The organism is Chryseobacterium culicis (genome assembly GCF_002979755.1).
In the GTDB taxonomy this organism is placed as follows: Bacteria; Bacteroidota; Bacteroidia; order Flavobacteriales; family Weeksellaceae; genus Chryseobacterium; species Chryseobacterium culicis_A.
This window is the reverse complement of the sequence record NZ_PCPP01000006.1, coordinates 108,629-163,109: the sequence shown is the minus strand read 5'-3', so window position 1 is coordinate 163,109 and position 54,481 is coordinate 108,629. Positions and strand designations below refer to the sequence as shown.

Here is a 54,481-nt window from a genome sequence, read left to right as displayed (position 1 = left end):
TAAATATACAGGAAACCGCCTGAACCAGATTATTGAAAGCTCATTAAATGATACAGGCTATGAAGGAGGAAATAATACCATTGATTATGACCTGAACGGGAATATGGTTAATATGAAGGATAAAGGAATTCAAAACATCGTTTACAATTACCTTAATCTACCCAAGAGTTTTTTAATTACTCAACCAGATTTGCTAGGAAATGGACAGACTTCAAATAGTAATCTGGATTATCTGTATCGTGCAGATGGGGTAAAACTTCGCAAAACCTATTCCAGCGCTCCGCCACGCGGGCTGACAAACATTACGATGACTGATTATCTGGATGGCTTCCAGTATACCTATCGTGAAGGTGATGGAATCTGCCTTGCATGCCGAACAGAAACAGCTTTTGAAGAACAGGCTTATAAAAACATCAATACCCTTTCCGGTATTGTTATAACTCCGGAATGGAGGCTTGATTTTGTGCCTACCGCTGAAGGATTTTACAGTTTCACAGAAAACCGCTATATTTACCAGTACAGAGATCACCTTGGCAATGCCAGAGTAAGCTTTGCAAAAAACAGCGAAGGCGCTCTTGAGATTACAGACACCAACAACTATTATCCATTTGGATTAAACCATATTGAAGGAATGCTTAGTACTTCTAATTTTGGAGGATATTATAGTTACAAGTACAACGGCAAAGAGTTGCAGGAAACAGGAATGTATGATTATGGCGCCAGATTTTATATGCCGGATTTGGGTAGATGGGGTGTTGTGGATCCAAGAAGCCAATATACGCATGAAGCTTATAGCTACGTGTGGAATAATCCGATAAGTTTTTGGGATCCTACAGGAATGCAGGGAGAATTGGCTTATCCTGATCGGGATGGTAGGAAAGATGGAGAATTTTGGAAAGATTCAGATGGAGAGTTTTATTGGGACGCAAAAAATAGTGTATGGAAAGATTTTAATAGTGGAGAATCTTTAATTTCGCAGGTAAATTTATTAGGCAAATCCAAGGATAATAATAGTGGCTATGCAGCAGCAACTACTCTTGGAGCGATGACTTCGGAAAGTGGTGTTGGCTTGATTATTCTCGGAGTAGTGGGGCTTGCTTACATTGTAGATCAGGCTACAAAACCTCCTTTGCAATGGCATACAACAATTGCAGATCCTGGTATAGGTTACGGAAGTATGAATACCGAAGATACTGCTGAAGAAGAAACCGATGTAAATGGCGTAAAAGTACCACAAGAAGGAAAGCCTGATGCAAGATATGAGCCAAAAGATTTACAAGAACAGTTAACTATTGAAGAAGCAGAATCAGGTGAAGGAGATACAATTATGAGTGGAAAACTGAACGATCCTAAGTATAATCACAATACGAAAATGAAGCATACCCATGATCATGGTGATGGTACAAAAACAGAGGTTCATTATGACATTAATAATCAAACTGGGAAACGTTCAGGATTTAAAATAAAAGATGGAACAAATGCTAAAAGTAGAGGACATCGCTATCCTTAAGAATTAAAAAAATTGAAATGAGAATTAAATATATTAAAATAGAGAATCCAGAAAAGGTAAACTATAAAATAAACTGGCAAATACCTTATGAACGTTTTCCATTAACAATAGGGCAAGAATATACAGTTTATGCAATAGAGTATACAGGGGAGGGACGAATAAATTTTTTTATTATAGACGAAGGAGGAAATACTTATCCTCATAATTATCCTTCTGAATTTTTTATTGTTACAGATAATAGAATGTCTAAATACTGGGAAGGTTTTACTGGCAAAGAGAATTATCCTATAGATCCTTTTTTTCCAAATCTAATTACCTTTAAAGAATGGAAATGTAATAAATTCTTTGAAGAGGAAATGATGGATAACATAGGTCAAGCAAATACTATTTTTAAAAAATATAAAAGCTTAATTGATAATGAATATCCTAATGATCAATTGCAAAATGCTGTTCCTGTCGGAGATAATTGGGTGATGTGTTTTAATTGTAATAATTCTTGGGAAATAGCTAATAATAATGGTGTAATAGAATGCCCAAAATGCAAGACTAGACAAAATAATCCATATTATTGAAGTCCTATCCCCCGCTGGCGCGAGCGTCTCGCTCGTGTCCAAAGTAAAATAAATAACAACCCTTGCACTCTTGCAGGGGTTTGTTTATACTATAAGTTTTACTACTTTTAAACTTTGGATGAGAACCAGCTTTGCTTCAATCTGTAGAATCTTAATCTGTGGTTGAATTTTCAGAATAGCTATATATAAACTTAATGATTTTGTTTATGGGCAGAAGTGATACGCTCGCACCAGCAAGGGAGCAGTTACTGTCGTTTCAAAATCTGCGGAAAAAGTAGTGGATTAAAAAACTAAAAGAAATTGATTATGAAAAAAGCTAAATTTAATTCTACTGCATTCTACTATGTTTTAATAGTATTATTTGTTGCACTTATAATATATAATACCTATGTTCTTTTTACCAGTCTTGATTATTTCATTGTAGTTCCAATAATCATACCGCTCTTTTTATTGGTATTGATTTTTGTAAAATACACGAAAATTAAACTAATATTAAAAATATGGACTATGATTTTTTTAATTATAGCTCCAGGAATGCAGTTGATAGGAAAACTTCTGAAAGATGCTTCTTATGATTATCAATATTTTGATATCAATATTTATATCACTCCACTATTAATGTTTATAGTAGGAGTTTTAATATTATATTTTATAATCAAAACTGTTGATAATGAGAACTAAATATTATCTCTTATTAATAGATTAAGTCCCCGTTGGCGCGAGCATGTTGCTCGTATCCATACTAGAATAAATAACAACCCTTACATTCTTGCAAGGGTTGTTTATATACTATAAGTTTTACTACTTTTAAACTTTGGACGGCAACCGGCTTTGCTTCAATCTGTAGAATCTTAATGTATAATTGAATTTTCAGAGGACGCCAGCGAGGAGAAAAAGCAATTACTACTTTAAAAATAATTAAACAAGCATCTTCTAAAGCTCAAAAATATTAATTATGGAAAAGCAATTACAATGGATCTTAGGAAAAATGATTCAAGCTGTATATGTAAAAAGAGATGAAGATTATAATAATAACATTATTTCAATGTATTGTATTATAGAAAATAATATTCTTGTTTTAGATGTTGATCAAGAAGCAGATGCAATAATAGTAGGTAATTTAATTGATATAAATAATGAGCAATATGAAGAAGACTTAATGATTAATAAACTATTTAAAAATAAAAAAATAGTCTCTTTTTGGTTTCCTGTTAATAATCAAGGGTTTAATGACGTACTCATGTTAGGACTTGATAAATTTGTTCCTACTCATTTATTTAGTACTATTGCATCTTGCATAAAAATAAATATTGTTGAACAGATAGATAAACCTTAGGTAGCAGGACTATTCTTTTAGCGCCAGCGAGAGGTAAAGAATATAACCAATAAAAGTGTTGAAAATACAACTAATGCTGCGACTAAAAATACAGTGGATAAATATGAAGAAAAAGAAATTGATGAGTGGTAAAATAGCAATAAGAATTCTTGTTATCTTAGTCTTAATTTATTTTTTGCGAAACCTAATCATATATAAACCGATATTAAATTTATTTAATACTGAACAAACAAAAGGAGTCATAATTAATAATAAAAATTATCTAAGAAGAGGATTTTTAACAGGAGCATTTACCTACTCCTATACCTTCAAAATAAATAATGAAGTTTATTCAAACAATAGTAAAAGTGAAAGTTATAAAGTAGGTGATACTGTTTTGATAGAATACAACGGAACTTTTCCTTTTATAAATAGGATAAAAAATCAGAAATAAAAAAATCAGATTGAATTTAAAACCCTTGTATTCTTGCAGAGGTTGTTTATATTAAAGTTTTACTACTTTTAAACTTTGGATGACAACCAGCTTTGTTTCAATCTGTAGAATCTTAATGTGTATTTGAATTTTCAGAATATTTATATATAAACTTCATGATTTTGTTTATGGGCACGAGCGAGACGCTCGCGCCAGCAAGGGATAAAGCTACTATTATTTATAGATAAATATGGAAATAAAAAAAATATATGATTACTTTTTAGACACACTGTCTCATTGTGGTTCATTTATTCTTAGCTCTAACTATGATACCATTAATTATGAAATTTTTGAAGAATTTGATATTGGAGTTATTACTTTTTTACATAAAGATTCTTTAAATCAGTTGTTTGATGCTGAGATGATTACGCTTGATGTTTATAATAAATGTTATATATTAAGAGAAAAAGTTTTAGAATTACAAAATTTGGGACTATGGAAAATAGATTTAGTAAAAACTAATGAAAAATGGAGAGAGGTTATTATACTTTGTGATGAGATACATAATATTATGGATTCCAAATAATATCTTGTATCCCCCACTGGCGCGAGCGTCTCGCTCGTGTCCATGCTAGAATAAATAACAACCCCTGCATTATGCAGGGGTTTATTTATACTATAAGTTTTACTACTTTTAAACTTTGGATGGCAACCGGCTTTGCTTCAATCTGTAGAATCTTAATCTGTATTTGAATTTTCAGAATAGTTATATACAAACTTAATGATTGAGATAGGGGGAAACGAACGAAAGGCTTGTAACAGCAAGGTGAAGATTTTTTTTAATAATGGAAAATAAAGAGACTGAAATAAATGAATTACTTGTTAGGCTAAGTAAAGAATTACCACACGACTATGAAATTGCTGATTTTTGGGATGGTGATCTTACAGCGGTAGGTATTCGAGTGGGAAATCATTTAATATATATATATCAACGTTTGATTATAACAAAACTCATAGATATAATATTATCATTGAAGATTATAATACAGGAGCAGTAATTGAAGAAGAGCAGGAATGCACATATAATGAATTGAAAGAAATCATTAAGAAAGTGAAAGAATAACTTTTTTAATTTGCACAGCTAGTGAAACAACACTATTGGAAATAAAACAAAACCACTGTATTTGCAGTGGTTTTTATTCTTTTATTTATCCAAGCAGTTTTTCCAGTCTACTCACCGCTTGAGCAAGCATGCTGCTCGCGTCCAAAATAAAATAAATAACAACCCTTGCATTCTTGCAGGTGTTGTTTATACTATAAGTTTCACTACTTTTAAACTTTGGATACCAACTAGCTTTGCTTCAATCTGTAGAATCTTAATCTGTGGTTGAATTTTCAGAATAGCCTATATATAAACTTAATGATTTTGTTTACGGGCACGAGTGAGACGCTCGCGCCAGCAAGGGGAAACATAAAGTAAAAGTTGGAAAATAATAAACATGAATTTAAAAGAATGAGAAGCTCACAAAAAATATTAGGTATTTCTTTACTGCTTTTTTTTGCATTATATATGCTCTACAACAATATTTTTTTAAAAGAAAAATATTCTATTGAAAAGTTTGGATTTAATTACAATGATTTTAGAAAACAAAATAACATTCCATTGTTACCAAAAGACTGGGTTTTAGATGATAAAAATAAATATGGTATAGATAATTTTCATGCATCTAACATGAATAAGTTAGGATATCGCATAAAACATATAAATTTACTTAAGGGAAAATTAGGAGCAGAAATGGATAAATTTTATCTGACGCAAGATAGTGTTATTGAAAGTAGATATGAAAGAGAAACAGGCAATAAGTTTTTATACTTGCATAATACATCTAATGCAACGGTTAATATAATTACGAATGAGAAGGCTAATTATCTTTTAGAAAAATATAATATTGAATTTAGATTTAATAAAACTTGGACACAGGATACTAAGTCTTTAGGATCTTTTGTAGATAAATAAGCAAGGGAATTATGGAAATGATAAATTTTACTATGAAAAATATAAATAGAAGTAAATTAAATATTTACATTTCAATTTTCATTTTTTTATTTATATCCTGTAATAAATCTGCTTTTAAAAATGAAGATGCTGTTTGCACTTTCCAAAATTTAATAAGCGACTACACAAAAGATGGTAGTACAGATATAAAAAATGTTGAAACGTTTCTATTATTCGGAAATCCAACAAATGATACTATCAAAGTTTCACTTAAAGATATTAAAGAAAATTACAGGCATGTGTATAAAAAAGACACTTTTAGAATTGATTTTGAAGCATTGACACCTATTTGCATACCACCTCATGATTCGCTTGGATTACCCTGTATATCAGTAATTGGACGAAAGTTTAGTCGTGAAGACAGTATTTTCAAAAAGGGTTTTGAAGTTGTCAATATAAAATCTAAAAAAATAATTTCTAAAACATCAGCTTATGATTTAAAGCAATCACAAGATTTTCAATTATATAAGAAATGGGGACGAAAAAGCAATAATATGACTCTATAAAATGAATATTCTTCTGCTGGGGCGAGCGTATCGCTCCAGCAAGGGAATATTAATTTGAATATGTTTAGATTATCTCAGACAAAAGATGGTACATATTATTTTTCAGACAGAGCAGATGGTAATATTCCCTATAATCAGAATAAAAGGGCACAAAATGGAGTACCTAGTAGATATATAATTAACAGAAGTAAGAGATAATCAATAATGAAAATAGTAATAAAATTTATATTTTTTTTTGTAATATTTTTTTCTTTTTTTGCTTGTAATAAAACTTCAAAAAAAGATGTAATAGGTGTGTATAAAGGGGATAAGGTTCTTAAAGAATTTTCAGATGATGATTATCGTTCCTTGTTTTAAAAGCTGACAATATTTTCTATTTGAAGTCTACAGATATTGAAAAGTCCGGTATTGAAGGTTCTTGGAAAATTTTGGAAGGAAATAAGGATGATTTAAACATACAGTTCAACTTTTCTAATCAACATATCATAGGGAAATTAGAAGGAAATACTTTTTTGTTTGAGAAACCTAATATTTTTGATCAACGTTTTCCTTCTTGGTTATATGTAAAAACGAATTTAGAAAGTAATAAAATAACCCCCTAATTTGAGTATCTCCCGCCAGCAAGGGGTAGTAAATACTTATCAAACAATGCCAGACCCAACTACATCTGCAAAAGAAGAACCTTTAACAGCAGACAATAAAAATAAAACGACTGTAATAAATACTAATTTAACATCGAAGACTACTACACATCAGAATATTGATGAAGAAGCATTAGATATAAATAAAACGGTAATTGATGTTTCTTTACCAAAAATCAAAAATTAATTATGAAGCAATATTTATATTACCGTATATGTGTTTTGTTAATAATTATGGTGATTTGGTATCTAATTTACCTTGCCAAAATATCTGACTATTCTATTAATTATGGATATGAATTCAAAGCACTATTGTTATCGTCTGTCTTTAGCATATTTTTACTTGTTATGTTTTTTCATAAGAAAACATTTTATAAGAAAAACATTTTTTATAATACTTTGTTTTTAATTACATCATCCCCTGTATCATTGTTATGTTTTATCCGGATTTATGTGGAAATTTTTGGTCCTTTTTTAAAATTTTAACAAAAATTCCGCCTCCGCTGACGTGAGCGTCTTGCTGGTGTTCACAAATAAAATAGAATGATTGCAATGGCGATGTTTTTTGTTCTTTTCCTGCAAAACTGTTATATTAACCAGTACAGGATCACTATGAATATGCTGAGAAAAATAGAATCATAATGAAGAGTAGAAATATTATGAGAGCAATTATATATTTGTTACAGTTTTGTGGAGTTATAATAATTGATTTTCTTTTTAGTAAACTAGAGCCTCATAAAGCAAATTCATTTAACCTCCTATTCGATATTGTTTTTGGTTGTCTATTTTGGATATTATTTATATTTTCTGGGAGGCTTCAAAAATAATATATTGAGATCTGGACCTTCTCCTTGCTTATAATAAAAAAACACTATAATTCTAGTGGCTTTTTTTGTTTCTGGTTTAAAAGTCCGTAAAGTATCACTAACTACTTTATAAACCGTCTCCAGCCCCTTCGAAACTGCCTTTAGGCACTATGGTAAGTATCTCTAGCCACTTCACCAAGTGGCAGGAACCACTTTGTAAACCGTCTCTACCCCCTTCAGAAGTCCCTCCAGCCACTTCCATAACCCTCTGCACCCACTTTATCAAGGGGCTATAGCCTGTTTCTGAACGGTCTCCAGCCCCTTATTGAACTCCCTTTACCCCCTTGTCGAACAGGGTATACCCCCTTACCTAAGGGGGTAGAGGGGGTTGGTGAAGGGGGTATCTGATCATAGGAAAGGGGCTGGATGTCGTATTTTTTCAATCATCAATGAGGATAATATTCTGCTGATGGGTATAATCCTCCTACAATTTCCTAACTTTGTAGTTCTCAATAACAAACAAAATTATGTCAATCACCAACGAAGATCAGATGATCGGAATGCAAAAAGTAAGTGAAGCCGTTGCCTATACTTTGAAAAAGATGATAGAGTATGCTGAACCCGGCATGACTACTAAAGATCTTGATAAGTATGGAGCGGGAATACTGGAAGGTTTCGGAGCAAAATCAGCGCCTTATCTGACGTATGGATTCCCGGGCTGGACGTGTATCAGTGTGGATCATGAATTCTGCCATGGTATCCCTACGGATCAGAGGGTTTTGCAAGAAGGTGACCTGATTAATATTGACGTTTCTGCAGAACTGGATGGATATTGGGCTGATAACGGAGGTTCTTTTGTGATCGGAAAAGATATTCACGGGCATCAGAAGCTGGTAGAGGCATCTAAAGCTATTCTGAGAAAAGCCATTGATAATATCAAAGGCGGTGTGAAAATAGCAGACATAGGACATTTAATGGAAACGGAAGCTAAGAAACGAGGGCTAAAAGTGATTAAGAATCTTGGCGGCCATGGAGTAGGACGAAGCTTGCATGAGCAGCCTGACGAATTACTGAACTACAGAAACCGTTATGATACGAGACGTTTTAAGAAAAACTCTGTCGTGGCTATTGAAACATTTATCGCGACCTCTTCCCATCTTGCTGTAGAATTAAAGGATGGATGGACCATGGTAGGGAACAAGGGCGGCTATATGGCTCAGCACGAGCATACCATTGTAGTGACCGATGGAAAACCCATCATCTTAACCCAAATGAATGAAATCCTGAATTAAACCAAAGGTTGCTCATTGTATCTTTGATAAATTGTAAAGGCGCCAGATTTTATCCTAATTTCCTTGCTGAAAATCTTTGATTTTCTTGCGCCTTACAACATACATCAGAATAAAAAACCTTGCGCCCTTGCGTTAAAAACAAAACAGTAAGCACCATTCAATCCCAAGCTTCATCCCATCAACTTGTTGATTCCTTCTTTGCTCCCTTAAATTCAGATTTAATAATTAAAAACTTTGCGTTTACAATAATTAAGGCAGTCAGTAATCAAAAATCTTTCAGAACACTTTCACAATCCACTGTCAAACCATGTCTCCCAGAATAGGCTATGATCCTAATTTCCTTGCTGAAAATCTTTGATTTTCTTGCGCCTTACAACATACATCAGAATAAAAAACCTTGCGCCCTTGCGTTAAAAACAAAACAGTAAGCACCATTCAATCCCAAGCTTCATCCCATCAACTTGTTGATTCCTTCTTCGCTCCCTTAAATTCAGATTTAATAATTAAAAACTTTGCGTTTACAATAATTAAGGCAGCCAGTTATCAAAAATCTTTCAGAACACTTTCATAATCCGGGGTAAAACCATGCTCCATCGTTCCTTCCATGCGGTACGTTTCAACATCCGTAATTCCGGTATAACTTCTGAAAACATCTTTGAGATAATCAGAAATATAATCCGTGGCTCCCTCAATACTTCTTCCACCGGAAGCAATTGCGAGATACACTTTTTTATTGTTGAACTGTCCCACACGATTCCACTGCTCATCAAAAACGTAAGTAACTCCGGCCCGGATCAGCTGATCCAGCCATGCTTTCAATGGAGTTGAAATTCCAAGATTAAACATAGGTGTCCCAATGACAATGAGGTCGGCTTCACGGATTTCGTCCACAATTGTATTCGCATACGAAAGAAGCTGTTTACTGTGTTCATCATATAATTCTGGATGTTTATAAAACTCATGGATGGAAGCTTCATCAGCAAAAGGTGGCTGATCCTTCACCAAATCCCGTACAACAATTTTATTGATTTTGTTTCTTTGTAAAAGCTTTTCCAGAATGGCTGAACTCAAACTGTTGCTGTAAGATAAATCTCCTCTTGCGCTGGAAATAATGTGCAGAATATTTTTCATAATAAACTATTTTGTCTTCATGACGATCATCTCTTCTTTAAAGGGACAAAAAAATTGTTGAAGAGGAGCTTTTTTAATAATTCTGGATTGATGAATAAATTTTTGATGACAGGATCAAGACCGTTTCTTCTGAGATGGCCTTTTTAGGTTCACACAGAAGGGAAGTATCTTGAGGTAAAATTGTTAAAGACCAAATACTTTGCTATATTTATAGAATAAAATCACTTCGCAAACTATCTGCTATGAAAAAATTTCTTTTAATCCTTTTGGGAATCATTGTTGTTTTGGCTGCTGTTGTATTGATCAAAACCTATACCTACCCGTTTAAGAAAAATAATCTCGGAACAGGTGATGGATGGAAACCGGTAAAAAATGATTCTGCAGTTATGAGACTTTCCGGAGGAATAAAAGTTCCCACCGTTTCTACAGGCAGCTTGGGAGAATTTGATTATGCACCGTTTGATCAGTTCAAAACCTATTTAAGAGCTTCTTACCCATTGGTATATCAGAATACAGAAAATGTTGAAGTCAACCAATATGGATTGGTATTCAGGCTTAAAGGAAGCAATCCTGCGTTGGACCCTATTTTATTCCTTTCCCATATGGATGTGGTGCCTCCCGGAGATGCAGACATTAAAAATAATGAAGAAAATATATTCCGTCCCAATGACAAACCGTTGGAGCCTGTTTCAAAGGTAGCAGAAGACTGGGATTTTGCGCCTTTCTCAGGTGCTGTTGCCAACGGAAGAATCTATGGAAGAGGTGCCATAGATATGAAAGGAATGCTGTTCTCCTTAATGGAATCCATGAATTCTATGATTAAAAATAAACAGATTCCACAACGTGATATTTACCTGGCTTTTGGTTTTGATGAAGAAGTAGGCGGACAAAAAGGAGCGATACAGATTGCAGATTATTTTAAGAAGAAAGGATTGAAGTTTGATGCCGTTTATGACGAAGGCGGACTGATTATGAGAAAAGGAAATGTAGCAGGAATAGATACGGATGTAGCGGTGGTAGGATGTGCAGAAAAAGGATTTCTTTCGGCAAAAATAAAAGTAAAAGGACTGGGCGGGCATTCCTCAATGCCTCCTATGGAAAGTGCCATTGGAAAAGCAGCGGTTATCATGCAGCGTCTGGAAGACCATCAGATGAAACCTGTTATCACGCCTTTAATCAAAGAATTCTTTAATAATATTGGCGGTGAAATGCCTTTTGCCACAAGAATGGCACTCGCTAATCAATGGCTGTTAAAACCTGTATTGATTTCGCAGCTCACCAAAAACAATACAACCAATGCTTTGGTAAGAACAACTACTGCATTAACCATGATGAAAGGAAGTGACGGTACCAACGTCCTTTCTCCTGAAGTGGAATTTGTGGTGAACTTCAGACTGCTTCCCGGAAATTCCATAAAAGATGTCCGTGATCATATTGCTAAAGCGACTGAAGGCTTTGATGTTGAGGTAGAAGAAATTGATAATACAAGAGAAGCTTCGGCTATTTCTTCCACCAATACAAAAGCTTTTAAAATGATAGAAGCCGGAGTTAAAGAAATTCATCCCGGAGCGATTGTTACCCCTTACCTTACCATGGCAGGGACGGATGCTGCTAAATATGAGATCGTAAGCAAGAATGTCTACAGATTTATGCCTATTAAAATCAACAGCGCTGAACAGCAAAGTATTCACAGTACCAATGAGTATCTTAGCATTGAAAATTATCTGAAAATGATTCACTACTTTGAATACATCATGAAGAATTATGATAAATAAATGTCAATGGTGAATGGTGAATTTGCTTCGATTGTAAATTTTTTTGAGTTTCGGGTTACGTGATTCGGGTTTGTGGATAATACGTTCGTTATACAGATTGTATTTCAAATTTATGATTGATCATTGACTTTGCGAAGCAAAAATTGACCATTGACTTAACAATCTCCCAAATCTTTTTCACAAAAAATATGCTAAGTCAAGTTTTTTAATATACAAACATATTTTAACACAAAGTCCGCTAGGATATTTTATTGTTTGTAGAAAACGATCGCGAAGGCGTTTCACTCAGCAATGTGTAAACTGAGTTCCTGGCTGAACGAAGTGCCTTTGCGAACCAATAAAAAATCTGTATAGTAATAAACCTTGCGAATCTTAGCGTTAATAATGATTCACCATTGACTTTGCGAAGCAAAAATTGACCATTGACTTAACAACCTCTCAAATCTTTTTCACAAAAAATATATTACGTCAAGTTTTGTCGCTTTACGAATATAGCTTTGTCATATCAAAATTACAGAGCTATGGAATTGCCATTTTACTTAAACTTTAACGACTTTGAAAGCAACTATTACGATACCCTTGAAAAATGGTTTGAAGAATATCATAATACCAGCGAAACAGATTATCTGAACGCCCTTGCGGATCTTTACAGTCCGTATGTCTATTACAGTTTTGGAGATAACAGGCTAAAGCCGGATGCTTCCATTGAAGTGAAAGACTGCTTTTTCCCATATCATGAAAAAATAGGGATTTCTTTCTGCATTGATTGTGAAAACGGAATTTCACCGTCCAACGGAATGAACCAGGTTTTTGAATTTAAAAATATTTCCATGATGGAGTATGCCCAGCATATTCTGGATAAGATCAATAAGTTTTGTTCAAAAAATGCTCAGGCGCTGGATGGCAGCAAAAACATTCAGGATTATATGAATAACTATACGATTATTACCTCAATGGAGGGAGTAGGGTATTGTATCAGCTACAACCGCCATCAGAAAGCCATTCCTTTTTTAAAGGCCTATCTTCCCTACTATGGTCAGACAGTGAATATGGCAGTATACAGAGATTTTCTTTTTTCTGTGGTGCAAATTGCAGAATTCATAGACCAGAAACTGAAAACAGTACATGCTTTTAAAAATACGATTTATGCACGTTCAAGAGCAGAAGCAAAATTCAGCGTACAGATGAGCCGCCAGTTTTTAACGTTGTGCAACTAAAACTTTACACCAAACATTCATACTTAATTATATTGCGGAAAAACTTATGTTTTTCAATCAAAAATCCCAGTCAGTGATGACTGGGATTTTGTATCTGAAGAGGCGGGATGATTCTTTTTATTATCTTTTTCTGTAAGGAATATTCCAGATTAGGTCTGCAGCCAGATAGTGAACACCTCCGTGATGAATACTTCTGCTGTCCCTGATCAGGTCATCCATATATCCTATATCTACGGTAAAAGGAGAATTGGGGATGGTAAACATATAATAAGCGGCAATACGCATTTCACGATACCCGAATGAGCTCCACTCAGCATCCGGTTCGTTGAGATGACTGATAGAAAATAAGGCTTCTGCACTGAGCGCTAACTTCTGATTGTTTTTAGGAGATAAATTATAGGTAAGCTGGCTCTTAATACGGGTTCTCAACTGAAAATCTTCTTCTACTTTATGAAAGCCTGCGTCATAAAACTTTCTGAATTCCTGTCGTACTGTATTCTTTAGCTTCCATTTTTTTCCAAGATCAAAAGTGTAGGCATATCTCCCGTAAATTCTGAACTCCTGTTCCGTATTTTCTTTGTCATAAGGAGCTGTGCTTTCATACTGAGGCTGCCTGCGGTAACTCAAAGCATAGCTATACTGCTGGTGGGGAGCAAAGGAATGGTAGACTTCATGATTCAACACAATGATGGCTTGTTTTGAAAATAAATGATGATCATCCGGATTGCTTTTTCTCCCGATGGCAACATAGCTCAAGGCCTGCTTCTTGCCCAGGGAATCAAGCTGTCGCTTCACACCAAAAGCTCCCCAGAATGCATTGTTGGCATCTCCCAATCCTGGTGGACTGATCTGTGCATGCATAGTGGATCCTATACATCCCAATAAAAATAATCCTGCAAAAATTTTCTTCATACTCAATCGTATCAATAGCTGATTTACTGTTAATTTCAAATGACTGCGAAACCATGAGATGGAAATGAATACCGTTGATACGCAGAGAGAATACTTTGTGGTCACAAAATTATAGGCTTTGTTCATAGAATGTTTATTCAAAATGTTTTAATACTGTTTAAAAACAAGACAAAATAAACACTTGATTTAGGATAGAATTAGGAAAACCGTTCAATGCTTTTTTTAAATGAAATGATTTGTGGATAACTATTCGCGTACCATATCAAAATCGCCGTAATATTTGATATTACGACGATTTAAATTTATGGAACTTGTTTGTTATGGTTTTATCCTACTTTGCACATGGCATCCCATGTAGTCCAGAAATGAGCATTAATGGCTCCAATAGGAGGATTTATGCTGTCTGCAACGATCCCTACCATAGAAGCACAGTTGGAGTTGCAGCCTATTTCATTATGACTTCCTTGTTGAGGCGGAATCTGACGCCATGTACCGGTAGATCCGCTTAATAACTCTACCTTGATTTCAAAGATTCCGGAAAGATGAGGAGTCTGAATCTGCTTGGTAGGATTTTCACTGGAAATGGTATCGCTCCAGCTTCCCTGTGAAAAAGTTACACGCCATGTAGAGATCATTTTAGAAGTATCATTTTGTGGGGAAAGATATACCCAGAACTGTGCTCCGTTTCCAAGTATTACCTGACCGGAAGAATTTGCATTTACACTTGTTGATGTCATATTGGTTTGGTTTTTAGGTGATTAGATTGTACTTCAAAGTAACGAAGAGCAAAGCACATAATGTAACGTATAAATGACCAATTATCAGACTGGGTAGAAATACCTATCATGAATATAGGTAAATAATCATAGAATATGAATTACAAAAAAGCCTGTGCTAATATTAGCACAGGCTTTAGTTTCTTGCAGAGAGGAAGGGATTCGAACCCTCGATACAGTTACCCGTATACTACCTTTCCAGGGTAGCTCCTTCAACCACTCGGACACCTCTCTTTTTGAGATTGCAAAAATAGTGTATTTTCTGGAATATCCAAATTATTCTTGCAATTTAATCTGTAATTTCTCCACAAAGGCTTCTGGTGAAATTATCGGCAAAGCTTCCGGTGTAGCTTGGGTTGTCGATAAGATGCATGGCTTTGGTAATGGCTGTTTCTGCCGTCATATCCCTTCCGCTGATGGCTCCGATTCTTGAGAAGATATTACTGTTTTCATATTTTCCGAATGAGATACCTCCTGAAATACACTGACTTACCACTACGATTTCTGTTCCGTTATCTCTGATTTCCTGAAGTGTTTCCTGAGTCTTGGCACTGCTGAAAATAGTTCCGGAACCAAAAACCTGAAGAATAAGAACCTTCATTTTAGGGATTTCTCTGAAGTGGCTCAGATGCATTCCCGGAAAAATTCTCCAGAATAAAATATCTTCAGAAATATGTTCATCTACGTGAAATTCTACTTTCGGGTCACAACGGAATAAGTTGTCTTTAAGAATATTTAAATGAACTCCGGACTGTCCAAGGATTGGGTAATTCGGGCTTGAATAGGCATCAAAATACTCTGCAGAATATTTCAATGTTCTGTTTCCTCTTAATAATTTGTATTCAAAGTAAATGGCAACCTCCTGAATCACTGCTTCATCATTTTCATAAAGGCTTGCGTAATAAAGGCTTGTCAGAAGATTTTCCTTGGCATCCGTTCTCAGGTCACCAATGGGAAGCTGAGAACCCGTCATGATGACCGGCTTTCTTAATCCTTTTAGCATGAAGCTTAATGCTGATGCGGTGTAAGACATGGTGTCTGTTCCGTGAAGAATCAGGAAACCGTCATAATCGTCATAATTTTTGTGGATATAATTAGCGATGACTCTCCATTCCTCAGGTCCCATATCCGAAGAATCCAGTGGTTTGGCAAAAGGATGAACAAAGACTTCACATTCCATGAGTCTCATTTCAGGCATCTTTTCAAATATATTTCCAAAATCAAAGGCACGGAGACTTCCGGTTTCATAATCTTTTTCCATTCCGATGGTTCCACCGGTATAGATGAGCAGGACTTTTCGCTTCATGTACTAATTTTAATTAAGAATTGGAGCCCGATGAGGGTTCATAGGTCAAAATTACGTTAATTTGCAAAGATTTGAAAATGAATGAAAGGCTTAGGGTAAAATTTTATGAAAATAAGATGATTATCATGGGAATTTCATCAGGCTATTGAAATAAATAACGAAATGCAGATGAGTGATTTAGCACAGACTTATGAATATTTAAAACAGTTTTTAACCGAAGAAAGATTGGCGAAAATTGAACATTTCTCTCAGGAGAGTTCAGACTTTGTGCTTCCGGTAGTAGAAGATGTCTATCAGTTTAGAAATGCAGCTGCGATTGTACGCTCTGTAGAAGCCTGCGGTTTTCATAAAGTGGTGGCTCTGCAGGAAGAATATAGTTTTGAACCCAATCTTCGCGTAACCAAAGGGGCTGATACATGGGTTGAGGTTGAAAAACTTCCCAGAAATATGGAATCCTTTCAGAATATTAAAGACAGAGGATATAAAATTGTAGTGGTTTCGCTGGAAAACAATGCTAAAATGCTTCCTGAATATGAAATTACAGAGCCTATTGCTTTGGTTTTTGGAACGGAGATGGAAGGTGTTTCCCAGGAGATTTTAGATTTTGCGGATGAAACCCTGGCTATTCCGATGTATGGATTTACGAGAAGCTTTAATGTTTCTGTAGCGGCTTCAATTTGTATGTATGAACTGAAACAAAAGCTGATAAAATCTGATATTGATTATAAATTAAATGAAGAAAAGCTTTTAAGGATGAAAATCCTTTGGGCTGTAAATTCTATGAGAAGCGGGCAGCAGATTTTTGAAAAATACCTGCGGGAAAATAATATTGACTGGAAATAATGAATCAGAAATAAAAAAGAGAAGTTTTTAAGCTTCTCTTTTTGTTATTTATATCATAGTATAATAATTCCATGCGGCGACAAAAACTCCGGCAGTTTCCGTTCTGAGCCTTTGATTTCCAAGGGATATTGCCTTTACTTTATTTTCTGCCAGAAATGCAATCTCCTTTTCAGAAAAATCGCCTTCCGGACCTATTAGAAAGGTAAGCTGTTCCAGTTGAGGAATGTTTTTAAGATCTATTCTTTCCAGATTTTCATGGCAGTGGGCTACAAATGTATGTTCCGGATCAGTGTTTTTCAGAAAGTCAGTCAGTTTTATTGCATCATTAATCACCGGAAAATGGAATCTCAAACTTTGCTTTGATGCGGCAATAGCCTGTTTTCTGATTTTATCAATGTTGATATTTTTACGTTCCGTTTTCTCTGTGATGATAATGCTTATTTCTGAAGTCCCCATCTCTACGGCTTTTTCCACAAAGAATTCAATTCGGTCAATATTTTTAGTAGGCGCAATCGCAATATGAAGTTTAGGATTGAATTCCGGCAGATTTTCTTTGATCTCAGAAACTTCAATACCAGCTTTCTTTCCTTCTATAATCAGTTTCCCGGATGCCAGTTTTCCTTTTCCGTCTGTCACGTGAATATCTTCGCCATCCCTCATTCGAAGAACTTTCACGATATGCTGCTGTTCTTCATCATGGATGATGACTTTTTGATCCGTTATTTCTCCGTAAAATAATTTCATATATCCTGACTTATAAAGGCAACTCCCGTTTTGATGGTTGTATAAATATCTGTATCACATTCCCGGTAAGAACACATGTATATTTCTTCAATCCAGGTATTATTAATGAAAATCAAATTCAGGTATTCCTGTTTTCTCAAATTATTTTTGATTGATAAATAATCTCCTTCCTTTGGAGTGTATGGGAAACTAAAAAGATGTTCAGAATTGATTAATTGTAAAACTTCATCTTTTATGTCCTGAATATATCCCGTCTCAGAACTTGATGGGAAATCATCTAAAGAATTCTCCGGGTTGTCATTTTTTCCTGTAATTGTTTCCAGTATCCAGTAATATTTCGAATTCTTTTTAGAATGTGTTCCCAGTACTTTTTCTTCTAAGAGTATTTTCATAAATCGTATTTTGCCGTTGCAGAAGTCCTTAAATCTGTAAATTCTCCACGTTCAAATTTCAACTTCGCTACCATGGCAATCATAGCAGCATTGTCTGTTGTATATTCAAATTTGGGAATGTAGATATTCCAGCCCAGTCTTTCTTTATTATCTTCCATTGTTTTTCTCAAAGCAGAATTGGCAGAAACACCACCTGCAATGGCTACTTCATTCACCTTAAGATCTTTGGCCGCTTTTTCAAGCTTATTCATTAAGATTTCAATAATAGATTTCTGTACGGAAGCACAAAGATCATTCAGATTTTCTTTAATGAAATCCGGATTTTTTCTGACTTCTTTCTGGATGAAGTATAACACAGAAGTTTTAATTCCGCTGAAAGAATAATCGTAATTCTCCAGCTTTGGTTTGTTGAATTTAAAAGCATCAGGATTTCCTTCTTTGGCAAGTCTGTCGATGATAGGCCCTGCCGGGTAATCAAGGTCAAAGATTTTTCCTATTTTATCAAAAGCTTCTCCTGCGGCATCATCGATGGTTTTTCCAATGATTTCCATGTCGAAATAGTCTTTCACCAATACAATCATGGTATGTCCGCCACTTACGGTAAGACATAAGAAAGGAAAGGCAGGCGGCACAGGATTTGCATCTTCGATGAAATGGGCCAAAATGTGGGCTTGAAGGTGATTTACTTCAATTAATGGAACGTTTAAGCTCATCGCCAAAGACTTAGCAAATGATGTTCCTACAAGAAGAGATCCTAAAAGTCCGGGTCCGCGTGTAAATCCTATAGCTGAGATAGCATTTTGTTGTATATTTGCTTTGGAAAAAGATTTTTCAACAACGGGGATAATATTTTGCTGATGGGCCCGTGAAGCCAATTCAGGAACAACACCACCATATTCTTTGTGGATGGCCTGATTCGCGGCAATGTTTGAAAGAATAGAATTTCCCTTGATGATAGCTGCTGAGGTGTCGTCGCAGGACGATTCAATACCTAAAATTATAGAGTCGCTCATAATAATGGCAAAGTTAGAGAATAATAACGAGAATGAGAATAAAAAATCAGTAGCTGAAAACCTAGGTGATCAGGTACAGAAAACTGTCGAAAATGTAGAGGAAAAAGTTCGGGAGACAGTGAAGGAAGCATCTGAGCTGGCTTCAGATGCCTTACATCATCCTGTGGAAACCGCTGAAGAGTTTGGGAAGCAGGCTGTGAAAGATGTTACCAGCTATACCTGGTGGGCAAAGCTTCTTTTGATTCTCTTTTGGCTGGGCATTGTTCTCGTTGGAGGAGTACTGATTGCGATCAATCTTCCTGTGACAAAGCAATGGGCGGCTGATCAGGCATTGAAACTGGTTAATAATGATTTTAAATCCGATTTTTCTACCGAAAGTGTAGATGTAAACTATTTCGGAGATGTCACCATAAAAGGGTTAAAAGTAAAAGATTACAAAGGTTTTAATTTTATCACAGCCCGCGAGTTTCGTGCAGATTCCGACTGGATGTCTCTGGCAGTAAATGCCATTTCAGGAAACAGCAATTCTTTAAGTTTCAACTCTCTTGCTCTGGTTAATGCCGATGTGAAGGTAATTACCTATAAAGGAGACAGTATTTCCAATTTTGTAAGATTCGTAGACCTTTTTGATAATGGAAAGAAAAGAGATCCGAAAAAACCTCCTTTTCAATTGAATTCCAGAGTTCAGATTATTGATTCTAAAGTTTCTATTGTCAATGAAAATTCTCCCGGTGAACAGGGGAAATGGCTTACTGCTACAAAATTCAACTTAAAAGCCCCGAATGTAAAAGTCAATGGCCCGAATGTTTCGGCATTGATTAATAATATGTCTTTTGTAACTTCAAGATGGGGAAAAGCCCATATCGTAGATACATTTTCAACCGAACTGTCTTTAACGAAGCAGTTTTTATCATTAAAAGATCTTACCCTTAATACAGATCATACTTTACTTCAGGGAGATATTAAATTCAACCTTCACGACGGATCCTGGGCAGATTTTGCTGACAAGGTACGCTGGGATATGAATATCAAACAGGGAAGTCAGTTAAGTGGTTATGATATCAGCTATTTTGTAACCAATTGGGACAATATCAAACCGTTCAATCTTTCGGGGATAATGACTGGGCCTTTAAACAAATTTCATCTGGAAAACTTCCTGATCAGAAATCCTGATGTCAATATTGCTACCAAAACAATGAAGGTTGACAATCTGCTGAAAGGACATTTTGCTATTGAAACGAAAGAACTTTCCACGGATTTTACTTACAAGGATTTAAAAGCAATGATGCCTTCTTTCATCTCCAAAAAGATGAAAAACTTTGCCGATGATTTTGGAAAACTGAAATACAATGGAACAGCAAAAGTAAATCCTGATCAGATCTATGTAGACAGTGGAAACTTAATGACTGGAATTGGGCAGGCAAAAATTTCCAAACTTACCTTAACGGGTTACAGTACTGCCATGCCAAAATATTCCGGGTATCTTGATGTGAAAGATCTTAATACTTCTGTGATCACAAAGAATAAAGCGGTAGGTTTAATTTCCGGTAAATTTGATCTTAACGGGCAAAGCTTTGATGTGAATACCATGCGTCTGACAACGAAATCTCAGATTGCAAGTATTGAAATTATGGATAAAACGATCAATAATCTGTATCTGGACGGATTATTGGATCATAAAAAATATAACGGACTTATTACTGTTAATGATGAACAGGCGAAAGCTACCATCAAAGGATTAATAGATTTCAGTACTCCAAGAATAGCAATGGACGTGAATGCAGATGTCACGTACCTGAATATGAATTATTTCACCAATAAACCTGGTAATCAGGTGGTAAGTGGACAGGTTGATGGAAAGATGGCCATGTCTTCTATTAATGACCTTACACTGGATGTGAATGCTAATAATCTTCATTTTGCTACAGCTACACAAAAATATAATATTCCGAATGCCAAGCTAAAAACATTTGTTGAAGCTGGCAGCCGTGTGATTGATGTAGATGCTCCGGGAGCTGCTACCGGTAAAATTTCAGGAAAATACAGTCTTGCAGATCTTGCCGGAATGGTAGAAAATGGAGTAGGGAAAATATTAGTGGGGCCACCCCCAAGAAAATTATATCATGGACAGAATTTTGCACTGAAATTTGATGTTCAGCAAGGATTGGTCAATTATTTTCTACCTGAATTGAGATTGCCACAGGGAGCTCTTGTGGAAGGCGAATATGACGGAAACTCGAATAACCTGATCCTGAACCTTGATGCGGCTTCTTTAAAATATATGATGACGAAGGAGGAAGAAATTACAGATGCTGATAATGCACTGGCTGCTTCCAATCCTGATTACAAGGTGAATGACAGGAAGAATATCAACAGAGACAGTGCTATGGTGGATAGTGTTAAGGTGAGAATTAACACGGCAGATCTTAATCAGCAATTGTACGCTAAGATCAACAGAGTCCTCTATAATAAAAATGTGATCAAAGATTTTGAGCTTAAAGGAAATAATGAGAATGGAAATACCCTTCATTTAGCGACTGTATTCAAACATGGAAGTCCTGATGATGAATTGAATGAAAAGCTTAAAGAATATGCCATTAACGTAGATCAGTCTACCGATGCCGCAGGTGATTATGTGTTCAGGTTTGAACCTACGGAAGTGAAATTCAATGAAGTTACCTGGGCTATAGATACCAGTCCTGAGCTGAATCATTCCATTACTTACCGGAAGAAAACCGGAGATTTTGATATCCGGAATTTAAGAGTGTATTCTGATAAGAGCGCTTTGTTTATTAAAGAAGCACAGTTTAAATCAGCAAAAGATTTTTATGTAGACGCTGATATCAATGATTTTGCTATAGAAAAACTTCTGGATATGCAGTCCGGAGGAAATACAATGGACATTAAAGGTCTTGCCAACGGAAGTGTTAAGATCAAAATGGATAAAAGTACCCTTCAGCCACTGGTGGATCTTAATATTGATGCTATTAAAATGAATGGCAATGATATGGGAGATATCTCTATCTCTGCTACCAATGGTTTCTCACTGAACGTATATGATATTGATGTAAAAGTTCATTCTGCAGGAGTACTGGGAAATAACAGTCTCAATCTTACAGGAACCGTTAACAATAATACTTCTTCTCCAATCATTGATCTTACAGCAGAAATGCGAGATTTTGATCTTTCATTTACACAGCAGTTTGTGCAGACTATTTTCGGAAATCTACGTGGGAAAGCGACAGGAGATCTTAAAATTAACGGAAAGCTGAGCAACCTTGATTATAGTGGAGATATTGCGTTAAAAGATTTTGGATTGAAACTTCTGTTTACCGGGGTAGATTATTCATTTGATGATACAGTAATTCAGCTGACCAAAGGACTTGCGATTCTCAACAATATTGAAGTACACGATGGAAGAACCAATTCTAAAGGGAATATTTCCGGTGCGATCCAGTTTGAAACCCTTTCTTCAATGGGGGTATCTCTCGTAATGAGAGCGGATAATCTATTGATGCTGAATACTACACAAAAAGATTTTGACCTGTTCTGGGGAAGAGTGTATGGACAGGGAGATCTATATGTAGACGGACCTGTTTCGGGATTGAGTATAACGACTCCTAATATGAAGGCACTTAACGGAAGTACCTTTACCTTTAATTCCAGTTCTACTTCCAATGTTGAAGAATTTAAAATGCTGAGGTTCCTGAAAGAAGGGAAAGACGGTCTGATTACACTGGAAGAGAAGAAAAAAACGGGAGCCAACATGAATATTGATTTCAATCTGGCTGTAGATAAAGGGACTACTGTAAATGTATTGGTAGGAGATGATGTAGGTAATATTACCGTAAAAGGATCAGCTGACCCGTTGAGGTTTCACATGAACAGACAAGGGAATATTGCCATGAGCGGTACCTATAAAGTAGATAACGGAACATTTGTTTCTAAAGCCATCCTTAACAAAACGTTCCAGATTGAAAGGAACAGCAGCATCAGATGGGATGGTGACGCCATGAAACCTACATTAGATATTAATGCCAACTATATAAGAATGGTTTCCAATGCCGGAGAATATCTTAGTATGGGGAAACTACAGCCTATCAGTATCTTGCTGCAGGCCCATATTACCCAGTCGTTGGTAGATCCTCAGATTGATCTTAATGTGACGGCAATGGATGTATCCAGTCAGGTAAGAGAGACCTTAGCCGCGAAAATGAGCCAGGAAGGAGAAAAAGTTCTCCAGTTCGGATCTGTATTGCTATTGAGTACCTTCAACGTCTCAAACTCTGGTGGATTTGATGTGAACGTAGGAAATGTTGCTGAATCTTCGGGATATAATATACTTCTGAAACAGCTGGGATCTGTTCTTAATACCATGAGTAATGAATTCCAGATCGACCTTAATTACGTAAAAGGAGACCAGAATTCCAATTTTGGAGACCGGGCCAATGCAGGAGTAAGTGTAGCTCTTTCCCCAAGAGTTAATATCAAGACGGGGTTAGGGATTCCTTTATCAAAAACAGACGGTGCCCAAAACAATTATCTTTCCACAGAAGGGTCTGTAGAATATGATTTGTCTAAGAAGAATGACGGTTCTTTGGTGATACGTGCTTATTCCAAGCCTACAAACATCGGAATGGTGAGTACAAACGGTTCTGCTAATCAAGCCTATGGAGGAGGGGTGGTGTGGAGTAAAAGCTTCAATTCTTTGTTTAAAAAGAAGAAAAAAGACAAAAAAACTTCAGATGCAAAAGGTGAAATAAAAACAGATTCTATAAAATCAAATGCTAAATAATTAGAATATTTTAATGATTTTTATCATCTGTGTTAATTATTGTTAATATTTGATATATATTTTTTAGTTAAATTATTTTTCGTAAATTTGCAAAAAATACATAGATTTTTTAAAGAAATTGTAATTTAACTAATATGAACTATCAACTGGACGAAATAGACAAGAAGATTCTTGATTTCTTAGTAGAAAACACAAGAATGCCTTTTACTGAAATTGCAAAGCAGATGGATGTTTCTGCTGGAACAATTCACGTAAGAGTGAAAAAGATGGAAGATGCAGGTATTATTTTGGGATCATCTCTTAACATCGATTATGGTAAGCTGGATTATCACTTTACAGCTTTCATAGGGATCCTTTTGACAAAATCAAACCGTACTCAGGAAGTATTGAAAGAATTGTCAACTTTACCTAACGTAATCGAAGCTAGCGTTATTTCCGGGAAATATAATATTTTCTGTAAAGTAAGAGCTAAGAATACGGATGATGCTAAAAGAATTATTTACCAGATCGATGACATTCAGGATGTAATGAGAACTGAAAGTATGATCTCTATGGAGGAATTCTTAAGTGACAAAAACAGACTGATCAACGCAATCTCTGTGTAAGTCAAATTTTAAACGAATAATTATAAAAGAACTTATGAAATCTCTCATAAGTTCTTTATTTTTGTAGGTATGGAAGAATACAGCTATTTTGACGAAGACCCGAAGAAAGGATGGGGATTTATACTGGCATTTGCTGCCTTGATGTTGTTTACCGTAATGGGACTTGGAATAGATGTGGATGAATATCTGCAGCACGAATATCTGGAGATTCCGAGGTGGTACTTTTATGTGATTTTTTCTATTGACGTACTGATGGTAATTGGGCTGGTGCTGATGTTCTTCTACAGAAAAGTAGGAATTTTTATGTTCCCTGCTTTACTGGTGCTGCATTTCTTTATGCACAATTATTACCTGTCTACATTCCTGTATACAGATGTAACCAATCTTTTCCTGTTTACAGGATTCGGAATGCTTGCCATTATCCCGAAATGGAAGTTTTTTAAATAAGGCTTAATCAAATACAACAAGATATAAACCGCTTTTAAATCAAATTTAAAAGCGGTTTTTGAATAACAAGAGGAAAAAAAATTATCTACTATCCCAATGAATGGAAAATTTCCTGCTTTAAAGGATTACTGTCCCAATCCTCCCATTCTCCTGTATAGGGATTATAGCCACATTTGAGAGGTTTTGATATATTGATGCCTTTTTTGTTTTTTAGAGCGTTTTCGGTGTAAGCCCTGCAGTCTGTGCAGACATAACGGAACTCACAGTCTTTACAGATTTCAATACTGTCTTTAGTGAGGTTCCAGTATTTTTTGAAATCAGGCTGGTTGACTGCCTCTTCAAGACTCTGTGTATTGATGTTTCCAAAGCTTTCTTTCATAAGAGGACAGTTTTTGATATTGCCGTTTCGATCAATACCCATCTTTTTATACAGGCAGGAATTATGGTTAATCGCTTCAATAACTTTAGGAATATTGGTATTGAAGTATTTCAGTTCCACTTTTCCACAGGCAGAGAGTTGCAGGTCATCTTTCAGAAAATGCAGCGAGAATCTGTATTCATCTTTAGCTTTGAAAGGAGGTTTCGAACAATTGTAGAAAATGAGACTGTATATTCTGACTGTATTTTTTTGGAGAGCCTGTATAAAAGATAGATTAATTTTCTGATGAAACGGCGAAAAAATTTCTATTCCTGATAGGACTGAGGTGGTAAAAGTTTTATCAATTTCTATAAAATCCTTTGAGGTTAAAGGCTTCAAACTATAAATAACCAAATGCTTAATCCCAAGGTTTTCTATAGACGGATATATCTTCTTTATGATCCGGAGGTCTTCCATTTCAATAAAAAGATTAGTGATAGCACTGGGTTCGTGATGTTCATAAGAAAGGGGAGGAAAATTTCTGTCCCAATCATTCTCTGTTGTAAATCCATACTCTTTTTCTAACAAAAGGCTGAGATATTCCTGAACGATTGGCCTGGACTCCTCATCATAATTCTTCAACAAATCTTCAATAGAATATTTTTTCAGTTCCATAATAACCTCATGCAGCTCTAGTGGATACAATTCTGATATATTCCTTTGGAGATCTGAAATAAGAATTCTGGTGGTGCCTTTGGTGATAAGGATGGTTGAGAATAAATTGAAATAGTTCATAATTTAGGTAAAGTTTTTTTCAATATTCTTGGTTACAAGAGCTATATTTTCAGACCTTTCTTCCTGGTCACGGATCATAGCGATACTGAAGGAATCTATCAATATTTTGTTAAGATTCTTTTTCCAGTCGGTTATTTTTTGATCTGCTTCTAAACTGTCTATCCCATATTTCTTCAAAAGCGGATAAAGTTTTTTATATTCATTATCATAGGGAGCTATTAGTGTAATAAGCTTGTATAGGCTCTTTTTCCCGCCAAAGTTTTTATGGTAATGATTTGCAAGTTTAATATAAGTTTTATATTCTTCAGTAAGCTATTGGTTTTTAGTTATATACTTGTGAAACGGAATTTTGAATCTTTTTATAGCTTCTTCAGGTTTATTAACCATTCGGTAAATACTGTCAATCTCGTTTATCTAGTTATAATATATGAGGTAATCTCGATTTTTCAGGTATAAAAAAATAGACAAAGAATTAAATAAGTTATATACTTAAAATTAACATCTTTTTTTTGGGGGTATATTAAAATGTTTCATAATAATCTTACAAGCGATTTAAGCGGTCTTTCTCGTTGGTAATACGATGTCTGACATTTGTCAGAGTGCAAATAGTATAAAGATCCACTATTTAGTTTACTGGTATTTTTAGTTTTAAAAACATCAATATATTTGAAGGTTAAGGGTAATTTATTTTTTTCTTTAAATCTTTTCATAAATATTCGGCTAGTTTTTGTTCTAATGAATAGTTGCAGATATTGGATAAACTTGAAAACTGACCAATTGGATTAATTTCTAAGAAATAGTATTTTTCTGCTTTTTTTATAAAATCTAAAGAACCACAATTGATATCTAATGACTTCATTAATAAACTGATTTTCTCCTCAATATATTTTGGCAGCGTATAAGGTACATTTCTATTGGGCTTTTTTTTGTTATATTTTCTGAAGTCAATTTTGGTTTGCTCATCATTTTGCGAAAAAATGGCCATCGACCAACAATTACCATTGAAATAAAATGTTCTTATTTCAAAATCTTTCTCCATTTTTTCTTGAAAAAATGTGATGAAAAAATCATTGTTTTCATGTTCTTCAACTATAGTTGTGTACATAAATCCACTGAAATCTTTTTTTATTTCATCTAAAATTGCATTTCCAGTGATTGTCTTTAAAATTGTCTTATTAAGTTTAACCTGATTTGTGTTTTCTGCCAAAAAGTATTCAGGTATGTCGAATCCTATTTCTTTGGCCTTATCAAGTACAATAAGCTTGTTAACATTTGAAGTGCTTTCCTTATTGATATGTTTTTTAGATTCTAATGTTTTTTTTATATAATCCTCAAGCCAATATTGAGTTTCGTTCATATTAAGAAGGATTGAATGATTGTTATATTTCAGGCGATTGAACTTTAATCCACCTCTCCTATACCAAACGCTTTCAATTTGATCAATAAAAAATCTATTACGGCTGCTTTCAATTAAAATTCTTTTTTTTATAGTTTTTATCTCAAATACTTCATCTTCATGAACTCTAATGAATTTTTTTTTCATGAGGATCAAATGCCTGATGACTTCTATAGTAGCTGTTTCATTTTTTTGAGAGATTATAAGTATCATAGGTGTTTTTTATGGAAAATATTTGTAGATCAGCTTAAATTATGAATGAGAGGAATGTTTTTGTTTCATTTTCTTTTGAAAATCTTTGGTGATCTTTGAAGATTGCTTTAGACTTGGAAATCCAATTGCTTTTCGGTTTTTGTTTATCCGTGCTGAATCTGATGAACTAAAATCAGGTGTGGAATAATGAATGAATATCCCGTAAATAGTTTCAAGATGATTAATATATTGATGTTTATCTACCATATCTATGTATTCTCTAGGGGTACATTCTCCAGATTTTACATATTCCAATAACTTCACCTTAAAATACTCAAATTTCTGCGATCCTGCCATATGATTGAGCAGTAAACCCATTGGCATAAATCTGTCATCGTTACCTGTTAATCCAATTTTTTGCTTAGATGGGAAACCATAATTTTTAAATGTCCATAAGAGAAGATTAGTATTTTTTCTATCATTAATTTCTACTAGTGGTCCAGTTCGTTCATTGTATTGATCCCTTTCAAATGCAATACTGAAAGAATCAACTAATGTTTTATTTAGCCCTTTTTTCCATTGATTAACCTTTTCTTCTACTGCTATACTATCAATTCCATATTTTTTATAGAGCTTAAAAAAAGCTGAATCTTCTCTTTTATATTTCCAATAAGGTGCTACCTGTGTTATCAGTTTGTCTAAGCCTTTATGCCCTCCGAAATTTTTATTGTAGTGGTCAGAATATTTGATATAATTTTCATATTCTTCTATTCTTTCATTTTGTGATGGTGGGTATTTTTCAAATAATTTTTTATATTGTTTGATGGTAGCAAGAGTATCTTTATTTACTCTAAGTGTACTATCAATAGCATATACTTTATTATAGTAATCAATATAATTTAGTTTTTTGCTTTTACAGGAAAAAAAGAATAACACGATAAGTAGTATGAATTTTATTTTTCTATTCATTATTGAGATTTATATTCTGATTTTTGGAGAAAAGGAGGGGAGTTTCCCCTCCCGTCATATTTAGTCAATAGTTAAGGTAGCTACTTGACTTCCATCAATACAAATGATAGTATCACCGGTATTCCCTGGTTGACCGTTAGGCCCAGATGGAGAAGTCGTTTTTTCATTTGTTGCCCCTCCAGCAATAATACTTTTCGTATTTGCTAATTTTTTGTTTTCCAAAGAAGAGAAGTCTCTCTTCATTCCATTTAATTTTTTCATGTGTGTAATTTTTTGAAATTTTGATATTTAATTTTGTCATACAATCCCTGACATGGGGTTTGCTGATCAGCTTTATTTTTTGTTGTGTGCAGAAACAAAAAACATCACTTGTGTTTTTCTTCTGTAAACATAGGGTGAACAGCTATTAAAAACTTTCATTTTTCACCCTTAAACTTTTCACAATGGTTTTATCTAAAGAGACCAAATCCGTATTATCTGCCAGAAAATATTCAGGAATTTCCAGCCCAACTTTTTTAGCCTTTTCGAGCACTAGAAGTTTATTAACATCACTGTTACTTTCTTTATTAATATGCTTTTTGGACTTAAGTGTTGCCCTCACATAATCTTCCAGCCAATGCTGCACTTCATTCATATGAGCGTTTACGGAAGGGTTTGTATAGCTGAGGCGTTTGATGTTTAATCCACCTCTTCTGTACCAGACACTGGTAATATCTTCAATAAAAAAACTATTTCTCTGACTTTGTAAAAAGACTTTATTTTGATCTGTTTTTATTTCAAAAATTTCATCTTCATGTATGCGAATAAAAGCTTTACCAAGTGCTTTAAGCCACTTAATAACTTCATTTGTTGTTGTTTCCTGATTAGTAGAAAAGATCAGAATCATTTTTTCTTAATTTTATCTTTTCTGATTTTAGATGAATGTTGAATACTAGGAAGTCCAATACTTTTTCTGTTGTGGTTAATCCGGACAGAATCCTGATTATTATTTCGTAAGCTGTATCGTACAGCAGTATTTCTATAATAATCATATGTATCAGACATTAAGGCATATTCTTGAGGAGAACAATGACCTGTTTTTACATATTCGAATAGTTTTTTTCTGAATTCAGGATATTTTTTTGAAGCAATCATATGACTTAGCAATGTCGGCATAGCGATGAAAATATCATTGTTTCCTAATCTTCCTATTTTTTGTCCATCAGGAAACCCATAATGTTCAAATGTCCAGAAAAAGAGATTTATATTTTTTTCAATATTCTTGGTTACAAGGGCTCTGTTTTCAGGCCTTCCTTCCTGGTCACGGATCATAGCGATACTGAAGGAATCTATCAATGTTTTGTTAAGATTCTTTTTCCAGTCGGTTATTTTTTGATCTGCTTCTAAACTGTCGATCCCATATTTCTTTAAAAGTGGATAAAGTTTTTTATATTCATTACCATAGGGAGCTATTAGTGTAATAAGCTTGTATAGGCTCTTTTTCCCGCCAAAGTTTTTATGGTACTGATCTGCAAGTTTAATATAAGTTTTATATTCTTCAGTAAGCTCTTGGTTTTTAGGTGTATACTTATGAAACAAATTTTTGAATCTTTTTATAGCTTTTTCAGGTTTATTAGCCATTCGGTAAATACTGTCGATTTCATTTACTCTGTTATAATAAGTAATGTAATTCACTTCCCGATTTTTACATGAAAAGACAGAAATCAAAATAAATAAAAGAATATAATAAGTATATTGTTTCATGAGCTGAAAAAGTTTTTGAAAGTTAACTGTGAAGAAGGAAAAGGAGGGTAAAACCCTCCATACTCCATAGCATTAGTCCGCTGCTGTCAGTCTTGGACTACACACAGTAATTCTACCTATATATGCACCTCCCGGGCTTGTATAGGTATCATATTCTTCACAACCTTCTCCAACGGAAACGTTAGATTTAACGTTATAGCTACCTCCTTGAATTGTTTTAAGATCTTTAAGCTTTTTGTTTTCCAGAGAAGAGAAGTTGCTCTTCATTCCATTTAATTTTTTCATGTGTGTAATTTTTTGAAATTTTGATATTTAATTTTGTCATACAATCCCTGACATGGGTTTTTGCTGATCAGCTTTATTTTTTGTTGTGTGCAGAAACAAAAAACATCACTTGTGTTTTTCTTCTGTAAACATAGGGTGAACAGCTATTAAAACTTTCATTTTTCACCCTTAAACTTTTACTTAAATTACTAAGGATATAAAATAAGGGTTGGTAAAATATTGATTTTTAATTATTTAAATATTTTAAGTTATTAAAGTCTCTTTATACATTTTACTCATTTCTTGTATTTCTTTTTTATTTCTAATTTCAATTTTTTTGTAAATATTTGATAAATGAGTCGATAATGTTTTTTCAGAAATGTTTAAAATTTTACTTAATTCAGAATATTTCAAATTTGGATTATCTAAAAGCATCATTAAAATTTCAGTTTCTCTTACTGAAAGTTTCTCAAATGGAATACTCTTTTTGATCTCCTTTTTTCTAAAAGGATATAGAAAGTAATCAACTGATACAATGAAAAAACCTAAGCTGAAAAATGTTTGTTCAATGAATTGATTATCTCCAAATATTAATATGGTCAAAGGCAATGAGATCAGTGCTAAGAATGACAATAGTCCTATGGTATCATGAATTTTAAATATGATATTTTTTTGTTTTTTCATTTTCTTTATTTGCTGCTTAGCCACCAGTATTAATGCAAGTGACAAGAGAGAAAGAATAAAAGTTAAAAAGCATATTCGCGAATAACTTAAAGAACCAGTAACTGTATAAGGAAGTATAAAAAGAATAATGAGAGTTAACAATGTGAAAATAGCTATAGTGCTTAAAGAGAACTCTTTAATGAATTTTAGATTATATTCTTTTTTTATAAAAGTAAAATAATGAAAAGCTATACCTACTCCTACAATCCAGGCAAAAATATTTTGAGACATGATATTGACTCCAAGACTTTTATCGGGCAGTAATCCTTCTACATAATTATAAATTAAGCCGGAAACAATAAATCCTATAAATTTTAAATAAAATTTTCTGTCTTCTCTTTTCCAATACAAAGTAAGTTGTATGGCAACAATTATAACTAATAGTACAAATATCAATATATAAAGAAATGTACTAAAGTTCATTTCAGTATTAAACATGTTTTAAAAAATAAAGAGGGTAGTCTAACTCAAATGTTTCATGAAAAATGATAAATCCATTCCGAGTATAAAAAGTAAGATTTTCAGCAGTTGTAGTTTCTATGTAAATTAATTCACCTGTATAACGTTCTAATGATTCGTTTAATAGTTTTGTCCCTATACCGTTTCCTTGTTCATTTGGAATAACAGCCATTAACCATAAATGAATAAATTTTTCGTTAGGATGAAAATTTTTCAAAAGCTTTTCTCGTCTTAAAACTTTAAACATATTACTTATTCCAACAGAAACAAATAATAATTTGATTTCCAGCAATAGCTTTTTTAAGCTAAACCCAGTTTTGTTTAAGTATAAAATACATCCTTTGCCATCATCACTTAAAAATACATTTCCATCAAACATAGATAAGTCGAACTGAAATTCCATTAATGCTTTCAAGCGTTTATATCTATTTCCAGATGTATTTATAACAAAGTTTATAGAGTTGGGAATAAGAACATCCATAAATGCCTGACATAATATATCAACGGCCTTTTCTCTATCCCTATAAGTAGCTTTTTTCATACATTTTGTTTTTCCCAAAAATATGAATAATTATATGATTTTAAAATTTTATTTATTGATATTCAATTGATTGTGTTGGTTTTTTTAGACTTGTGTAACTGAAATAAATTATATTTTAATATTGTTTTATGGTATTTATTTCTGCGTTTTGCAGGATGTCCTAAACAGGATGCTTTACTTTATTCTTAAAATAAAAATTATTTCTCTAAAATTCTCTTAACAACATCTTTCACTGCAGCTGCAATTTTATACTTCTTCACAGATGCTGTGGTATCGTTTGCCGCTACGAATTCGTATTAAAAATTGCTGGTTACTCAGAGAATTACTCCCTGAAAAAAAGATTCTAAAGCAGTATGTTCATCCAGACCGAACTTCTTTTTAAGGCGGTATTTGGTCATTCTTACACTTTTGGGTTCTACGCTAAGGAGATTGGCAATCTGTTTCGTATCCATTCCCAGATAAATATAGGCGCAGTATTTCAAATCCAGGGCAGTCAATTTTTGTTTGGTTTTTTCATTGATATTTTTAAAAAAATCCGGATGCAGTTCCTGAATGGTAAATCTGATCTTTTCAAAATCATTATCTACACGGTTTTCTCCCTTTACCATCTGCTGGATATTAATATCAGTATCAGAGAGTTGGGTCTGAAGCTGTTGCAGAACTTCATTTTTATGCTGAATATGAAGCTGACTTGCCAATACCTCACTTTGAAGTTTTTGCTGTTGAAGCGTAAGAAGTTCCTGCTCAGCCTTTGATCTGGCCTGTTCTTCCTTTTGAAGCTTAATCTGCATTTCTGCTTCATGTTTTTCCGTATCAAGTTTATTTTCTCTTTCTATAGAATACCGCAGTTTAAAATGATAAGAACGGAACATGAAAAATGCCCCAATCAACCCAATGATTCCCAAACCGATGTATAGCAGTTTTTCTTTTTTCAGACTGGCCGTTTTTTCAGTAAGAGCTCTGAGCTCAGATTCTTTTTTTTGAGATTGATATTGAGCTTCCAGTCTTTTGGCAGTTTCAGCCTGCCCTTCATCAAAGAGAAGATTACTGTATTCTGTTACTCTTGATTCGTATTGATAGGCTTTCTGATAATTTTTTTGCTTTGCGTACAATTGAGCAAGGCCTTCTACAACATTGATCATGACATGGTAATACATCGGTTTTTGAGTAAGAAGAATCTGTTCAGCTTTCAGAAGATATTGTTCTGATAAAGCATCATTCTGATCCCTTGATGCAAGATTGCTCAATACTCCAAGTGCTCCTGCCTGAATACCCTGATTATGGGTCGTATGCTGAGTAAGAGCCAATATTTCGTTGGCATTATTCTGAATTTCCGAACTTACTTCCGGAGTCATGACAGGATAATTCAAATAATAATTGATAAGATTCAGCAATGCCATAGCTTGTACATGGGCAGAAACATGCCCCGGAAACTGACGATATAGGGCTGCTGCCTTTTTACACATTTCTATGACGGGTTTCAGATCTTTTAAGTCTCCGGTTTTTTCATATCGAAAAGAATAACATACGGCCAGAGCAGAGTAGGTTGAACTCAACAGGTTTTTATTTCCTGATTTTTCAGCAAGCTCAATGGATTTTTTGGCGTATTTGGTTGCATTTTCAGCATCATTCCATTCTGTATAGACTCCATAGAGAAGATAATTAAGCTTTGCATTCAGCATGATCTCTGAAGGCTGTTTTTCAACCAGTGGAAGAGCTTTCTGAATGAGTTTGATGATATTTTCAGGTTCGCCAAGAGCATTGCTGTAATAGATATTCAGATAATGGGCATATAATGCTGCTGTTTTATTATTAGTCTTTTGAAGAATTTCATTCACAGCATCGATGATAGGAGGAACCTTATCATACTGAGACTGATTGAGCTTAATAATTCCTTTTTGGGTAAGCGCTTTTATTTCTTCAGCATAATTTTGTTCCTTTTTAGCGAGCTCAAGCTGTTGCTGAACATATTTTTCGGCTGTCTCGTATTGATCACTGACTCTGTAATATTCTGTAAGCTCATTGTAAATTTTGAACTTTTCTGCAGTTGAAATAGGGTCTTCTCTCAATTGAATTTTAAGACCATCAATAAATGTATTCTGTGCGGGATATAAGGTGCAGATAAAAAGTATACAATATAAAAGTGAGTACTTTAATTTCATAGGGTGAAAGTACAAAAATTGTAGACACCTGTCAATTTCCGAATTAAAAAATCAGAAATAATGATTGTATTTATTTTATTGATAATCAGTATTTTATTTGTTTTTGTAGACGTTTTGTAGTCGCTATCCATTTGAGTTGAAGATGTTTTGTAGTTACAGAAATAACTGTGGTGACATTTTTCTTCTGCAATTTTGGGCCGGAAAAAATCAAAGAATATTAATTAAAAATTTTACCGCTATGGACAACAAAACCTTATCTATTGTCTCTTACATTACGCTTTTCGGATGGCTGATTTCCTTTATCATCGGAAAAGAAAAATCGAGCAGCTTTCTAAAGTATCATCTGAAGCAGTCGTTGGGACTGGTAATTTTTTCAATTGTATTGTTCATCATTCTCAATATTCTGTTGATGGCGACCAAAATTGGAATTCTTGGGATATTGGGATGTATTCCTTTGGTATTGATGATTATCGGAATCATTAATGCAGCTAATGATGTTGAAAAACCTTTACCAATAATTGGGAAAATGGTTGAAGATAAATTTTCATTTATCGGATAATATTTGAGATTTCTATATCTGGGGTTATAATACTTTTACGATGGATCAGCAAGAGATATTTCATGAATAATAAAACAGTTCATCATAAAATGATGAAAATAGGATAGCCATAATCACGAATTTGACCAGCCCTTTTAAGAATATAATGAGCTGATTTGACAGGATAAAGGTAATTTTACCGCCCATTTTAAAAAAGAAAAGAAGTATGGATTTTGAAATTTTGAAACAGCAGATTGAAAACGCTGCTAAGAAAGCTTTTTTAGAAGTGTATGAAAAGCATGGTGCAGAGGGGATTTATAGTTTTGCACTCTATAGTGATGAGGGAGCAATGACGGTATGTCCCGCTGTCAATACAATGAAAGTAATAGAAAATGCAGATGAAGAAGATGCTCTTTATTATAAATATGAACCGGCAGAATGGACCTTTGAAATGGAAGGTGCCGATAAAGAGTTCGGTGAAATCTGTACTCAGTTGAGAGAGGAACTTACTAAACATGATGATGACGATCAATGGTTTGATGGTTTTCAGAATAAGTTATATTCCACCTGTATTGAAGTACTGGAAAAACTTAAAAATGAAAACTTTTTCACAAAGATAACAGGCAAAGATATTTTCCTGGTTTTCACTGTTTCAGATTATGAGTTTGAGGAAAAAGACCTGAAAGATCTTATCATTAGGCTTAATGATAATGAATACAAAAATGAATATCTGGACTGGATGGCTACCTGGGGCAATTAAAAGTATGACGAATTAAAAAAACACTTTAAATATATACATATGAAGCCTGATAAAATAATTGTCTCAGAAGCCTCTTATCAACTGCAATCTCTATAACTACTTTTTATAGTAACTAGATCTTTAACCAAAATATAAATAACAATTACATTAATTATGAACAACTATCAATTTTATAAACAAGAAGGAAACCAATATATTTTTAAAAATCAGCCGGTATTTATAACTGTGCTTTGTATTATTTTTCTAATTATTGCAGGACTTATTTTTAATAATGCAAGAACTGTCAGTTATGTCATTATTGCTGTGGTAGCCCTTATTATGATTAATTTCTTTACCAAGAAATTCATTATTGATATGGATCAAATGACCATTACGGGAAAGCATACGATTTTTGTCCCAGCAAGAACATATCCTTTAGAAAACTTCAGGAATTTCCATGTGCTGGCTACAAAATATCTGGGTTTTATCACAACTAATGTGGTGTTGTCCATTTACTTTGAGGTTGATGGTAAAGAAAAACACCTTACGATTGGACAGGCCCTTACCCAGAAAGGAATACAGAAGATGGTCAATGAGACAGAGGATATTATGAACATTAATAATCCTGAAAATGGACATCAGAGACCGTTATAAGTTTGAAGAAAACGGAAGTGAAATAAGCTTTATGCCCAATTATAATTTCCTGCGCATCTTAATAGGATGGCTGGTATTGGGAGTGATAGCACTTCCTGTGATTATCTACTATTTTATGGATAAGATGTCCGGTGATCCGTTTAAAATTGCAATGGGATTATGGAGTATTTATATGATCTATTTCCTGTTTGATCTTTTCTTCAGAATTCCTGTGAAATATATTTTTGATAAATCAGAGAAGTGTATTTACAGAAAGCTTTTACTCTCTAAAAAACTGATGAATTTTGATGAAATGACCTATTTTGTCAATGATGAAAGAGGTGGATATTATTATTCCATCGGTAAAAAGAGAAATCAGTTTGTGAAAAACTACAGAATCAGTAATTATTTTTCTGGTTCGAAAGCTTCACAGAGAAGAGAAGATGAATATATAGAAAAAATCTTATGTCCTGTTTTAATCACTGTTGGAATTCCTCTGAATCAGCAATCGGAACAATAATAATGAAGGGTAAAAACTAATACAATGAAAAATGGAGGTATAACCATTTCCTTCCTCTGGAGAGAGTGGTTAATCTTCAAAACAAAAATCCGGCGGTTTCGAAGAAACCGCCGGATTTTATCTATATAGAATAGCTTAGATTAAGCTAAAATTCTCTTTACAGCTTCTTTTACTGCAGTAGAATCAATTTTATACTTCTTCATCAGTTCAGCAGGAGTTGCAGACTCTCCGAAAGTATCGTTTACTGCTACAAATTCCTGTCTTGTAGGTCTTTTTCTTGCAAGCATACCTGCAACAGATTCTCCTAAACCACCCAGGTAGTTGTGCTCTTCAGCTGTTACAATTTTACCTGTTTTTTCAACAGATTTTAAAATGATCTCTTCATCAAGAGGCTTGATAGTGTGGATATTGATTACCTCACAAGAAATACCTTCCTTCTCAAGCTCATCAGCAGCCACAAGAGATTCCCATACAAGGTGTCCTGTTGCAACAATTGTTACATCAGTTCCTTCCTGAAGTAAAATTCCTTTTCCGATTTCGAAAGGCATATCTTCAGGGATAAATACAGGAACTACAGGTCTTCCGAATCTTAAATATACAGGACCTTCAAAATCTGCAATGGCTAATGTAGCCGCTTTTGTCTGGTTATAATCACAAGTATTGATCACTGTCATTCCAGGAAGCATTTTCATCATCCCAATATCTTCAAGAACCTGGTGTGTTGCTCCATCTTCACCTAAAGTAAGACCTGCGTGAGATGCACAGATTTTTACATTCTTGTTAGAATAAGCGATAGACTGACGGATCTGGTCATATACTCTTGAAGTAGAGAAGTTAGCAAAAGTTCCGGTGAAAGGTATTTTTCCTGTAATACTAAGACCTGCAGCAATTCCCATCATGTTCGCTTCTGCAATCCCAATCTGAAAGAATCTTTCAGGAGCCTTCTCAATGAATTTTTCCATTTTCAAAGAACCGATAAGGTCTGCACAAAGTGCTACTACATTAGGATTTTTGTCAGCTAGTTCCGCTAATCCTGCTCCGAATCCTGAACGAGTATCCTTTTTTTCTGTATATGTATATTTCATTTTTACTAAAGTTTTTGATCATTGATAGATGACAGCAGATTAACAATATTTTAAAGTTCTACGGGCATCATTTATCATTTATAATTAATAATCAGCCGGAGCTTCTAGGTACAATTGCTTGAATGCTGTTTCCAACTGCTCATCATTAGGAGCTTTACCATGCCAAGCATGAGATCCCATCATATAATCAACTCCGTACCCCATTTCTGTATGAAGAAGGATGGCTACCGGTTTTCCTTTTCCAGTTTCTGTTTTTGCTTTCTCAAGGATTGCAATCACAGCTTCAAGATCATTCCCGTTCTTTTCTTCCAACACAATCCATCCGAATGCTTCCAATTTAGCATGAAGATTTCCTAAACTTAATACATCATCTGTATCTCCGTCAATCTGACGTCCGTTGTAATCAATAGTAGAGATGATATTATCTACTTTTTTAGCAGCAGCATACATCAATGCTTCCCAGATCTGACCTTCCTGAAGCTCACCATCTCCGTGAAGAGAGTAAACAAGAGATTGATCACCATCTAGTTTTTTACCTTCCGCTACACCTAATGCTACAGAAAGTCCTTGCCCAAGAGAACCTGAAGCAATTCTGATTCCTGGTAGCCCTTCATGAGTAGTAGGGTGTCCCTGTAATCTTGAATCTAATTTTCTGAAAGTTTTAAGTTCTTCTACAGGGAAGAAACCAAATCTTGCTAAAGTAGAGTAGAATACCGGAGAAATGTGCCCGTTTGATAGATAAAAATGATCTTCATTTTTGCCTTCCATGGTGAAAGGAAGTTTATAGTTCATTACCTTTCCATAAAGTGCTGTAAAGAACTCTGTACAACCTAAGCTACCACCTGGGTGTCCTGAATTTACAGCGTGAACCATTCTTAAAATGTCTCTTCTGATCTGCGTAGTAAGAGTTTTTAACTCTTCGATACTTTTACTCATTATATCTGATTTATTTGCATGCGAATTTACAATTTTTTACCGGCTTATGGAAATGCAAAAATCCGGATATAAAAACCCGGATTTCGACTGAATTGAATATTTTTCTGCTTTTAACAGCCTTCATTGAGGTAAACGGAGATTTCGGTAACAATATTGTTAACAAATTTAAAGCTTAATAACGTTCCTGCCTGACTGTCTTCAATATTGAAATAACCGGAATCTTTAATCGTTTTATCATTTTTATCCCAATCCGGACGTACGCTGAAGTTGGGATAATTTCTGTAGGCATTGATAAGATCATCTCGGGTACTTCCAACTCCGATTCCGCTTTTTGTTTTAAATTTTTTACTGGTGGTCGTCATGTAAGTAATAGAAGGAACACTCGGATTAGCTTCATTGATGTAGTTGTCAAAAAGATCAATCTGGATGGTTTCGCCATTATAATTTACCCTGTTTTTTTTGTCTCCACTTGAGTGAGTAAGTTTTGTTCCCGCAATTTTTTCAGCTTCAACCTTGGGCATAAAGACTTTAAACGGTCCGATTCTTAATGTGGATACTTCAAAATTTTCCTGAGCATTCATAAAATTGAATATTAATAGAAGTACGAAAATTGTAATAACTTTTTTCATAGTTTTTTAAATTTTGTTTTTTTTATTCTGTTAAATTTTGTATTTGGTTAATGCCGTCCGGATCAAAGATAATTAAAATAGAAAAGTCTATAAAATCAGTTATTTTAATGAAGGAAAAAACTAAAAAATATTTTTTTACCGTGAATGCTTTGTAATAGCTGGATCGTTGATTTTTCGCAAACAAACATTGATTTTTTTTGAATTTTCATATGTGGTATTTAGATTAATTTAACTAATTTTATAATTCAAATAATCTTGAATTATAAACATTTAACTAATTATTTTTTGATTTTTGGTCTGAATGTTTGAATTAATAAAAATTACATACCATTATATATGAAAATTAAACAATTATTTTATTTGGGGATATTCATTATATCCGTTTCCTCAGGGAAAGCTCAGGACTTTTTTACGGTAATCAGTGAGAGGTCCATTAAAGCAGATTCTAAAAACAGAACAGTACAGCCGGAAAAGTCATTGACTTATACACTGGATGTAGCGGGAATGAAAAGCTATTTTAATTCAGTTCCTGAACTAAAAGACAGTGACCGTAAAGACAATGCTCCAATCATTGTATTGCCAATGCCTGACGGTACGAAAGCAAAATTCAGAATCTGGAAGTCTTCAGTGATGGCTCCTGGATTAGCCAGCCAGTTTCCTCAGATTGTCACTTTTACAGGACAGGGAATTGATGACAAATATGCAACCCTAAAACTTGATTTTACAGAACTGGGATTCCATGCTCAGATCAAATCTGTAGTAGAAGGAGATACTTACATTGATCCTTATGCAAAATTAGATATCAACAATTATATCATTTACAAAAAAAGTGATTTGATTGATAAAAATCCAAGATCATGCGGAGTAAAGGATGAAGATGATATTCCGCTAGGAAAAAAAAACGCTCAAAAAACCACAGCTCCAAGCGTAGGAACTCAAATTAGAGTTTTCAGGTTTGCGGTTGCATGTACTGGAGAATATGCGGTAGCGGCAACGGGTACAGCTACTCCTACAGTGGCACAAACCTTATCTGCTATTGTAACTTCTGTAAACAGAGTGAATGGAGTATATGAGCAGGAAGTTGCTTCAAGGCTCGTATTAGTGGATAGTGAAGCGAATGTAGTCTTTACAAATGCAACGACAGATCCATTTAACGGAAATAATAATGCCAGTACACTAATCAATGAAAGCCAGACTCAGATCGATTTACTGATAGGAAATGCCAATTATGATATTGGACACACCTTCAGTACCGGAGGTGGCGGATTAGCAGGATTAGGGGTAATCTGTAACAACTCCAATAAAGGAAGAGGAATTACGGGTTCACCTAACCCTGTAGGAGATCCTTATGATATTGATTATGTGGCGCATGAAGTAGGGCATCAGTTTGGAGGTCCGCATACTTTTAATGCAACTACCGGAAGCTGTGGCGGAGGAAACCGCAGTGCAGCCAATGCTGTAGAACCTGGAAGCGGAATTACCATCATGGCCTATGCAGGAATTTGTGGAAGCACAAATAATTTAGCACCTAACAGTATTCCAACTTTCCATACCAAATCATACCAGTCTATCACAACGAAGGTTCAGTCAACAACATGTCAGGTTACCCTTCCAACCAATAATTTCGCTCCTACTGTAAATGCAGGAGGTGATTATACCATCCCTAAGAGTACTCCGTTCAGGTTAGAAGGATCTGCTTCAGATATAGATAATAATCCACTTACTTACAGCTGGGAACAGAATGATGTAGGCCCGGCAAGTGACTGGAATGCACCTACAGGAAATGCTGCTATATTCAGATCATATGTGCCGGTAACCGTTCCTTACAGATATTTTCCGAAACTTACTGATGTAATCAACGGTACGGTTTCCAAAGGAGAAGTTAGGCCGGCTTATGCAAGAACGATGGAGTTCAGGCTGACGGTAAGAGATAATAATCCAGGCTGTGCAGGAGTGGCCAACGATGATGCTATCATTACTGTTGATGGAAATTCCGGACCGTTTAATGTAACTGCACCTACAACAGCGGTAAGCTGGGCAGGTAATTCTACTCAAACAATAACATGGGATGTGGCGAATACAACTGCTTTCCCTGTGAATGCAGCTACTGTAAATATTTACCTTTCAACAGATGGAGGTCTTACTTATCCTACACTGATTCTGGGTTCCACTCCGAACGACGGTTCTGAAACCATTACCCTTCCTAACGTAAGTACGACACAGGCTAGAATTATGGTTGCAGCAGAGACCAATGTTTTCTACAATATTAATCCTATAAACTTTACCATTACCCAGACATTGGGTGTGAATGAAACGGCTACAAACAAAGATGTATTTGTATTATATCCTAATCCAAGCAAAGGAATTCTGAATATTAAATTTACCAACTCAAACGAAGTATATGATATGACCGTATATGACGTAAGCGGAAAATTAGTATTCACACAGACTAACAACAAATTGAATCATGATAAAACAGGTACTTTTGACTTGTCTCACCTGGTTACAGGAGATTATCTGATTAAAGTTAAATCTAAGAATACAGAGAAAACCATCAAGTGGATTAAAGAATAATTATTTCACTCCATTGATTACAATAAAAAGGCTGTCTTCATCTTGAGGACAGCCTTTTTTATAAGATTAAACAACCCTTAAATGTTGTTTGTTTTTTACCAGCCACAAACCAATGAAGGTGAGTAATCCGTTTAGAACAATCAGCTCTACACCGATTTTATAATCTGTATAAGTGGTAACAGCCAGATTGATGAAATAGGTAAGTATAGGTGCTAAAAGAGTAACGGTAAGAATTGAATATTTTCTGGAAATCTGAAACTTCGTGAAAATTCCAAAGGCGAAAAGACCTAAAAGCGGTCCGTAAGTATATCCTGCAATTTCCATGATCAGATAAACGATAGATTTATCATTCAATGCTTTGAAGACCATAATCAGGATAAAGAAAACTACCGTGAAAATCAAATGTACTTTCATACGAAGACGTTTCTTTTCTTTTTCAGTTTTGGTTTTATCTTCATTAAGGTTTAGTAAATCTACACAATACGAACTCGTTACCGCAGTTAAGGCTCCATCCGCAGACGGGAACAATGCTGAAATTAATCCAATGATGAAAATAACGGAAATAGCCATTGGGAAATACCCTTGAAGTGATAAAGCAGGGAAAAGGTCGTCTCCCATTACATTTTTAATATTTCCTGCGGCATCTTTGAATCCGAAAATATTCGTTACTGTTTCAGCTTTTATCGTTCCATATTCAGCGCCGTGCTGTAATGCAAAAAGGTATAATAATCCACCCAGGAACAAGAATGCAAGGTTCACAATAAGAAGTGTTCCTGCAAAGGTCAGCATATTTTTCTTTGAATTTTTAAGATTATCTACAGAGATATTTTTCTGCATCATTTCCTGATCCAGCCCAGTCATAGCAATCGTAATAAAGATTCCTCCCAGAATGGTTTTCAGGAAAAAGGTTTTGGAATTGGGATCAAAATTAATGAAGTGAGTATAGTTTTTCTGTTCCAGAATGGTATAGGCTTCACCAAATGATAAATTCAGGTTGGATAAAATAAAAACAATACAAGCTACAAGACTGATGATCATAAAAGAAGTCTGCAGGGTATCGGTAATGACAATCGTTTTTACCCCTCCTTCAAAAGTATACAGAAGTACCATCAACAGAAGTACCAGAGAAGTTACCCAAAATGGAACTCCTAATCCTTCAAGTAAGAATATCTGTAAAACGTTTACTACCAGATATAATCTTGCCGTAGCACCAATTGCCCTTGAAATAATAAAAAATATAGAACCAATTTTATGGGCTTCCACATTGAATCTTTTTCCCAGATAGGTATAGATTGAGGTCAGGTTCATCTTATAATAAAGAGGAAGCAATATGGCGGCAACGATAAAATATCCGATGAAAAACCCGATCACCATCATGTAGTACTCAAAACCTCCGTAAATATATTCGGAACCGGTCATTTTCCCCACAGTTCCGGGAACTGAAATAAAAGTAACCCCACTTAAGCTGGTTCCTATCATTCCGAATGCTACGAGCCACCATTTACTCTTTTTGTTACCAATAAAAAATGACTGGTTATCAGAATTCCGGCTGGTAAAATAAGAAATTACCAAAAGGCCGATAAAATAGACGAAAACAAATAACAAAAGGATAGTTCCTGGATTCATTCTTGATTTTTAAATTTTAGCAAATATATAAAAAAGATCAGTCGGGAATCATGAATTTGAAATACTGTTGTTTTCAAAGCAAATTCTGATGATTGAATATTTTTAATTCAAAATAAAAACCCTTCCAGAAATCTCTCTGAAAGGGTTGTATTGTAAGAGTGGAAACAGTGACTAATTCACTAAAACATCCTGAAGTTCCTCACTTTTCTGGAAACTTGCCTTCGCAAAAGGACAGAGAGGAATGATCTTCTTCTCATTTTTTCTGGCAAAATCCACTGCAGCCAGAAGCATTTCCTTGCCTACTCCTTTTCCGTTGTAAGCTTCTTCCACCTCGGTGTGGTCTATAATAAATCTTTCTTCTCCGGCCCAGGTATACGTCATCATTCCTGCGCGTTTTCCATCTATGAAAGCTTCAAAACTTCCGTGTTTGTCGTCGTTGTTTTGTTTTACTTCGATCATGTTATGAGAATTTAGTTAGTATTTCTATATCGTTGGTTAGTATTTTATGAACAGGGCATGCATCTGCGATGGTGTGCAGTCTTTTTCGCTGCTCATCATCCAGAATACCTTCAAAGCTGATGTCTCTTTTGAAAACTGCTCTTTTTGTTAAGGGAAAATTTTCAAGCTCTACTTCTACATTGATGTTTTCCACATCCCATTCTTTTCTTTCAATATACATTCTCAATGTAGCTGCTGTACAGCTTGCCAGTGATGTCGCCAGAATTTCCATGGGATTAAGACCTTTGTTCTGTCCGCCTTTATCAATCGGCTCATCCGTAATGATCTTATTTTCTCCGGCAGTGACTTCTGTATAATATTTTGTTTTTCCTAAACTTGCTTTTACGGTTACCGCCATTATTTTTCTGTATTGAATTTATAACTTAATGTCCCTGATGGGCATAGATCTATCTGATTTTTAAGTTCTTCAGGACTTGCGTTTTCTGCTTTTATCCAAGGTCTTTCTTTAGGGTTGTAGACTTTTGGAAGTGTTTTTACACATACAGCCGAGTGGATACACTTTTGAGGCTGCCAGATGACGGTGATGTTACCGTTGGGATATTCGTGTGTTTCCATATCAATTTTCTTTTAATGTTTTTTCGATTCTTCTGTCCGGAATCAGCCATATAAGAGCCACGATATAATAAAAACCTATGGCAATATAAGGATAAAAAAATGAAGTAGCGATTCCCAGGACATAAAATACAATAGAGATATATTCTTTATATTTTGAATGAATGGCTTCTTTCAGCTTTGATTCTTCGCCTTCACACCGGATAATAACATGCTCCAGAATGGTGTAAGCAATGGCTGACATAATGAGGCCAATTCCATAGACTGCAACAGGATTTTTGGCAAAACTTGTAGTCCCGATCCATTCTGTAGCAACAGGCATCAGAGAAAGCCAGAACAAAAGGTGAAGATTGGCCCAAAGAATGCTGCCATTTACTTTCTTTACGGTCTGAAACAAATGATGGTGATTATTCCAGTAGATTCCTACATAGATAAAACTGAAAATATAGGCTAAAAATTTAGGAAGAAGAGGTTTGAGACTGCTCCAGCTATTTCCCTCCGGTACTTTCAGTTCAAGTACCATAATGGTGATAATAATAGCAAGAACACCGTCACTGAAGGCCTCAAGTCTTCCTTTAGTCATTCGTTTTAACCTGATTTTTAAAGTTTTGTATCTTTCCTTTCAAATCATTCAGCATATCCGGATTGATGACTCCGCTTTCCATATCAAAGTTTTCATAAAATTTAGGTAATGAAAAAGTATCCTTGATGTCTGCTGCAAACTGTGGGAAAAATGTTTTCGCGGTATTCATTACATTTCCTCCGCCATAACCTCCTGGAGAGGTACTCATCAGAAGCATTGGTTTATTCTGAAATACTTTTACATTAATCCTTGAAGACCAGTCAAAAACATTTTTAAAAGCGGCACTGTAAGAACGGTTGTGTTCTGCAAGAGAGCAGATGATGACATCACATTCTTCAATGACTTTTAAAAACTTGTGGGCTTCATCCGGAAACCCTTTCTTTTCAAGATCTACAGAGAAAACAGGCATGGTGAAATCGTTGAGGTCAATCAGATTGATTTCCTCATCCTGAAAATCTTTCAGAACAAACTTTACAAGTTCTCTGTTGATTGAAGTGGAAGATGTACTTCCGGCAAAAGCTAATATTTTCATGGTAGATAATCTGAACTGAAATTATTTTCTGTTTAAAATAGCCTTGGGAAGCGGAACATATTCTTTGTCATCACCCGGAACCAAAGGGAAGGCATCATGATTCTGATCATTCCAGTTTACTTTGGCCTGATCAAGTAATTCTTTATCAGAGTTAACGAAATTCCAGAATATAAAACGTTCTTCATCGAAGGGTTCGCCACCAAAAAGATAAACTGTTCCGTTTTCGCTCATATCAAATTCGCAAAGCTTTGTATCTTTAGCGATCATCAGCTGTTTTGAACCATAAGAATTTCCTTCTGTGCTAACGGTTCCATCCAGAACATACATGGCAGCTTCTCCATAAAGGTCTTTTCCGATACTTATTTTCTTCGCCTCTTTTGTTTTGATTTCAAGAAAAAATAATTTGCTGTGTACCGGAACCGGAGAAGTTCTTCCAAATGCTTCACCTGCAATTAATTTATACTGAATGCCATCTTCTTCCCAAACCGGAATATCATCAGCTTCAATATGATGAAAAGTAGGCTCCGACTGCTCAAGGTGTTTTGGAAGTCCTACCCAGATCTGGAATCCGTGAAGTCTCTTATCACTGTGTCTTAAATATTCAGGTGTTCTTTCTGAATGTACAACTCCTTTTCCGGCAGTCATCCAATTCACGGCACCCGGTTTTATTTCTATAGCACTTCCGATACTGTCTCTATGGAAAATAGAACCTTCCAAAAGATAAGTTAACGTAGATAAACCGATATGCGGATGAGGCGGAACATCAAGATTCTGATAATCTTTTAATTCTGAAGGTCCCATGTGGTCAATAAAAACGAAAGGGCCAACTGCTCTTTTTTCACGGAAAGGAAGGAGTCTTCCTACCAGGAAATTTCCGATATCTGCTGCTTTTTCTTCAATAATAAGTCCGATATTTGACATGATAGTGTGATGCTGTTTAAATGTTATTTAAAATAAATTGAGTGGTTCCTCTGAAATTTAAAGTTTGTCATATCCTTCAAATTTCTCATCCACGATACGTTTCCATTCCGGATGCTTCTTGATAAAAGCAAAAACATACGGACAGAATGGAAGAAGCTTTTTCCCGCTTTCTTCAATATAATTCAACGTTTTCTCTACTACGGCAGCCGCGGCACCTGTTCCCGCCAGTTCAGGCTCTGCTTCAGTATGTACCAAAGCAATCTGATGTGTTGTCTCACGGTAATCAATGAATGCGTAATGTCCGTTGACTTCTATTTCAAATCTTTTTTCCGCTTTTACAAGAGGTATATTTTCGAATTCTGGTTTCATAATATTTTGTGTTAAAAGAATTCTGTTTCTACAGTAAAACAGAATTAAAAGCTAAACCTTATAGATTTCTAAAACCTATAAGGTTTGCCATTATATAAAGTTAATAAAAAAAGGAATAATTGAAGGTTAAGATAAATTTAAATCTTCTAGTCTTCCAGATATCCGAATTTTCCGGTATTAAAATCCTCAAAAGCCTGCATGATTTCTTCTCTGGAATTCATCACAAAAGGACCATGAGGGTAGATGGGCTCATTGATAGGCTCACCGCTGATGATTAAAACAACAGCATCTTCTTTTGCTTCGATAGTGAATGTTTCACCTTCGTTTTTAAATAATGCAAAATGATCTGCTTTAACGGTTTCTTCTCCATTAATGGTAATGCTTCCTTCAATCACCAAAGCAGCAGTATTGAAATGGGCAGGGAAATTAAATTCTGCTGTTCCTCCTGCTTTAAGTTTTGCATTCATCATATGAACCGGAGTGAAAGTACTGGCTGGCCCTTTATGACCGTTATACGCTCCGGCAATTACTTCTACATAACCATTTTCACCTAGATCCACTCTTTCCATTTTAGAGTTTTCAATAGCCTGATATTTTGGGCAGCTCATTTTATCTTTTGCAGGAAGATTCACCCAAAGCTGAACCATCTGAAAAATTCCTCCTTCTTTTGCCCATTCTGTTTCATGATATTCTTTATGGAGAACTCCTTTGGCAGCAGTCATCCACTGAACATCACCTTCTCCAATCACGCCACCGCCGCCGGCACTGTCATGATGCTCTACTTTTCCGCTATAGGCTATGGTTACTGTTTCGAAACCTCTGTGTGGATGAACTCCCACACCTCTTGGTCTTTCTGATCCATTGAAATGAAATTTCGAATTGTAATCCAGCATAATGAACGGATCCATTCTTTTCATATCCAATCCAGGTACTCCCGGAATAAAATTGTGAACCCTGAATCCATCGCCTACAAAGTGCGCAGGTCTTGGAGATACTACGATTTCTATTTTTTTAGTTGCCATCACATTGTTGATTTATGTAAACAAAATTACCATACTTATATACGATAAGCATTGATCTGTGTTAAGTTCGTAGTATGAGTGATGAATGGAAAATTAAACGGACAAAATAGCAGTTTTGCCTTTGTCCTTAACTATTCTTCCTTCGATTTCATGTTTTTACCATCTGAGATATGCAGTCTTCTGAAGACGAATCCTGAGAGAATTGTCAATATACCTACGGTAAGAAAAGTATATCGGAATGCATTGTGGATTTCTCCTTTGATAAGATCTGTGTTTTCAAAAAGTTTTAAAACAATCAGCCCAAATGCAATTCCAAAACCGATAGCCAGCTGTTGATTCACGGAGATTAAAGAATTTCCGCTGCTGGTCTGAAAATTTCGAAGATCGGCAATAGAAATGGTGTTCATGGAGGTGAACTGTATCGAGTTGAAAAAACCTAACACTGCAATAATCGGAACGAACCAATACAGGGAAGTGTGTATATCAGGGATGGCAAGCAGGCATATCAAGGTTCCGATGATGAATGTATTGACCATTAAAGTCTGCCGATAGCCATATTTATCCAGGATTTTAATAACGGATGATTTCCCGAAGATTGCTGTTAGTGCCATAGGAGCAATAATCCAGCCCGAAGTTACTGCAGACTGTTTGTAGGCAATCTGAATCATCAGCGGCAGCAATAACGGAACGGAACTGATTCCTAGTCTTGTAGCCAGATTACCTACAATACCTACGCGAAAAGTTCTTACCTGAAACAGATTTAAAGGAAAAATAGGATGTCCTCCCTTTTTAGCATGTTTGTAGTAATAATAAAGGAATAAGAAACCAAGGATAAACACGACAAGAACTGGAGTAATATTCTGCATATCTCCAAAAAGTTCCAATGAAACAGAAAGCAGGAGAGAGGCGGCGGCAAAGATTAAGAAACCTTTTAAATCAAAATCAACATCATCGGATTTATAATTGGGCATGAATTTTAATCCTAAAAGTATTCCCAGAACACCGATTGGAATATTGATCAGAAATATCCAGTGCCATGAAAGGTAGTCTACCATATACCCTCCGACTAATGGTCCCAGTACGGGCCCGATAAGTGCCGGAATAATGGCAAAGTTCATCGCTTTAAGCAGTTCATTCTTATCAAAAGTTTTAATGAGTGCCAATTTTCCGACGGGAGTCATCAAACTTCCTCCAACTCCCTGAATAACTCTTGAAATAACGAGATGAGTAAGATTTTGAGACAGGGAACAAAACAGTGAACCTAAGCTGAACAGTACCAATGAAAAAATAAATATTTTTTTTGTCCCGAACCGGTCTGCCAGAAATCCACTGGCGGGCATAAAAACGGCTAATGTCAAAACATAACTGATGATGGCGTTCTGCATATTAAGCGGAGACTCTTTCAGATCTTTTGCAATAGAGGGCAGGGAAGTATTCAGAATGGTAGAATCCAGCATCTGCATAAAAATAGCGGTAGCCAGAATAAGTGGTAGTATTTTTTTTATGGATGTCTGTTGTGTGCTTGCTTCTGTCATTTTGTATAGGCTGGATAGAAGAACTTCCAGACTTATTTTTATTTGAAGAACCTGCCTGCTTTAAGCGGGATCTATCTTTAGATAAAGAAATCCATATAAAATTAAAAAAGTCCTGTGAGATTTCACAGGACTTTTTGATTTATTTTCTAGGTTTTTCTACTCCTTTCCATTCATCACCAGCTTTTCTGTACTGGCTTAAAATGAAAGTTTTAAAATCCTTTGTTTTGTATTCGATGTTATCGGTGTTCTGCTCAAATGGCATGATGTAATAATATTCGATATCTGTTTTATCAGATTTGTTTCCTTTTTTTACAGAAGGAACATATTTCGAAAACTTATAACTTGGAAGATATTGTTTTAGTCTTGTGTAGAAAGCTTTGTCTTCTTTTTCACTAGGGATGATATCTACAATGTTCAGATCATCTTTTTTCTTATCTACCCAAAGATAATATGTTTTTTCTTCTCCCATATTTCTGTTGAATGAGTTGAAAGCAAACAATTCTTTCGGTACCAGTTCTTTAATCTTTTCAGGATCTACCTTTGTGTAGTATAACCCTTTAGAAGGATCTACATAGGTTTCAAGGTTGTACATTAAAACAGAATTGTTTTCAAAATTCTTGTTTTTAAAATATTGATTCAAAGATAATTCTGCAGTTGCTCTAAGCTCCTTACCTCTGGCATCCAGTTTTTTTGTCGGATTCTGAGGGTTTACGTACTTTACAAATTCATATAAAACGATAGGTTTGATATCCTTTAGGTGAGGATAAGTTTTCAGCTGCTCTGCTTTTACAAGCCAATAGTATTGTTGGTAGTAGTCATCTTTATCCTGATCTTTCACACTCTTATAAGTCAAAGCAAGCTTCTTTGAATTCAGATATTTGCCGTATTTTCCTTGTCCAAAAGCAAAACTTATGGATAATAAGACAAATAAAACAGTAAGGTTTCTTCTCATTTTTTTATAATTGATATTTTCGTTTTCCAAATATAATTATTTATTAGATATTATTTTGGATTGTCAGTTAAATTATGCCATATTGTTATTGTTAATTCAAGAAAAAATCCTGTATTGCTACAGGATTGATAAATTATAACTGAGGGAGTTAGATGTTTGATACGATAAAACTAAATATCAATGGTGAATTTTTGCTTCGCAAAGTGAATGGTGAATGATTTAGCCACATATTAGAAAATACTTCCATATTGATTGCTTTTACTCTCAAATCTCGCAACCCGAAAATCACGCAACAAATTCACAAGCGCAGCGGATTGACGATTGACTATTCACTAATCAACCCCTCTAGTACGAAGTTTCATGCACTTTCACCGCTCTTCCGCTTGGATCATTCATTTTTTTGAAGGCTTCATCCCATTCTAAGGCAATAGGAGTGGAACAGGCTACGGACGGAACAGATGGAACGGTAGCAGCTGCTGTTTCACTTGGGAAATGCTCTTCAAAAATAGTTCTGTATCGGTATTCTTCTTTGTTCTGAGGCGTATTTAGCGGGAATCTGAATCTGGCGTTTGTCATCATCTCATCCGTTACTTCTTTTTCGGCAACCTCTTTTAAGGTGTCAATCCATGAATATCCTACACCATCCGAGAACTGTTCTTTCTGTCTCCATACAATAGAATCCGGAAGGAGATCTTCAAAAGCTTTTCTTAAAACCCACTTTTCAATTTTCCCTTCAGCAGCATTGATCATTTTATCTTGCGGATTAAGAGTCATGGCAATATCCATAAATTCTTTATCAAGGAAAGGTACTCTGCCTTCGATACCCCAGCTCATCAACGCTTTGTTGGCTCTTAAGCAGTCATAAAGATGGAGTTTACCCAGTTTTCTTACCGTTTCATCGTGGAATTCTTTTGCATTGGGAGCTTTGTGGAAGTATAAATAGCCACCGAACAATTCATCAGAACCTTCTCCGGAAAGTACCATTTTAATTCCCATAGACTTGATCACCCGTGCCAGAAGATACATTGGGGTGGATGCTCTGATAGTCGTTACATCATAGGTTTCCAGATGGTAAATCACATCACGTACTGCATCCAGACCTTCCTGAACGGTAAAGTTAACTTCATGATGAACAGATCCGATGTGTTCTGCTGCTTTTTGAGCAGCTGCAAGATCCGGAGAACCCACAAGTCCTACAGCAAAACTATGAAGTCTCGGATACCATGCTTCCTGTGTGTCGCCGCTTTCAATTCTCTGACGGGCAAACTTTGCAGTAATCGCTGAAATGACCGATGAATCTAAACCTCCGGAAAGGAGCACTCCATAAGGAACATCACTCATCAATTGTCTGTGTACGGCATCTTCAAGACCTTTTCTCAGTTTTGAGATATCAGTTTCGTTTTCTTTTACGTGATCAAAACTGTCCCATTCTCTTGTATACCATTGCTGAAGCTCGGTTCCGTCAGGGCTGTATAGAAAATGTCCAGGCAGGAATGTTTCTATTTTTTTGCAGATGCCTTCCAAAGCTTTCAGTTCAGAAGCAACATAGTAGTTTCCGTTTTTATCCCAACCCTGGTAAAGTGGGCAGATTCCCATATGATCGCGGGCGATAAGATAAATGTCGTTTTCAGTGTCGTATAATGCGAATGCAAAAATTCCATTCAGTTTCTCAACAAAATCTTTTCCGTATTTTCTGTAAAGGGCAAGGATGACTTCACAGTCAGACTGAGTCTGAAACTCATAATCCGGAAATTCTTCTTTGAGTTCTCTATGGTTATAGATTTCACCGTTTACCGCTAATACTACTTTTCCGTCTTTTGTAAATAGAGGTTGTTTTCCAGAGGTAGGATCTACGATGGCAAGTCTTTCGTGAGAAAAAATTACTTTCTCATCCTGAAAAACTCCACTCCAATCCGGTCCTCTGTGACGGATTTTTTTTGACATTTCCAATACCTGAGGTCTTAATACTTCAGTTTTTTGCTTGGCGTCGAATAAACATACAATTCCACACATGATTTTTATTATTTATGGAACAAAAGTAGAAGGGATGTTTATAAATAACAATAAAAAATATTTAAAAACGAAAATTTTTAATCAATTTGTATTTTAAAGTTAAAGATTTTAACTATTTGTGGAGATTGACATGTTTTTGATTAATTTTTTTCGTTGAGCCGGAATTGATGAAATTTACATACGAAATAAAAATGACATATTTATTAATCTATGGTAATTAATTATATGAATTTTACTCCTTACTTTGTGGCTCGAAATAATTTTTTTTCATCATTTGTGTTTTTACCTTCTTGCAATTCTCATGCAAGAAGGTTTTGTTTTTATTGAACTCCAAGTAATGCTCCCGAAACATTCCATGAACTGAAACTTGTTCCTTCTGTAGGGCCTTGTGGAATTTTTATCTGTATGGTATGCTTTCCTGCCTTCAAATCTCCAAGAGGGATAAAGTTAGGATTGGTTACCGTTCCCGGACACCAGTTTGATCTGCTGAGGTCAGATGATGAAAGCCCGTCCTGGAAATTTCCTGAAGCAGGGTTGTATAGACGGTAAGAACCACAGTCTGTTCTCCAGGGCACAAATGAAAACACCGGATTTCCATCCACAACAATAAAATTGGTCTTAGGAACAAATTCATCTCCGTTTTCCCAGCCGCCATGTCCTGTTGTGGTATATTTTAGCTGTGCGTTTTTGAGATCTTTATTTAAAGTGAAATTAACCATAAGTCCTTTGTCCTTATTGAACATCGTGGAGTAGTCCTGTCCGGCCATTTCCATAATATTTAAAGTATTGAACAAAGGAATTGCTATATTGTTTTTATGAACGGTCTGATCGCTTTTATGAATGGTGATATCCAGGCTTACTTTATGGCCGCCTTTATCATAGTTGCCAATAAATATTCCCACCCAAAGTTCTTTTCCTGATAAAGAAGGTTTCAATTCTGTAATATCCTGTCGGTAAGGACTGATTGTTTGCCAGGTTTTTCCTTTAAGCTGAATATGATTGAACTTCTGAATTCCAAATGCAGTAAAGAATCGCATCATTTCCATAGCAGGGCTATAGTGATCAGTGGAAGTTACTCCGTAATATTGTTTTCCGTTTCCATTTTCGTAGACAGGAAGTGTTTTTGCTCCTTTTTCCAATCCATCAAAAAAAGATTTTTCTTTATCCTGTGGAATGAAGAATACGGTTCCGGTTCTATCATAGGCATCTCCATTGGATTGCTGTTTCAGTTCTACAAAAATATTTTCTCCTTCTGTAATGGCAGGAAATTTTATTTTTTTCAGAATGATCGTTCCGTTGGCATATCTTTTTATCTGGTCATCTGATTTTGAAGCATCAGAGAAGTTGATGGTTTCATTTTCAAAAACAGTCAGTATGGTAAATCTGCTTTTCCAAAGCAAGTCTTTATATCCTAACTGATCTGTTGTCTGTATATTTCCTTTTAAAATATTTTCAATGCCGGTATTCTTGATTTTTTTGATGGAGCCTGCGGTAATTAAAGAGTTTTTATTTCT

General features: G+C 35.0%; 57 protein-coding genes and 1 tRNA gene (1 of these 58 only partly in view). 23 read left to right on the top strand and 35 right to left on the bottom strand.

Features of this window, described 5'->3' with window-relative positions; genetic code table 11:
- From CQ022_RS21710 to map, 12 genes are all read left to right on the top strand, one after another.
- Window positions 1-1,510: RHS repeat-associated core domain-containing protein (locus CQ022_RS21710; protein WP_133165756.1), on the top strand; the 1,510-nt coding region annotated here is incomplete at its 5' end.
- A gap of 17 nt (window positions 1,511-1,527) precedes the next feature.
- Window positions 1,528-2,082: a hypothetical protein gene (locus tag CQ022_RS21705; protein ID WP_105684551.1), complete on the top strand. Its 555-nt coding sequence runs from the start codon at window positions 1,528-1,530 to the stop codon at window positions 2,080-2,082.
- Between the two features lie 306 nt (window positions 2,083-2,388).
- Window positions 2,389-2,763 (top strand): hypothetical protein, encoded by a 375-nt coding sequence (locus CQ022_RS21700; RefSeq protein WP_105684550.1) that lies wholly within the window; start codon window positions 2,389-2,391, stop codon window positions 2,761-2,763.
- Window positions 2,764-3,037: 274 nt separating this feature from the next.
- Entirely contained in the window at window positions 3,038-3,418 is a 381-nt protein-coding gene (locus CQ022_RS21695) for a DUF6334 family protein (RefSeq protein WP_105684549.1), read from the top strand.
- A 103-nt stretch (window positions 3,419-3,521) separates the two neighbouring features.
- Complete coding sequence (locus tag CQ022_RS21690) at window positions 3,522-3,851, top strand: hypothetical protein (protein ID WP_123864469.1); 330 nt, start codon at window positions 3,522-3,524, stop codon at window positions 3,849-3,851.
- Window positions 3,852-4,080: 229 nt separating this feature from the next.
- Window positions 4,081-4,416, top strand: a complete 336-nt coding sequence (locus tag CQ022_RS21685; protein WP_105684547.1) for a hypothetical protein — start codon at window positions 4,081-4,083, stop codon at window positions 4,414-4,416.
- A gap of 259 nt (window positions 4,417-4,675) precedes the next feature.
- Window positions 4,676-4,888, top strand: a complete 213-nt coding sequence (locus CQ022_RS21680; protein WP_105684546.1) for a hypothetical protein — start codon at window positions 4,676-4,678, stop codon at window positions 4,886-4,888.
- Between the two features lie 425 nt (window positions 4,889-5,313).
- Window positions 5,314-5,847, top strand: coding sequence for a hypothetical protein (locus CQ022_RS21675; RefSeq protein WP_123864468.1), 534 nt, complete (start codon window positions 5,314-5,316; stop codon window positions 5,845-5,847).
- Window positions 5,848-5,879: 32 nt separating this feature from the next.
- Entirely contained in the window at window positions 5,880-6,392 is a 513-nt protein-coding gene (locus tag CQ022_RS21670; RefSeq protein ID WP_123864467.1) for a hypothetical protein, read from the top strand.
- Window positions 6,393-6,769: 377 nt separating this feature from the next.
- Window positions 6,770-6,994 (top strand): hypothetical protein, encoded by a 225-nt coding sequence (locus CQ022_RS21665; protein WP_105684543.1) that lies wholly within the window; start codon window positions 6,770-6,772, stop codon window positions 6,992-6,994.
- Between the two features lie 46 nt (window positions 6,995-7,040).
- Window positions 7,041-7,220: a hypothetical protein gene (locus CQ022_RS21660; RefSeq protein WP_123864466.1), complete on the top strand. Its 180-nt coding sequence runs from the start codon at window positions 7,041-7,043 to the stop codon at window positions 7,218-7,220.
- A gap of 1,146 nt (window positions 7,221-8,366) precedes the next feature.
- On the top strand, window positions 8,367-9,131 hold the full coding sequence (map, locus tag CQ022_RS21655; RefSeq protein WP_105684541.1) for a type I methionyl aminopeptidase: 765 nt from the start codon (window positions 8,367-8,369) through the stop codon (window positions 9,129-9,131).
- 543 nt (window positions 9,132-9,674) lie between these two features.
- Here the strand turns inward: map and CQ022_RS21650 are convergent.
- Window positions 9,675-10,262 (bottom strand): FMN-dependent NADH-azoreductase, encoded by a 588-nt coding sequence (locus CQ022_RS21650; RefSeq protein WP_105684540.1) that lies wholly within the window; start codon window positions 10,260-10,262, stop codon window positions 9,675-9,677.
- Window positions 10,263-10,504: 242 nt separating this feature from the next.
- On the opposite strand from CQ022_RS21650, the gene CQ022_RS21645 reads away from it, so the two are divergent.
- Entirely contained in the window at window positions 10,505-12,037 is a 1,533-nt protein-coding gene (locus CQ022_RS21645) for a M20/M25/M40 family metallo-hydrolase (protein ID WP_105684539.1), read from the top strand.
- Window positions 12,038-12,558: 521 nt separating this feature from the next.
- Window positions 12,559-13,254 (top strand): hypothetical protein, encoded by a 696-nt coding sequence (locus tag CQ022_RS21640; protein ID WP_105684538.1) that lies wholly within the window; start codon window positions 12,559-12,561, stop codon window positions 13,252-13,254.
- Window positions 13,255-13,374: 120 nt separating this feature from the next.
- On the opposite strand, the gene CQ022_RS21635 is transcribed toward CQ022_RS21640, so the two are convergent.
- From CQ022_RS21635 to CQ022_RS21620, 4 genes are all read right to left on the bottom strand, one after another.
- The gene (locus tag CQ022_RS21635) at window positions 13,375-14,166 is read right to left on the bottom strand and encodes a DUF2490 domain-containing protein (protein ID WP_165791718.1); all 792 of its coding nucleotides are present in this window, start codon (window positions 14,164-14,166) and stop codon (window positions 13,375-13,377) included.
- A 326-nt stretch (window positions 14,167-14,492) separates the two neighbouring features.
- Window positions 14,493-14,903, bottom strand: coding sequence for a hypothetical protein (locus CQ022_RS21630; RefSeq protein ID WP_105684536.1), 411 nt, complete (start codon window positions 14,901-14,903; stop codon window positions 14,493-14,495).
- 186 nt (window positions 14,904-15,089) lie between these two features.
- Window positions 15,090-15,176: transfer RNA gene (locus CQ022_RS21625), tRNA-Ser, on the bottom strand.
- A gap of 55 nt (window positions 15,177-15,231) precedes the next feature.
- The gene (locus CQ022_RS21620) at window positions 15,232-16,248 is read right to left on the bottom strand and encodes an asparaginase (protein WP_105684535.1); all 1,017 of its coding nucleotides are present in this window, start codon (window positions 16,246-16,248) and stop codon (window positions 15,232-15,234) included.
- 162 nt (window positions 16,249-16,410) lie between these two features.
- Here CQ022_RS21620 and CQ022_RS21615 point away from each other — a divergent pair, with 162 nt between their 5' ends.
- On the top strand, window positions 16,411-17,091 hold the full coding sequence (locus CQ022_RS21615; RefSeq protein ID WP_105684534.1) for a TrmH family RNA methyltransferase: 681 nt from the start codon (window positions 16,411-16,413) through the stop codon (window positions 17,089-17,091).
- 48 nt (window positions 17,092-17,139) lie between these two features.
- On the opposite strand, the gene CQ022_RS21610 is transcribed toward CQ022_RS21615, so the two are convergent.
- From CQ022_RS21610 to tsaD, 3 genes are read right to left on the bottom strand one after another with little or no spacing between them, the layout of a single operon-like run.
- Window positions 17,140-17,835, bottom strand: coding sequence for an RsmE family RNA methyltransferase (locus CQ022_RS21610; RefSeq protein WP_105684533.1), 696 nt, complete (start codon window positions 17,833-17,835; stop codon window positions 17,140-17,142).
- Window positions 17,832-18,227 (bottom strand): hypothetical protein, encoded by a 396-nt coding sequence (locus CQ022_RS21605; RefSeq protein WP_105684532.1) that lies wholly within the window; start codon window positions 18,225-18,227, stop codon window positions 17,832-17,834. The genes CQ022_RS21610 and CQ022_RS21605 overlap by 4 nt, the downstream gene beginning before the upstream one ends.
- Window positions 18,224-19,240: a tRNA (adenosine(37)-N6)-threonylcarbamoyltransferase complex transferase subunit TsaD gene (tsaD, locus tag CQ022_RS21600; protein ID WP_105684531.1), complete on the bottom strand. Its 1,017-nt coding sequence runs from the start codon at window positions 19,238-19,240 to the stop codon at window positions 18,224-18,226. The genes CQ022_RS21605 and tsaD overlap by 4 nt, the downstream gene beginning before the upstream one ends.
- Window positions 19,241-19,244: 4 nt before the next feature.
- Between tsaD and CQ022_RS21595 the strand changes: the two genes are divergently transcribed.
- The 3 genes from CQ022_RS21595 (at window position 19,245) to CQ022_RS21585 (ending at window position 25,087) form a co-directional block, all read left to right on the top strand.
- A complete protein-coding gene (locus tag CQ022_RS21595; RefSeq protein WP_105684530.1) occupies window positions 19,245-24,035 on the top strand; it encodes a translocation/assembly module TamB in 4,791 nt (1,596 codons plus the stop codon).
- A gap of 134 nt (window positions 24,036-24,169) precedes the next feature.
- Window positions 24,170-24,640 (top strand): Lrp/AsnC family transcriptional regulator, encoded by a 471-nt coding sequence (locus CQ022_RS21590; protein ID WP_034696982.1) that lies wholly within the window; start codon window positions 24,170-24,172, stop codon window positions 24,638-24,640.
- Window positions 24,641-24,709: 69 nt separating this feature from the next.
- Window positions 24,710-25,087 (top strand): hypothetical protein, encoded by a 378-nt coding sequence (locus tag CQ022_RS21585; protein ID WP_105684529.1) that lies wholly within the window; start codon window positions 24,710-24,712, stop codon window positions 25,085-25,087.
- 88 nt (window positions 25,088-25,175) lie between these two features.
- On the opposite strand, the gene gwsS is transcribed toward CQ022_RS21585, so the two are convergent.
- The 11 genes from gwsS to CQ022_RS21535 form a co-directional block, all read right to left on the bottom strand.
- Complete coding sequence (gwsS, locus tag CQ022_RS21580; RefSeq protein WP_105684528.1) at window positions 25,176-26,240, bottom strand: grasp-with-spasm system SPASM domain peptide maturase; 1,065 nt, start codon at window positions 26,238-26,240, stop codon at window positions 25,176-25,178.
- Window positions 26,241-26,243: 3 nt separating this feature from the next.
- Window positions 26,244-26,417, bottom strand: a complete 174-nt coding sequence (locus CQ022_RS23070; protein ID WP_165791717.1) for a hypothetical protein — start codon at window positions 26,415-26,417, stop codon at window positions 26,244-26,246.
- A 529-nt stretch (window positions 26,418-26,946) separates the two neighbouring features.
- A complete protein-coding gene (gene gwsG / locus CQ022_RS21575; RefSeq protein WP_105684527.1) occupies window positions 26,947-27,849 on the bottom strand; it encodes a grasp-with-spasm system ATP-grasp peptide maturase in 903 nt (300 codons plus the stop codon).
- 39 nt (window positions 27,850-27,888) lie between these two features.
- A complete protein-coding gene (locus CQ022_RS21570; RefSeq protein WP_185126842.1) occupies window positions 27,889-28,797 on the bottom strand; it encodes a hypothetical protein in 909 nt (302 codons plus the stop codon).
- A gap of 60 nt (window positions 28,798-28,857) precedes the next feature.
- Window positions 28,858-29,058 (bottom strand): grasp-with-spasm system A modified peptide, encoded by a 201-nt coding sequence (locus tag CQ022_RS21565; protein WP_105684526.1) that lies wholly within the window; start codon window positions 29,056-29,058, stop codon window positions 28,858-28,860.
- Window positions 29,059-29,203: 145 nt separating this feature from the next.
- Complete coding sequence (locus tag CQ022_RS21560) at window positions 29,204-29,683, bottom strand: MvdC/MvdD family ATP grasp protein (protein WP_105684525.1); 480 nt, start codon at window positions 29,681-29,683, stop codon at window positions 29,204-29,206.
- A complete protein-coding gene (locus CQ022_RS21555) occupies window positions 29,680-30,471 on the bottom strand; it encodes a hypothetical protein (protein ID WP_228421853.1) in 792 nt (263 codons plus the stop codon). The genes CQ022_RS21560 and CQ022_RS21555 overlap by 4 nt, the downstream gene beginning before the upstream one ends.
- Window positions 30,472-30,612: 141 nt before the next feature.
- Complete coding sequence (locus CQ022_RS21550; protein WP_105684523.1) at window positions 30,613-30,825, bottom strand: TIGR04139 family peptide modification target; 213 nt, start codon at window positions 30,823-30,825, stop codon at window positions 30,613-30,615.
- A 243-nt stretch (window positions 30,826-31,068) separates the two neighbouring features.
- Window positions 31,069-31,965 carry a helix-turn-helix domain-containing protein gene (locus CQ022_RS21545; protein WP_105684522.1) on the bottom strand — a complete coding sequence of 299 codons (897 nt, stop codon included), beginning with the start codon at window positions 31,963-31,965 and terminating at the stop codon, window positions 31,069-31,071.
- The gene (locus tag CQ022_RS21540) at window positions 31,958-32,527 is read right to left on the bottom strand and encodes a GNAT family N-acetyltransferase (RefSeq protein WP_105684521.1); all 570 of its coding nucleotides are present in this window, start codon (window positions 32,525-32,527) and stop codon (window positions 31,958-31,960) included. The genes CQ022_RS21545 and CQ022_RS21540 overlap by 8 nt, the downstream gene beginning before the upstream one ends.
- Window positions 32,528-32,841: 314 nt before the next feature.
- A complete protein-coding gene (locus tag CQ022_RS21535; protein ID WP_105684520.1) occupies window positions 32,842-34,689 on the bottom strand; it encodes a tetratricopeptide repeat protein in 1,848 nt (615 codons plus the stop codon).
- A gap of 238 nt (window positions 34,690-34,927) precedes the next feature.
- On the opposite strand from CQ022_RS21535, the gene CQ022_RS21530 reads away from it, so the two are divergent.
- The 4 genes from CQ022_RS21530 (at window position 34,928) to CQ022_RS21515 (ending at window position 37,119) form a co-directional block, all read left to right on the top strand.
- The gene (locus CQ022_RS21530) at window positions 34,928-35,248 is read left to right on the top strand and encodes a DUF4870 domain-containing protein (RefSeq protein ID WP_105684564.1); all 321 of its coding nucleotides are present in this window, start codon (window positions 34,928-34,930) and stop codon (window positions 35,246-35,248) included.
- Window positions 35,249-35,453: 205 nt separating this feature from the next.
- A complete protein-coding gene (locus tag CQ022_RS21525) occupies window positions 35,454-35,987 on the top strand; it encodes a DUF4303 domain-containing protein (RefSeq protein ID WP_105684519.1) in 534 nt (177 codons plus the stop codon).
- 153 nt (window positions 35,988-36,140) lie between these two features.
- Window positions 36,141-36,620, top strand: a complete 480-nt coding sequence (locus CQ022_RS21520; RefSeq protein WP_105684518.1) for a hypothetical protein — start codon at window positions 36,141-36,143, stop codon at window positions 36,618-36,620.
- Window positions 36,598-37,119, top strand: a complete 522-nt coding sequence (locus CQ022_RS21515; protein ID WP_228421851.1) for a hypothetical protein — start codon at window positions 36,598-36,600, stop codon at window positions 37,117-37,119. Before CQ022_RS21520 ends, CQ022_RS21515 begins: the two co-directional genes overlap by 23 nt.
- A gap of 140 nt (window positions 37,120-37,259) precedes the next feature.
- Here CQ022_RS21515 and CQ022_RS21510 read toward each other — a convergent pair whose 3' ends face one another.
- From CQ022_RS21510 to CQ022_RS21500, 3 genes are all read right to left on the bottom strand, one after another.
- On the bottom strand, window positions 37,260-38,204 hold the full coding sequence (locus CQ022_RS21510) for a transketolase family protein (RefSeq protein ID WP_105684517.1): 945 nt from the start codon (window positions 38,202-38,204) through the stop codon (window positions 37,260-37,262).
- An 84-nt stretch (window positions 38,205-38,288) separates the two neighbouring features.
- Window positions 38,289-39,173 carry a transketolase gene (locus CQ022_RS21505; RefSeq protein ID WP_228421856.1) on the bottom strand — a complete coding sequence of 295 codons (885 nt, stop codon included), beginning with the start codon at window positions 39,171-39,173 and terminating at the stop codon, window positions 38,289-38,291.
- Window positions 39,174-39,250: 77 nt separating this feature from the next.
- Window positions 39,251-39,769 (bottom strand): hypothetical protein, encoded by a 519-nt coding sequence (locus CQ022_RS21500; protein ID WP_105684515.1) that lies wholly within the window; start codon window positions 39,767-39,769, stop codon window positions 39,251-39,253.
- A gap of 336 nt (window positions 39,770-40,105) precedes the next feature.
- Between CQ022_RS21500 and CQ022_RS21495 the strand changes: the two genes are divergently transcribed.
- Window positions 40,106-42,343: a reprolysin-like metallopeptidase gene (locus CQ022_RS21495; protein WP_105684514.1), complete on the top strand. Its 2,238-nt coding sequence runs from the start codon at window positions 40,106-40,108 to the stop codon at window positions 42,341-42,343.
- Between the two features lie 66 nt (window positions 42,344-42,409).
- On the opposite strand, the gene CQ022_RS21490 is transcribed toward CQ022_RS21495, so the two are convergent.
- The 13 genes from CQ022_RS21490 to CQ022_RS21430 all read right to left on the bottom strand — a co-directional run.
- On the bottom strand, window positions 42,410-43,969 hold the full coding sequence (locus tag CQ022_RS21490) for a sodium:solute symporter (RefSeq protein WP_105684513.1): 1,560 nt from the start codon (window positions 43,967-43,969) through the stop codon (window positions 42,410-42,412).
- 171 nt (window positions 43,970-44,140) lie between these two features.
- Window positions 44,141-44,428, bottom strand: coding sequence for a GNAT family N-acetyltransferase (locus tag CQ022_RS21485; RefSeq protein ID WP_185126841.1), 288 nt, complete (start codon window positions 44,426-44,428; stop codon window positions 44,141-44,143).
- A gap of 1 nt (window position 44,429) precedes the next feature.
- Entirely contained in the window at window positions 44,430-44,825 is a 396-nt protein-coding gene (locus CQ022_RS21480; protein WP_105684512.1) for an OsmC family protein, read from the bottom strand.
- On the bottom strand, window positions 44,825-45,043 hold the full coding sequence (locus CQ022_RS21475; RefSeq protein ID WP_105684511.1) for a (4Fe-4S)-binding protein: 219 nt from the start codon (window positions 45,041-45,043) through the stop codon (window positions 44,825-44,827). Before CQ022_RS21475 ends, CQ022_RS21480 begins: the two co-directional genes overlap by 1 nt.
- Window position 45,044: 1 nt before the next feature.
- Window positions 45,045-45,623, bottom strand: coding sequence for a TMEM175 family protein (locus tag CQ022_RS21470; protein ID WP_105684510.1), 579 nt, complete (start codon window positions 45,621-45,623; stop codon window positions 45,045-45,047).
- A complete protein-coding gene (locus tag CQ022_RS21465) occupies window positions 45,616-46,155 on the bottom strand; it encodes an NADPH-dependent FMN reductase (protein WP_105684509.1) in 540 nt (179 codons plus the stop codon). Before CQ022_RS21465 ends, CQ022_RS21470 begins: the two co-directional genes overlap by 8 nt.
- Window positions 46,156-46,176: 21 nt before the next feature.
- The gene (locus tag CQ022_RS21460; protein ID WP_105684508.1) at window positions 46,177-47,076 is read right to left on the bottom strand and encodes a pirin family protein; all 900 of its coding nucleotides are present in this window, start codon (window positions 47,074-47,076) and stop codon (window positions 46,177-46,179) included.
- 57 nt (window positions 47,077-47,133) lie between these two features.
- The gene (locus tag CQ022_RS21455) at window positions 47,134-47,445 is read right to left on the bottom strand and encodes a GNAT family N-acetyltransferase (protein ID WP_105684507.1); all 312 of its coding nucleotides are present in this window, start codon (window positions 47,443-47,445) and stop codon (window positions 47,134-47,136) included.
- Window positions 47,446-47,591: 146 nt separating this feature from the next.
- Window positions 47,592-48,467, bottom strand: a complete 876-nt coding sequence (locus CQ022_RS21450) for a pirin family protein (RefSeq protein ID WP_105684506.1) — start codon at window positions 48,465-48,467, stop codon at window positions 47,592-47,594.
- A 131-nt stretch (window positions 48,468-48,598) separates the two neighbouring features.
- Window positions 48,599-50,002, bottom strand: a complete 1,404-nt coding sequence (locus CQ022_RS21445; protein ID WP_105684505.1) for an MFS transporter — start codon at window positions 50,000-50,002, stop codon at window positions 48,599-48,601.
- Between the two features lie 139 nt (window positions 50,003-50,141).
- Window positions 50,142-50,984 carry a hypothetical protein gene (locus tag CQ022_RS21440; RefSeq protein WP_228421849.1) on the bottom strand — a complete coding sequence of 281 codons (843 nt, stop codon included), beginning with the start codon at window positions 50,982-50,984 and terminating at the stop codon, window positions 50,142-50,144.
- 315 nt (window positions 50,985-51,299) lie between these two features.
- Window positions 51,300-52,967, bottom strand: coding sequence for an asparagine synthase B (asnB, locus tag CQ022_RS21435; protein ID WP_105684503.1), 1,668 nt, complete (start codon window positions 52,965-52,967; stop codon window positions 51,300-51,302).
- 320 nt (window positions 52,968-53,287) lie between these two features.
- Window positions 53,288-54,481 carry the 3' portion of a GLPGLI family protein gene (locus tag CQ022_RS21430; protein WP_105684502.1) on the bottom strand. 474 nt of this gene lie beyond the right edge of the window, so only the last 1,194 of its 1,668 coding nucleotides appear in the window; the start codon falls outside the window, past its right edge — the gene reads right to left on this strand; it ends in the stop codon at window positions 53,288-53,290.

Bases quoted from the DNA above. Each gene is read 5' to 3' on its own strand.
- CQ022_RS21680 (WP_105684546.1), top strand. From the start codon at position 4,676: ATGGAAAATAAAGAGACTGAAATAAATGAATTACTTGTTAGGCTAAGT.
- CQ022_RS21560 (WP_105684525.1), bottom strand. From the start codon at position 29,683: ATGATTCTGATCTTTTCTACTAATCAGGAAACAACAACAAATGAAGTT.
- CQ022_RS21490 (WP_105684513.1), bottom strand. From the start codon at position 43,969: ATGAATCCAGGAACTATCCTTTTGTTATTTGTTTTCGTCTATTTTATC.
- CQ022_RS21670 (WP_123864467.1), top strand. From the start codon at position 5,880: ATGAAAAATATAAATAGAAGTAAATTAAATATTTACATTTCAATTTTC.
- CQ022_RS21595 (WP_105684530.1), top strand. From the start codon at position 19,245: ATGGCAAAGTTAGAGAATAATAACGAGAATGAGAATAAAAAATCAGTA.
- CQ022_RS21650 (WP_105684540.1), bottom strand. From the start codon at position 10,262: ATGAAAAATATTCTGCACATTATTTCCAGCGCAAGAGGAGATTTATCT.
- CQ022_RS21475 (WP_105684511.1), bottom strand. From the start codon at position 45,043: ATGGAAACACACGAATATCCCAACGGTAACATCACCGTCATCTGGCAG.
- CQ022_RS21565 (WP_105684526.1), bottom strand. From the start codon at position 29,058: ATGAAAAAATTAAATGGAATGAAGAGAGACTTCTCTTCTTTGGAAAAC.
- CQ022_RS21570 (WP_185126842.1), bottom strand. From the start codon at position 28,797: ATGAATAGAAAAATAAAATTCATACTACTTATCGTGTTATTCTTTTTT.
- CQ022_RS21450 (WP_105684506.1), bottom strand. From the start codon at position 48,467: ATGGCAACTAAAAAAATAGAAATCGTAGTATCTCCAAGACCTGCGCAC.
- CQ022_RS21615 (WP_105684534.1), top strand. From the start codon at position 16,411: ATGCAGATGAGTGATTTAGCACAGACTTATGAATATTTAAAACAGTTT.
- CQ022_RS21630 (WP_105684536.1), bottom strand. From the start codon at position 14,903: ATGACATCAACAAGTGTAAATGCAAATTCTTCCGGTCAGGTAATACTT.
- CQ022_RS21520 (WP_105684518.1), top strand. From the start codon at position 36,141: ATGAACAACTATCAATTTTATAAACAAGAAGGAAACCAATATATTTTT.
- asnB (WP_105684503.1), bottom strand. From the start codon at position 52,967: ATGTGTGGAATTGTATGTTTATTCGACGCCAAGCAAAAAACTGAAGTA.
- gwsS (WP_105684528.1), bottom strand. From the start codon at position 26,240: ATGAACTATTTCAATTTATTCTCAACCATCCTTATCACCAAAGGCACC.
- CQ022_RS21530 (WP_105684564.1), top strand. From the start codon at position 34,928: ATGGACAACAAAACCTTATCTATTGTCTCTTACATTACGCTTTTCGGA.
- CQ022_RS21695 (WP_105684549.1), top strand. From the start codon at position 3,038: ATGGAAAAGCAATTACAATGGATCTTAGGAAAAATGATTCAAGCTGTA.
- CQ022_RS21640 (WP_105684538.1), top strand. From the start codon at position 12,559: ATGGAATTGCCATTTTACTTAAACTTTAACGACTTTGAAAGCAACTAT.
- CQ022_RS21480 (WP_105684512.1), bottom strand. From the start codon at position 44,825: ATGGCGGTAACCGTAAAAGCAAGTTTAGGAAAAACAAAATATTATACA.
- tsaD (WP_105684531.1), bottom strand. From the start codon at position 19,240: ATGAGCGACTCTATAATTTTAGGTATTGAATCGTCCTGCGACGACACC.
- CQ022_RS21515 (WP_228421851.1), top strand. From the start codon at position 36,598: ATGGACATCAGAGACCGTTATAAGTTTGAAGAAAACGGAAGTGAAATA.
- CQ022_RS21645 (WP_105684539.1), top strand. From the start codon at position 10,505: ATGAAAAAATTTCTTTTAATCCTTTTGGGAATCATTGTTGTTTTGGCT.
- CQ022_RS21660 (WP_123864466.1), top strand. From the start codon at position 7,041: ATGCCAGACCCAACTACATCTGCAAAAGAAGAACCTTTAACAGCAGAC.
- CQ022_RS21500 (WP_105684515.1), bottom strand. From the start codon at position 39,769: ATGAAAAAAGTTATTACAATTTTCGTACTTCTATTAATATTCAATTTT.
- CQ022_RS21605 (WP_105684532.1), bottom strand. From the start codon at position 18,227: ATGAAAATACTCTTAGAAGAAAAAGTACTGGGAACACATTCTAAAAAG.
- CQ022_RS21620 (WP_105684535.1), bottom strand. From the start codon at position 16,248: ATGAAGCGAAAAGTCCTGCTCATCTATACCGGTGGAACCATCGGAATG.
- CQ022_RS21705 (WP_105684551.1), top strand. From the start codon at position 1,528: ATGAGAATTAAATATATTAAAATAGAGAATCCAGAAAAGGTAAACTAT.
- CQ022_RS21495 (WP_105684514.1), top strand. From the start codon at position 40,106: ATGAAAATTAAACAATTATTTTATTTGGGGATATTCATTATATCCGTT.
- CQ022_RS21540 (WP_105684521.1), bottom strand. From the start codon at position 32,527: ATGAAAAAAGCTACTTATAGGGATAGAGAAAAGGCCGTTGATATATTA.
- gwsG (WP_105684527.1), bottom strand. From the start codon at position 27,849: ATGATACTTATAATCTCTCAAAAAAATGAAACAGCTACTATAGAAGTC.
- CQ022_RS21525 (WP_105684519.1), top strand. From the start codon at position 35,454: ATGGATTTTGAAATTTTGAAACAGCAGATTGAAAACGCTGCTAAGAAA.
- CQ022_RS21445 (WP_105684505.1), bottom strand. From the start codon at position 50,002: ATGACAGAAGCAAGCACACAACAGACATCCATAAAAAAAATACTACCA.
- CQ022_RS21455 (WP_105684507.1), bottom strand. From the start codon at position 47,445: ATGAAACCAGAATTCGAAAATATACCTCTTGTAAAAGCGGAAAAAAGA.
- CQ022_RS21590 (WP_034696982.1), top strand. From the start codon at position 24,170: ATGAACTATCAACTGGACGAAATAGACAAGAAGATTCTTGATTTCTTA.
- CQ022_RS21510 (WP_105684517.1), bottom strand. From the start codon at position 38,204: ATGAAATATACATATACAGAAAAAAAGGATACTCGTTCAGGATTCGGA.
- CQ022_RS21635 (WP_165791718.1), bottom strand. From the start codon at position 14,166: ATGAAGAAAATTTTTGCAGGATTATTTTTATTGGGATGTATAGGATCC.
- CQ022_RS21700 (WP_105684550.1), top strand. From the start codon at position 2,389: ATGAAAAAAGCTAAATTTAATTCTACTGCATTCTACTATGTTTTAATA.
- CQ022_RS21610 (WP_105684533.1), bottom strand. From the start codon at position 17,835: ATGAAATTATTTTACGGAGAAATAACGGATCAAAAAGTCATCATCCAT.
- CQ022_RS21545 (WP_105684522.1), bottom strand. From the start codon at position 31,965: ATGTTTAATACTGAAATGAACTTTAGTACATTTCTTTATATATTGATA.
- map (WP_105684541.1), top strand. From the start codon at position 8,367: ATGTCAATCACCAACGAAGATCAGATGATCGGAATGCAAAAAGTAAGT.
- CQ022_RS21585 (WP_105684529.1), top strand. From the start codon at position 24,710: ATGGAAGAATACAGCTATTTTGACGAAGACCCGAAGAAAGGATGGGGA.
- CQ022_RS21485 (WP_185126841.1), bottom strand. From the start codon at position 44,428: ATGATCGAAGTAAAACAAAACAACGACGACAAACACGGAAGTTTTGAA.
- CQ022_RS21685 (WP_105684547.1), top strand. From the start codon at position 4,081: ATGGAAATAAAAAAAATATATGATTACTTTTTAGACACACTGTCTCAT.
- CQ022_RS21535 (WP_105684520.1), bottom strand. From the start codon at position 34,689: ATGAAATTAAAGTACTCACTTTTATATTGTATACTTTTTATCTGCACC.
- CQ022_RS21460 (WP_105684508.1), bottom strand. From the start codon at position 47,076: ATGTCAAATATCGGACTTATTATTGAAGAAAAAGCAGCAGATATCGGA.
- CQ022_RS21690 (WP_123864469.1), top strand. From the start codon at position 3,522: ATGAAGAAAAAGAAATTGATGAGTGGTAAAATAGCAATAAGAATTCTT.
- CQ022_RS21465 (WP_105684509.1), bottom strand. From the start codon at position 46,155: ATGAAAATATTAGCTTTTGCCGGAAGTACATCTTCCACTTCAATCAAC.
- CQ022_RS21550 (WP_105684523.1), bottom strand. From the start codon at position 30,825: ATGAAAAAATTAAATGGAATGAAGAGCAACTTCTCTTCTCTGGAAAAC.
- CQ022_RS21470 (WP_105684510.1), bottom strand. From the start codon at position 45,623: ATGACTAAAGGAAGACTTGAGGCCTTCAGTGACGGTGTTCTTGCTATT.